The sequence below is a fragment of the Acetivibrio mesophilus genome, from assembly GCF_004102745.1.
In the GTDB taxonomy this organism is placed as follows: Bacteria; Bacillota; Clostridia; order Acetivibrionales; family Acetivibrionaceae; genus Hungateiclostridium; species Hungateiclostridium mesophilum.
The window spans coordinates 1-57,671 of the sequence record NZ_RLII01000007.1; the positions used below are offsets into that span (position 1 = coordinate 1).

Here is a 57,671-nt window from a genome sequence, read left to right on the forward strand (position 1 = left end):
GCACTTCCAAAGGAACTTAAGGGTAGGCTTTTACTGTGTGCATAAGAGCAAGAATCATGATACTTACTTAAAGCCAAATATTGAATTTTCAAGGTGCATAGAGATTATTAATCTGCGAAGTTTAAGTAAATAACAATACTGAGTACATAAAAAAAGCGATACAAGACTTTGAAGACCAATTAGAAATGTGTACTTTTGACAAGCTTCCTATTGGATATGCTCGTTCTAATTATAATTTAGGACTTGCATATGGTAATCTTTCATATCATGAAAATGCAGAAGTAAATATTCTAAAGTCTATAGAGTTTTATAAAGGCTCATTAAAGGTGAGAAATGTTGAACAAACACCATTAGAATACGCTTATACCATACAATCTATCGGAGTTCAATATTGTAGATTATCCTTGACAAAAGATTATGAGGAAAACATTTTAAAATCTATTGATAGCTTCAAAGATGCTCTTAAAGTTTTTACCGTTAAAAAATATCCCTTGTACTATGCAAGTGCATATAGAGATTTAGGGTCAGCCTATTGTAGGTTCAGCGCAATTAAAAATAGAAAAGAAAATCTAACTGAAGCAATTAAATTATATGAAGAAGCATTAAGAGTTTTTACGCAGAATAATGAAATGTATGATGCCGCACTAACAGATCTCTATCTTGGAGATGCATTATATCTTTTGGCTTTGGTAACTGAGCCGGAAAAAAACTTATCAAAATCATATTCTGCTTACATAGAAGCTCAAAAGGTGCTTACTTCTGATGAAGTTCCCTCTTTGTATGCGGCAATACAAGAAGGCTTGGGAGAGATACATATACTTAAGGCTGAGCTTGGTAATACGGAAGAGAACTTATGTCAAGCAAATAATTTTGTCCAGGAGTCTATAAAGATATTTGAGCCTCAAAAGCAAACAGGAAAATATTATGAAGGAAATATTTATTATGCTTTGTCTGAAATAAAGGACAAGGAAATAAATTTAAATAAGGCAATAGAGCTTTATCGGGAACTTCTAGAAGTTTATACAATAGATGAACATGATTTGGATTATGCCCACACTCAGATTGCACTTGGAAATTCATACGCAGAGCTTTTGGAAGTCGGTAGAGAGGAATATTTTAATAAAGCTTTAGAGTGCTTTGAAGAAGCTTTGAAAATTATATCCGCTGATTGCAGTTTTTATGACTACGCAAAAATCCTTGTAGGGCAAGCAGAGACATATAGAAAAATGGCAGAGATAACAGCATCTAGGGAGTATTTTGAAAAAGCCATCGAAAAAAATATGGAGGCTTTAAAGATATGTACAGCGCAAGAATGCCCGCTAGAATATGCATCGATCCAAACTAGTCTGGGGGATACTTATAGGGGACTTGCGCGGTTAAAAGATAAGGAAGATAACATTAATAAGGCCGTTGCTGCCTATTCAAAAGTATTGGAAATACAAGAGATAGAAAAGTTCCACTTGCGTTACTCTGAAGTACAGTATAAGTTGGGGCTCTGTTATATTGAGTTGGCCGGATTGAAAGACTCGGAGCAAAATGCAAAGAAAGCACAAGAATGTTTTGATGAGGCCTTGAAGGTTTATACCGAGGAGGGGTATTCAACACTATATGAGCAGGCAGCTAAGGCTAAAGAACAAGTGTTGAGCAGCTTTCTAGATGTATAAAGCATAATAGCGTAGGACTTCAGGATATTTAATTGCCACTTTAACCGGGCTTATCAGCCTAGTCAAAGTGGCAATTATAATTGGAATATTATATATAAGTCTTGCTTTAGCCGGAATTAAGCCTTATTCTTATCATCAAATCGCGGTTTCAGCACGATGGTTGCAAGAGGAGGAATACGAAGGCTGATGGAATAGGGCTTATTGTGCATGCCTTCCTGCGTAGCCTTAATCTCATTAAAGTTTCCAACGTTGCTGCCGCCGTATTTTTCCCAGTCGCTATTGAAAATCTCATCGTAGGTAGTGTCAAAAGGTGCACCAATGCGGTAGTTTTCATGAGGCACAGGCGTGAAGTTGCACACAAATATGAGAGAATCATGCCAGTCCTTGCCCTTTCTCATAAAGGATATTACGCTGTGTTCCGTATCATTGCAGTCTATCCATTCAAAGCCTTCGTAATGGAAGTCAACCTCATACAGGGCTTTTTCGCTTTTATAAAGGTGGTTGAGGTCCCGTACATAGTCTTGCATTTTCTTATGCATATCATAATCCAGCAGGAACCAGTCAAGGCTTTGCTTATAATTCCATTCAATAAACTGCGCAAATTCTCCTCCCATGAAAAGAAGCTTCTTACCGGGATGTCCGTACAGGTAACCATAACTTGCTCTTAGTCCTGCAAATTTTTGCCAGTAATCTCCCGGCATTTTTTCTATCATGGAGCACTTACCGTGCACCACCTCGTCATGGGAAAGAACAAGTATAAAGTTTTCGGAGAAAGCATACATCATAGAAAAAGTTATAAGGTTCTGGTGGTACTTTCTATATACGGAGTCCATACTCATATAGCGCAAAAAGTCATTCATCCAGCCCATGTTCCATTTGTATGAAAATCCAAGACCACCTGTGTAGGGAGGTTTGGTTACAAGGGCCCAAGATGTAGATTCCTCAGCGGTCATCATAACTCCGGGGAAGTATTTGTATACTGTTGAATTCAACTGCTTCATAAATTCAATGGCATCAACGTTTTCCTTTCCGCCCCAGCGATTCGGTATCCATTCTCCATCCTTTTTGCCGTAATCCAGATAGAGCATGGATGCCACTGCATCAACCCTGAGTCCGTCAATATGGTATTTGTCAAACCAGAACAGGGCATTGGCAATCAGGAAGTTTTTTACTTCATTTCTTCCGTAGTTGAATATGTGGGTACCCCAATCGGGATGCTCACCCTGCTTTGAGTCGTAATGCTCATATAAAGCTGTGCCATCAAATCTTGCCAATCCGTGACCGTCTTTCGGGAAGTGGGCCGGCACCCAATCAACCAGGACTCCGATTCCGTTTTGGTGGCATTTGTCCACGAGATACATAAAGTCTTTTGGCTCTCCATACCTGCTGGTTACTGCATAATACCCTGTAATCTGATATCCCCATGATCCATCAAAGGGATGCTCGGAGATGGGCAAAAGTTCGATATGGGTATATCCCATATATTTTACATACTCCACCAGCATATCTGCCAGTTCCCTGTATGTATGAAAGCCGTTTTCATCGTTTGAAGCCCTTTTCCATGAACCAAGATGTACTTCATATATAGATATGGGCTTTTCAAAGGAGTTGCTGTTGTCCCTTTCATACATCCAGTCTGCGTCATTCCACTGATATCCATCAATATCATATACGATAGAAGCCGTATTTGGCCGAAGTTCCGAATAAAAAGCATAGGGGTCTGCCTTGACATACAGGTCATTATGAGGGGTCTTTATCTCATATTTATATACTTCACCACTACTAATACCCGGGATGAATAATTCCCACACTCCGGAATTTCCTCTTACTCTCATCTGATGCCGACGGCCATCCCACTGATTAAAATTGCCTACAACACTGACACGCTTTGCGCAGGGGGCCCAAACAGCAAAGAATGTGCCTTCTATGCCATCAATAGTCATTTTGTGAGCGCCCAGTTTTTCATAGATTTTATGGTTGTTGCCTTCATTAAACAAATGAAGGTCAAAGTCTGAAAGTACAGGCAAGAAGCTGTAGGGGTCATAAATGGTAAAGCTGTTGCCCGCGTAGTCGGAAACATTAAGGTTGTATTTGAAAAATTCGCCTCTGTCCTTTATTACAACCTCAAAAAATCCACTATCATCGACTTTCTCCATTTTATACGTATTTTTTCCGGAGACCTCGACTACAGTTATTTCTTTCGCATTTGGAAGGTATGCCCTTACGGCCATTGCATTTTCAGACTCTAGACTGTGCATGCCCAGCACGCTGAATGGATCAGGATGTTCCGCATTGATAACCTTGAAAACCTCATCAATATTTGCTGTTGTGTTCATCATTATCATACCTCTTCTTTTTGTATTTATTTTAGTATAAACATAATATTTTCTTATTAAACAAAATCGACAAATAGGAAACAAAACTTTATTTTGTTTTCAACAATACGGATGAAACATGAATAAATAACAGGACTGATGAAGCAAGTTTTTACGCCTTGGAAAAAAACGCAAATATTATGCTAATATAATATCATAACTAATTAAAATATTACAGTAATTTTTTACTTTAAATTATTTAAATTTATTATATGCAAAAACCATGTATGATAAACTAAAGATGAGAGATAAAGGAGAAAAAACATGAAGCTTATAAAAAACGGACTTGTATTGGATAGGGAAAAAGGTTTTGAGACACGGGATTTGCTGATTGACAGCGGGAAAATCATAAGGATTGGTAAGGAAATTGAGGTTTTGGAAAAGGACTGTGAGGTTTTAGATGCGGAAGGCTTTTATGTGGTGCCGGGATTCATTGATATACATATGCATGGAGCTGCTGGCATTGATATCATGAAGGCAGACCCGGATCAGCTAACTGAGCTGTCTTTATTCCTTGCGTCTAAGGGGGTTACATCATTTCTTGCTACGGTTATGACCGATTCCAGGGATAATATTGAATATGCCCTTGAGAATATCCGCATTAGTATGGAAAGAGGGCTGATGGGAGCAAAAATAGCCGGCATCAACATGGAAGGACCGTTTATAAATCCGAAATACAGGGGCGCTCATCCATTGGAGCATATTCTAAAGCCAGATGCAGGAATAATCAATGGGTTTATTAGAAAATCGGGAAATAACATAAGGCTTATGACGGTTGCGCCTGAATTGGATGGAATTGAGGAAATAATCCGGGAACTAGAAAAAGAAACTATAGTCTTTTGTGCAGGGCATTCCGGTATTGATTTTGACGGAGCAAAGGATGCCTTTAAAAACAGCTTTAGGCATGTTACCCACCTTTTTAACGCAATGACAGGGATTCATCATAGGGAACCGGGACTTGCAGGGGCTGCATTAGACAGCGATGGTGTAACGGTGGAAATAATTCCTGACCTAATACATGTGCATGGGGCGGTAATTCAAATGATTGTTAAATGCAAAACACCGGACAGGGTGGTCCTTATAACTGACTCTATTTCAGCGGCTGGGATGGGGGATGGAAAACTGCAGTTTGCAGGGGGATCAATTACAGTCAAGGACGGTGCGGCTGTTTTTGATAATGGAGTATTGGCCGGAAGTACCCTTACAATGATAGACGGTATCAGAAATATGGTCAAAGAATTGGGATTTCGCTTGGAGGATGCAATCAAAATGGCCTCTGAAAACCCCGCGAAGCGAATAAATGTTTTTGATAGGAAGGGGAGCCTCGCAGAAGGAAAAGATGCAGACATTGCAATATTAGACAAAAAATTGAATGTCTGCAGAACAATAATCGAAGGCGTAACGGTCTATCCTACATTTCCATACCGGCTGAGTAGGTAATAACTCGGTTTTTGCCTGCCTGCTTTGCTTTGTACAGGGCTATATCAGCTGTTTTTATCAGGTCGTTTTTGTTATCCGCATATGTGGGAAAAGTTGATACTCCAAAGCTGCAACTTATATTTGGCAATTGAACATTATTTATTTTAGGCATGGGCTCTGAAGCTATCGATTCCCTGATACGTTCAGCTATATCATAGGCGTTTTTTGTATCGGAGGACGGAAGTATTGCCATGAATTCCTCTCCTCCATAACGAGCAACAAGGTCGGTCTGTCTTAAACACCTTAAAATAACCTGTGAGAATACAACCAGCACGGCATCACCGGCAGTATGTCCATAGGTATCGTTTATTCGTTTGAAGTTGTCAATATCCATCATAATAACGCTTAATTTCTGATTTGAGAAACTGGTAATCTCAATCTGATTATCGAGATAGTATTCCAGGAACCTTCTGTTATAAAGCTTTGTAAGCTTGTCAGTGGAGGCATTCTTATTAAGCTGTCGTAAAACTCTCTTGCTGCTGATAACCGGCTTGGCAACTTCTATATAAGATTTAACTTTTGATATTAGCGGTTCTACAAAATAGTTTTTTGACTTTGAATAAAGCTGCAGAATTCCTAATGTAATATCTCCTTCGGTTATCGGCAGACAAATGTAGCTTCCCGATTTATGCTCCGGAAGCTGGCTGGCACATGGTATATCCGTAGCTATATTTTTTACCAGGCATTCCCGGCCATACTTCACTACAGGACAGTTCCTTGGCTCCATAGTGCAAAGGGGCAATCTTTCTTTTGTAAGCCTCTCCCAGACCACTTCATTTGCAGATACTTCCCTACGGTAGAATAGAGTTATATGATTGCTAATGCGCATTCTTTGTATAAAGTCGTACAAAGTTTGATATGCCTCAATTTCTGAGGCAGATCTGTGAATTATATCCGTGAAATCCTTAAAGTTCTTAAGCTCTTTTTCATTTGCGTGCTCCATGGAATAGTTCCTTATCAATATACTGGAGACTTGAAATATTATCACATACAAAACTCCGCTGTGTATTGAAGTAAACATAATTAAAGGAACTTTGCTCAAAGGGTTGTCAGCATAATTGGAGAACAACATATGAGTAGGCAAAGTTAAGCCTGCACCAGCAACTAGAGAAAGCAACAGTAAAGTAAAAAAACCAGGTTTCTTTTTATTTGAAGTTTTTTTTGACACGTTCATCTCACCCTTCCTAAAGGATGTATAACAATTCATATTGGTTCATAGGTTTCCAGGTTTCAAACAAGTCCAATCAATTTGGAGCCGTATTTATTGTGTTGGTGAAATGTCGAATAAAAACTGTTGATAAATCATAATTGCTGCAAACACCAGTTCGCAAAAAAGCAGTACGATACCTCGCTTCCTCACTCAATTAATAATTTTATACTTGCATATAATAATATAATACCATATAACTAGTGTTTTGGGAACAGTTTTTACACATTCAGTTTCTGCCTCACATCATTATTTTTGAAAATAAATAATATGTAAAAGCAAAAAATACTCTCGAAATCTATTGAATGTGGCAACTATTAATAAAATAATTATACATAAAATAATTAAGCAAAAAGATAAATTTTTATCGAGAGATTGTTTCAATTATAATAAATCTTTTGTTATAAGTAAATGAGATTTTAATAATTTAACAATAATTTAATAAAAAGTTTAACAATAATTTAATAAAAATAGTTGTACATATTAAAAAAATGTGATAAAATTAACGTCTGTAAAATCCTTGCTCTGTTCTCGTGAAACAGGGCCGTTTAGTCCGGGAGGAGGTGAAGTCGAATGACAAATAAATACGAAACTATCTTTATTATTAGTCCTGAATTTAGTGAAGAAGACACAAAATCCTTAATTGAAAAAATTAAAGGCACCATTGAATCTTCAGCTCAATTGGAGAATATAGATGAATGGGGCAAGAGGAAGCTTGCTTATCCTATTAATGACTTTAATGAGGGCTATTATGTTTTGGCAAACTTTACTGCTGAATCAAGTTTTCCCCGTGAGCTCGAAAGAATTTACAAAATAACCGATGGCATCATCAAAGATATTATTATTAAAAAGGATAATTAAGGTGAAATTATGAATAAGGTTATTTTAATGGGAAGACTTACAAAGGACCCTGAGCTAAGATACACAAATGTCAACAATACCGCGGTAGCAAGCTTTACAATAGCTGTAGACCGGCGTTTTGCCCGACAGGGAGAGGAAAAACAGGCAGATTTTTTCCCCGTTGTAGCGTGGGATAAAAGTGCAGAGTTTTGCTCGAAGTATTTTACAAAAGGTCTCAAAGTAGTAGTCATTGGAAGACTGCAGACTCGTACGTGGGATGACAACGAAGGAAAGAAACATTACGTAACCGAGGTGGTTGCGGAAGAGTTGCATTTTGCCGAGAGTAAAAAGAGTCAAGGAATGGGAGATATAAGACCTGCAGCAGAAACTTCACAGCCGGCGGATGGATTTTATCCGGTGGATGATGATGATGAACTTCCATTCTAGGATGGCGTAGGAAACTACAAAATATTAATAAATTATTAGATTGAGAAAGGAGGCGTTACTGAGTTATGGCAGCTCCTAAGAAGGACAAGAATAACAAAGATTTTGACAGAGCCGATGCTAAAGGCCCTATGAAAATAAGAAGAACAAAAAAGAAGATCTGTGCTTTTTGTGTTGATAAAGTAACTGACATAGATTATAAGGATATAGCAAAGTTAAAGAAGTACATTTCCGAAAGAGGTAAAATATTACCAAGAAGAATATCCGGAAACTGTGCAAAACATCAACGCGAGATGACAATTGCCGTTAAGAGAGCAAGGCATATTGCATTGCTACCTTATACATCAGACTGATATAACAAAGAGATAAAAGCAGCCTGCATATGTTTGCGGGCTGTTTTTTAGCATCTTTCATCTCACTCCTTTTTTAGAGCAAGGGATGCGTTTAATTCTCCTCCAAGCAGTATTATTATGCTTATCCAGTACAGCCAGACAAGAAGTGCTATTATCCCGCCGATACTGCCATACATTTTTGAAAAGTCAGCGAAGTTATTTATATATAGTGAAAATAGTGAGGATACCAATATCCAGCTTGTGGCGGCGAATATAGAGCCTGGTAAAACCTCCCTTAGAGAAAGCCGTCGATTGGGTGTCAGCATATAAAGAAGGGTAAACACGGTAAGCATTAGAATTATAGGTATAAGAAATCTAGTGATCGTAAAAGCCACTCTAAAGAGGCTCGAGAATCCAAAATAATAAAATAGTTTTCTCTCTGCAGTTTCTCCAAATAACATAAGTGCCAATGAAAATATAATAGTAAAGGCAAGAATAATTATTGCAATTAGGGATACTATTCTTACCTTCCAGAAGGGACGGGATTCTTTCTGGTCATAGGCCTTGTTTAGTCCTCTTATAACAGCTTTCATACCATTGGAAGAGGCCCATAATGCAGCTATCATACCAAAGGACAAAAAAGTCTCCCTAGGTGAAGCCGTTACATCATTCACAACATCAAGTATCGTATTAAAAGCAAGAGGAGGCAGAATCTGAGAAAAAGTATTCATTGCTTTTTCCCCGGTTATAGGTGTATAGCTTAAAAGTGTAATTAAAAAAATTAAAAAAGGGAAAAGTGCGAGAATAAAATAATAAGTCAACTGTGCTGCCAGTGCAGGTACATCATCATCCTTTGACCTTATGTATATATCTTTGGCGGTTTTATATAATTTAAAATTTGCTTTAATAACCACAGAATTCATCCCCTTTAATTTAAAGTTATTAGTGGAGTAATAGGGTAAACTACAGACACTAGAACAGGAAGCCCATAGCTTATAGTATATTACCAGAGTATAACAAAAATGTACATAAGGATAAAAATACTATTAATACATATTGGAAATAACGTCTTTGTCTGATAAAATAGAAATTAGACGATGAACTTTCCTAACTATGAAGAGGGGTGAAACTATTTTGAGAGTCAGAAAAGCGATTATACCAGCAGCAGGTTTGGGTACCAGATTTTTACCTGCTACAAAGGCTCAGCCTAAAGAGATGCTTCCTATTGTTGACAAGCCAACAATTCAATATATTGTTGAAGAAGCTATAATGTCAGGTATCGAAGATATTATAATTATTTCGGGAAGAAGCAAAAGAGCAATTGAGGACCACTTTGACAAGTCATATGAGCTGGAGCAGGAGCTTGAAAAGAAGGGCGACCAGGATCTACTTAAGTTGGTTCAGGATATATCAAACTTGGCAAACATCCATTATATTCGTCAAAAAGAAGCTAAAGGCTTGGGGCATGCCATATATTGCGCAAAGTCCTTTATAGGCGACGAGCCTTTTGCAGTATTACTAGGTGATGACATTGTGGATTCAGAGGTGCCGTGCATCAAACAATTGATGGATGTTTATGACGAGTACAAGACGACGGTATTGGGAGTACAACAGGTTGCGGAGGACCAAGTATCAAAGTATGGTATAGTAGGCGGAAAGGTTGTGGATAACAGGGTATATAAAGTAAAGGATCTTGTGGAGAAGCCCGACAAATCCGCAGCACCGTCCAATATAGCCATCTTGGGCAGATATATTATTACTCCTCAGATTTTTGAGCATCTTGAAAATGCCAAGCCCGGCAAGGGAGGAGAAATTCAGCTTACAGATGCATTAAGAGACCTTATGAGACAGGAAGCAATGTATGCTTATGATTTTGTTGGAAAGCGTTACGATGTGGGAAACAAACTCGGATTTTTACAGGCAACAGTGGAGTTTGCTTTGGATAGGGATGATCTTAAAGAAGAGTTTGGAGCATATTTAAAGGATATAATAAGCGGACTGTAGAATTAAGATTTTTGCATTAGAATCAAGACGAAGTAATATCGAATACCGAATATGTGAAATATAGTGCCAATAAATACTATTGCCGATTTAATTGGGGTTTGTAGACCGTAAATTAAATCGGCAATAATTTATTTAGCCTCTTGTAGTCGAAGGAAAGGGGCAAAAGCTAGTTATTTAAGTGGTGATTTGTATTGGTAGCTAACTTCTTTTCCGTTTACTGTTACCTCGATGTATTTCACATTCTCAGCATTATCAGGGGTGAGCCCGCTAATATTTAGTCCGGTAGTACCAAAATATTTAATTCCATTGTCGGAATAACATGTTTCGTAGCTTTCATTATAGAAGACCCAAATATTCTTTCCGGTTTTTTCTTTGTGTTCCACCAGGATATCCTTGAACAATTTGGCTTCTAGAGAGTCACTGAAGGTATCGGGAGAGTTCTTCATAAATATGAAGATATTATCTCCGGTATGGGAATTAAGCTTATCAAGGAACCACTGCCATTGACCGGCAGAGCTTGTTCTTATGCTTTTTTCCGTAGTGTTCAGCACAATCAGTCGATTACTGGCAACATCTATATGGGTATTGGTCTTTATATCTGCAATGTTTTGGATGCTTTTTGTGTAATTATCAGCCTTAACCTTATCATAGAATCTTGTGTTTAAAAGCTTTTGCAGCATATTTTCGGGATTGCTTTTTCCGGAAAATACAGAGATTTTGATCGAATCATTATTTAAAGCAACCTCTCTGTTGTCTTTGTCGGAAAGAACAACATCCTCTGGAATAGTGTCATCCTTAATTTCAGGGAATGTTGCCTTGGTCAGGCTGAGTTCATCGATGTAAATAGAACCTGAGCTGGGCACTGGGTTAACCTGTACAACATACACCTTTGTTAATTTGGACGGGGACTTAATGCCTTGCAGTGAAGCAAATACCCGTTTCCATCCGGTCCAGCTCATATCCCTGGTAAAATCAATAAGATGCTTTTGACCGCTGGCATCAACTACTTCTGCCCTAAGCCAGTTGGGGCTTTCGGAGGGATTATTGACCAACATACTGATTTCGGTAGCGTTGATGTCGAGGTTAATTCCCCCGTTGGAAAATACCAAGTATGCTGCCCTGGTTCCCTCGAGATATGAAAAGTCATAACTGAGTTTTCCGGAGTAGTTGCCGGATTTTTTTTCTTCTGCAGAAATCTCATACGAACCCGGCAAATCCGCAGGCACAGTCTGGAATGAGCCGTTTTGCACCTCGAAGTTATCTAGAGGGTGCACAGATTCCGACGCAACAGATATAGCGCAGTAGGCACGGGCATCGCCTAAAGAGACTTCTATATATCCCGTACCGGATTTGAGAGCAGTAACTGTATTTTTCTCAATGCTCACTATGTCACTGCTAACTGTCCACTTAATGTCAGCAGGGTTTATATATGAAGAGTAGCCGTTATTGTCAACTCCCTTGACGGTAAGAGAATGAGAATTTCCCTTCACAAGGTAGAGCTTTTTATCACTTAAAATAAGTTTGTTTGGCGCTTCCAGAGCCCTTATGGTTGTGCTGGCCTTTATACCGTTTACCGATGCTGTTATTGTACCTACACCGGTGGATTCGGGACGGAAGGCATTTCCTTCAAAGCTTCCTTTAATGCCGGAGACACTCCACTGGATACTGCTCTGATCAACTGATATAGGATTGAAATATTTATCATAGCCCTTAACGGATAATTGAATTGAGGTATTTACAAATACATTGGGCACAGATTCGATTATCATACCTTCAAGGGATGAGGGAGGAGCAACGGAAAATACGCCTATAGCAGTGGAAATACTTCTTAACGCCCCATCGGACGGAGTATTTACAACCTTAAGGTTGTTGGTTGCAGGAATTCTTGAAACCATTGAGGTCGAACCGCCGCCATCAAGGTTTATGGCGTTATAAGCTCCTAGACTCAGCATTAAATTTGCCAGCTCCCGCTGGGTCATACCCTTGCTTGCTGCCTGACGGCCATCGACGGTTACAAGCAGCAGTTCCTTGCCGGACTTTGAGCTTCCGGCAGCAGTACGGGGATGAACTCCGGATATCTCGTAGGAGAATTTTTCGGGTATTTGTCCGTCTTTGACAAGAATGGCACTGCCTGTTACAGCCATTTCGATATTTTCCCAATCCAGAACTGTAGAAAATGAGAGTTCCACAGGATCTCCTTCCTTAAAGTGCTCGAGAAGATATTGGGCGTTTGCACCTCTAGATATAATTACATAACCATTCTGAGGAATTTCAATTGCAGGGAGATTCTGACGGATTTCCACGACAGCATCATCAACAACCACTACCTCCACTAAGTCAGGATAATCCTGGGATACACCAAGAGAATATTTCTCCCATGCACTGCTCCATATGGTTATATCGTTATATTGAAAGGAGCTGGGCTTATTGTACTGGGTGACTTTGGCGGTGCTTCCATCTGGAGCATATATATTTATATCTGTCTTCCAGAAATCATAATACACATTGTTTTCTTTATCGATAGCCAAAGTCGCCATGGAATCGCTGTACCTATTATATTCGGAATCCACAGACAGAAATTCTCCCGACTGTATTACAGGTCCATCGGGATAACCCTTCCCCGATTCTCCTTTTAGCCAGTTGAAAAAGCCGGCATTTATAGCCGCTACGGCACCGGAAGACTGGGCTAAATTCTTTACATTGGTAAGGTTTTTTACAGATTCCGAGTTGATTAGAGTGTCTACCTTGACATTCGGATTATCAAGGTTAACCCTTAATACGTTGATCTTTTGCCATCCATCATCGGTAAACCTTGTGATGGTCTCTAAGGTCACGCCGGATGTAACAGTCTCCTTTGTTTTTGACTCATAAATAGTAGCGGCATTAGCATTGGCAAAAGAAAGCGCAAAAATAAGAGACAAAATCGCAATAATAGATATACTTTTTCTTATGTACTTCATAGTGTTTCCTCCTATTATAGTTTTTAGTTATGTGTAAAGTTTTACCAATTATCTATTCCCGAACGCTTGATAGCTCCAAAAATATTGCTTTTTATTTCCCGGTTATCCTTTTTCAAATCCCATAAAAGATCCTTTATATACTGCCTTTTGGTATAGCCGTTGGCAGGGCAGGGGTTATGTACCGTTGTTATATTATTCCCCTTAATAAACTCTTTTACAAGCTTCTCCTCAGTATATATCAGTGGCCTTATAAGGTAGAGGCCTTTCCTGTCAAGGTAAGTTACCGGTGAAAAGGTATGAATTCTGCCTTCGTAAAAGGTGCTGAGGAGAAAAGTCTCAATGACATCATCCATGTGATGAGCAAGGGCAACTTTGTTGCAGCCAAGTCTTTTGGCAGTATTATGCAAAGCACCTCGTCTGAGATTGGCGCAAAGAGAGCAAGGATTTTTCTCTTGACGTTCTTCGAATACAATTTTGCCTATAAGCGTTTCTTCAATGGTATAATTCACATCAATTTTTTTACACAGTTCCTTAACGGGCGAAAGGTCAAACTCCCCAATTCCCATTGTAAGGGTCACAGCTTCAAGCTCGAACTTTACCGGTAAGAAATTTTTAATCTGCCTCAGGGCAACAAGAAGTGCAAGACTGTCTTTCCCACCGGACACTCCCACTGCGATTCTATCACCCTCCTGAATCATATCGTAGTCCTGTATGGCCCGTCGTATCTGACCTAGTAACCTTTTTATAGTGAACACCTCGTTTCTGCTTCAGAAGTCTAGTTTACATAAACAAATATAATTCCTCAGGTTAATTATAAGTCATGTGATTACTGGTATCAAGTTAACATTGTGTTACAAATACTGGGGTAAGGGGTTTGTGTATAGGTGTGCGAAAAAACTCAATTTTGAAAGTAAAACAAAGAAATATAGTAATAATTTGCGAAAATCGGGCGAAAGGGAGATTGAATTAGTGAGGTCTATGTAGTAGAATAATTTTTGCCGTTAAAAAATATCGGGGTGTAGCGCAGTTGGTAGCGCACGTGGTTTGGGACCATGGGGCCGGGGGTTCAAGTCCTCTCACCCCGACCAAAAAATTAGCGGAAAGAGCTGTACAGAGTTAAGAACTGTATAGCTCTTTTGTTTTTGCACTTTTCTTATCCACGTATCTATTTTGTTCTGTCGGTGAATTTGTGTCAGCTCTCTTTGTAACAACTTATGTAAATTATGAATAGTATATTTGTGATTGGCATAATGTTGATTTGCTTTGAGGGAGGAATAACGCATGCTGTCAAAGCCAGAGTACGCCAGACTTTCTTTAGAAGCACATTTGTTTTTTGCACGAATTATGAAGGAACACTCCTTTTTTATTGAAACTGCACTAACTGCAAAGTATAAGAACAATAAGGAGAAAGCCAGATTTTTTATGCTTAAATTTGACAGACTGTTGGCTGAGGCTCTTGCGGTATCTGCAGGAGCAATAGGACCCGATGCCGGGGCAGCGGATGAAATCGTAACACCCCACACACTTAATGCGGAGCTTTCAAGCAGTTTTTTTACCGGTATACCTGTAAACACTGAAATTACGCAAAGGGAAATTGCATTCACCCGTAATATTAAAATGACTTTCTTGCCGAAGATTGAAGAAAAGGTTTATGTAATAAATCAAAATGCAATAATACTTACAGCCGCACTTGTAAACTATAAGAAAAAGCTTCTTATAGATGTTCTGGCCTCTAGAGTTTATCTTTCGATGTATCCATCCCTCTTGATTCATATGATAGAAGAAGCAAAGCAGTATATAGGGATTTTGCAGATGCTTCAAAAATATGAGAATCCGAATGAATACTGTGGTATATTGGAACAGGAAAGATTCTGGAATGATATAATGTACGAGCATATGGAATATGTCAGGGGAAGTCTTGACCCTATAGGATGTGAAATGCTAGAAACTTGTGACACTCTGGCAAGGGAGTTTCGGATAAATGCTCAAAGAGCAAAAAGTGATGAGGCGCAAGAGATATTCGAAGATGAATTTGCCAAAAGAAGTCTCGATTTGCTGAGGGAAACAAAGGATTTTATGGGGAAATGGACCGAAGAACTGCTAAAGTCTAAAATACAGGCCTTGGTATTGCCCATTGTTGCAGACCATACTTTCAGAGAGGCGAATCATTACTATAGATTGTTAAGAGCGTTTGAAAAAATGAAATAATTACCTTATAAATTTTATTGACTTTTTATATTAGTGTGGTATAATATTTTTTGCACGAAAGATAAACTATATGGGCGCTTAGCTCAGCTGGGAGAGCATCTGCCTTACAAGCAGGGGGTCATAGGTTCGAGCCCTATAGTGCCCACCATATTCTATAATAAAAACATCACAGTCTTATATTATTTGAAGATGAAGACTCTGTAATCTATTGTGGATTGTAGGGTTTTTTATTTTTACTTTTTTCACCGTAAAAAAAAAGAACAAAACAGCAAAAATGTCATGTATAAATAATTTTCAAGTTATTATAAAATATTAGTATAAAAGTATACGGAAATCTTATCCAGATGTACTAAGATTAAGGTTTAGATGTTTTTGTATATTTATAGGAGGAATAAGAACTAAACTATTCAAAAAGTTCTTTATTTAAAGATAAATCAACTAATTAAGATTTCTTCATCAAAACGACTCGTTTTTGCTAGAGTTTTTTGATGAAATGATGGAGCATTTCTACCTAGTAGTTCATTTTGTATACCTATTGCTATTCCTCTTCTTAATATGAATTTATAAAATACATTTTTTATACATTAAGTTTAATATAGTTTTGTAAAATAGCGACATATTTTTTTACTATGCGTAATTACAAAATTTATTTTAAATAATATTTATTGGGAGGGTATTTTATGCTAAAGAGAGTTTCAGCAAAAATGTCGTTCTTGTTGGTGTGGGCAATGCTCATGAGCATGCTTGTTGTAACATCAACATCTGTTTCTGTTGAGGCAGCTCCAAGTTTTGAGCTGGTTGGATTTGCAACATTAAACGGTGGTACTACAGGTGGCACGGGAGGTAAGGAAGTAACTGCTACGAGTGTGTCACAGGTTAATGAACTTTTAAGCGCAAGGAAAAAGAGTAAGGATACATCACCGCTCATAATCAAGTTTGACAGAAAATTAACCGGGTCCGAAGTTATTGCCTGTAAAGAAGTTAGCAACATCACATTCCTTGGTGTTGGCGGCAAAGGCGAATTAGAGGGTGCGGGAATCAACGTAGTTAAATCAAAAAATATCATTATTCAGAATATGAAAATTCACCATACCAGAGCGCCTATGGATGCTATCGGTATTGAAAACTCGCAGAATGTTTGGGTTGACCATTGTGAGTTGTACAACATGATTGGCGATTGTAACGGTGACGGAGTAGTTACTCCGAATGATGGAGATACTGCAGGTGGAGATGTTGACTGGTATGACGGACTTTTGGATGTTAAAAAGTCCAGTGAATATATAACGGTATCATGGACATATTTCCATGACTCTTATAAAACAAGCCTTGTTGGCTCGTCTGACAGCGATGACTATGATAGAAAGATCACTTTCCATCATAATATTTATTCAAACCTTAAATCCCGTACGCCAAGTTATAGAGGCGGTACAGGACATATGTTCAACAACTACTACGTAAATGTTTCCGGCAGCGGTATAAACTCAAGGGTAGGCGCAAAATTAAGAATTGAAGGAAACGTATTTGAAAACGTAGGATGTGGAGCAGTAGATAGCAAAACAGGATTTGCAGAAGGACCGATTGGAGCATATTATAGCAGCAATGTTGGATACTGGGATGTAAAAGATAATATATTTGTTGATTGTGTGGGAAATCAGCCTACTACTTCAACATGCAGCTTTAATCCGCCGTATAATTATTCCCATGTATTGCAGCCTGCCAGCCAGGTTAAAGAAACAGTATTGAAGTATGCCGGTGTTCAAGGTAGTACCATTCCAACGCCATCAACACAACCAACAACGCAACCAACAGCTACACCGACGCCGAAGCCAACGGCAACGACACCTCAAACCACTCAACAGCCGGGTGTGGTATATGGTGATTTAAATGGAGATGGAAATATAAATTCAACTGACGCTACTTTAATGAAAAGACACCTTCTTAAAATTGTTGAGCTTACAGGAGACCGACTTAAAGCTGCAGACTTGAATCTTGACGGTAAAGTAAATTCAACCGATAGTACTATACTACATAGATTTATATTGAAAATGATCGACAAACTGCCAGTGGGAGGACAGACACCGACGGCAACACCAACACCATCTAGCCCCCAGCCAAGCTCAACGCCAATCAACCCTGTAGGTATAGTACACGAGGCAGAAGCTGACAGCAACAACTTAAAAAGTGCAAAAGTGCAATCCAATTATGTTGTATTCGATCAAACAAAAGATGCGTATATCGAAATGAAAAAAGTTGGTTCTCCTGCAAGCGGTGAAGTAACAATTAATTTTGTATATTCAAACGGTTCAGGAAAAAGCCTGCCGATGGAAATCAAAGTAAATGGGGATACCATTGAAAGCAATAAAGAATTTCCAAGCACAGGTTCATGGAATACATGGGATACTCTAAGCTTGAATGCAAAAATGAACAGCGGTTCGGATAATGTTATTAGAATCAAAACACGTTCAAGTGATGGTGGTCCGCAAATTGATAAAGTAATTGTTATAGGGGGAGGTTCCGTATACACACCGGCGCCATCGCAGACACCTGTACCGACGCAGAAGCCTACACAGACACCAACACCAACACAGTCAAGCACACCTATAGAGGGGGATATTATCCTTTCGCCTAACGGGTCAATGACTTTGCCGGAAGCTATTGATTCGATTCAGCCAGGGAAGACAATTTACTTAAAAGCCGGAACATACAAATTTTCAAAAACCATAGTTATCAAAGAAGGAAATGATGGTTTGTCGGGGGCTATGAAGACATTAGCTGCCTATGGAGATGGAGAGGTAGTTATTGATTTTTCAGCAATGGCCGAAAACTCAGCCAACAGGGGTATTGTACTTGATGCTAAATACTGGCATGTTAAAGGGATAACTATAAAAGGGGCAGGAGACAATGGAATGCTGCTTTCAGGACACTACAATATTATTGAAAAATGTAAATTTACTGAGAACCATGACTCCGGACTCCAACTGTCAAGGTATAACACTTCCTATAGTACAAAGGACAAATGGCCTAGCAATAATCTTGTATTAGACTGCGTTTCAACCATGAACATGGATTCCGGCCGTGAGGATGCTGATGGTTTTGCGGCAAAACTTACCTGTGGAGAAGGCAATGTATTTAGAAATTGTAAAGCTCTTTACAACTGTGATGATGGCTGGGATTTGTATACTAAAAAAGAAACAGGAGCTATAGGAGTTGTAACTTTGGAAAACTGTGAGGCTATAGGAAATGGCTATGATTTGAATGGAAAAGATACAGGTGGGGACGGTAACGGATACAAACTTGGAGATGACACTGCCTCAGTTCCTCATGTACTTAAAAATTGCGTAGCTAATAACAATAAAAAGCATGGATACACCGGAAACGGCAACCCGGGGAAGATTGTTTTGGAAAACTGCACTGGCTCCGGTAATGGAGAAAAACTGTTTGATAGACTTACCAATGCAATATTTAAATAAGATATTTGTAGTTTGATATTAAAAGAGGTGCCTTAAATGAAGAGGCACCTCTTTTTGCGAAAAAACAGCAAAGTATGATATATATTGCTAATATTTTTTGCAAAAAAGGGGTTGACATTAACTTGGGGGTCATGTTATTATATTTAAGCAGTTGAGAGAATTATCTGCCTATGGTAATTACATGCTGGTGTAGCTCAGCAGGTAGAGCAGCTGACTTGTAATCAGCAGGTCGGGGGTTCGATTCCGTCCACCAGCTCCAAAGACCCTTACAGTTATAAGAACTGTGAGGGTTTTTAATTTGCCTCTTGGAATGAAATGAAAGAGGCCAAAGTGAAGGAACTCGATGTCCCGAGCTTTTATTTTATATGAAACGAAAGAGGCAAAAGCAATACAGCTTGATGCCTCCAGAGGGTATATGGCTGATATTTAATAGCATTGCCAAGGTACTACTTTAGGAGGATTGGGTGATTTACATTCTGACCGGGTAGAACCTTTATATAATGCGACTCATATTTCAGCTTATCCCCAAGTTGCGCACATATGACGTAGAAGCCTGGAGGTAATTCATCGAAAACGTAGTTTCCATTGGAATCAGAATTTGTTCTGCATACTGGAGAGCCGCATTCACGCCCAAAATACAGAAATATAATGGCATTCCTTGCTATTTCATTATTCTTTTTCAGACAAGCAGTACCGGCGATTTTTCCTGATGTACAGCTGTTGTCAGAGTTGACATGAACATGAACATTCTGAGTATTCAACTGAACAGGATTAACATCCACCTTTTGTTCCTGATCAAGATCCTGGGAATTGTACTGAATGCTATCTTTCTCCAGAGCTTTCACGAATCTTGCTGCGCTCTTCTCTATGTTTTCCTTTTCTGTGAGTAATTTATCCTTAATCTCCATATTGACACCTCCGTCAACTTAAGAAATGGTATTTTACGGCCAATTACGAAATTATGTAAAGTGGGGAATTACCCCACCTAAATAATTGCTTAATTAAATCTTTTCTATTTTTTCCGGTGTTAATCTTTGTTTTTTGCCTCAGCTTCGTTTTCAGCCTCGTTTTCAGCTTCTTGACCCTGAGACTGAGTTTGGGTTAAAACGTTATAGTTGATCTGTTTGTTGACTTGTTTGTGGAATTCTCTTTCGCTTAATTCGATATCCTGTTCCGCTTCCAGTTCGGCTTTAAGTTCAGCTTTAAGCTGGTTCTTTAATTCGTTGTAATTGATATCGAGCATAACAAAAAACCCCCTTAATATTTTATGAATTGATTTTGGTTTACAATATATAATATGTTATGTTGGGTAAAAGGTGATGGTTTACAATAAAAAGTTAGAGGGGGATTTGACAGGAACTAAAAATAATTTAAATTACTCTGAAATAATATTGGAGCGTCTTTTGGAAAGCTGCAATATCAATACAAAGGATAGTGCGGCAAACACTATGCTTGATAAGAACAGAAAATATTGGTTGGACAAAAGATGTCCTTCAGGGATATTAATCGGTACTTTGTTTATGAGAGTACTTAGGCTGTTAAAAGATATGTGAATCAATATTGGCGCCCATATTGACCTTGTCTTTTCAGTCACAATGCCAAGGACAATTCCCAATAAAGCAGCGTATAACCCTTGGATAAGATTCAAATGATAAATTCCGAAGATCAAAGCCTGAAGGGTAATTGCCGGGTAGATGGGTAGGGCTTTCTTCAATTCATTAAGAACAAGGCCTCGGAAGATAATTTCTTCAATTATTGGAGCCATGACACCTACAGTTATAAAAACAATAATAGAATTTCCATCCATTACCCTTTCCATTATTTGCTCGTACTCTTTTGATATATTCTCCAGGGGGGCTATACTCTCAAGATAAACGAGGGCATAGGATATAAATACGTTTAGAGATGCTCCCAGTATCAAACTAAGCCCCAAGTTCGAAATCCCGGTTTTCCTAAACCTCAATACTTCGAAAACATTTTGCTTTCGAATTTTTGGAATAATAAAGTATATAGGAAGTGTCAGCAATATTGATATAAGTACTGCGGTTGTGGTATTCACAAGTATGATGTCATATGTAGCATGCCAATCTAGCGACTGGCCGGTAATTACCAAGTAGGCTATGATTGCAATGGAATAGACGCCGGTAACGGCGATTTGTGCTGCAAAGTATATGGATAGGTACAGTATTATGAAAGCCAAAGGCTTTAATAAGGCTTTTAAATATTTTAATAAGACAGAAGGTAAAGAGTTCATTATACACATCCTTTGCTGTTAATTGATTTTTATTATTATTATAGTAAAAAGTACATAATTATTCTATATATTTTGTAATATTCAAAATCAATATAAAGTATTTATTGCAAAATATATAGATGATTTTCGGGAAATTAGAGTATTGATGTTTAATTGCGCAGTAATATGGTTATTATTTCATATATTTGTTAATTTGGCTGCTTGTTGCTACTGAAAAAATAGGACTGGGGGGATCGTAAAAAGAAAGCAGGAAAAAGAGGATTTTCTTTGTCCTCAACGAATTATATAATATAGAGGTGGGTAAAATGATAATTGATACCAGTACAACCATTGCGTATAAGTGTTCATCCTGTGGAGCATTTCAATTTACTAATGTATCACTTTTTGAAATGTCAAATAAAAAAGAGAGTTGCTTTACTTGCCGATGCAATGGCTCATCACTGGTTATAGCCAAAGAGGGCCCAACGGACTACAGGATTGTGATACCATGTATAGGTTGCGGAACCGATCATATTTACCTTTTTAGCAGGAGGGAGCTTATGGCCTGCGAAATGAGTGTATTAAATTGTCCTAAAACAGGTATGCAGCAGTGTTTCATAGGCAGTGACGAGGACGTGAGGAAGCAAATAGACAGCCTTGAAAAGGAATTTGACGAATTGATTAATATGCTGGGCTACGATAATTATTTTGTAAACACCCAGGTTATGTTTGACTCACTGAATATTATTCATGATATCGCTGAAAAAGGAAATTTATTTTGCGAATGTGGCAATAATGATATTGAATTATTATTACTTTCTGATAAAATTTATTTAAGGTGCAAAAAGTGTCCTGCCAATAAAATAATTTATGCTTCATCAAACGAACACCTTAAGAATAATTTGCAGACAAAGCAGATTCTTCTTTTGGACGAGGGACAGCCTTTAGATATCAAGGCTATGGAACCACTTATGAAAAAGAGAGATGGAAAGTAATTAAAAAATTCTTGTAATTATTGAGTTGATTTAGGGTGGACAGTTAGATAGAAATGGTTTATCATGTTTTTAATAAGATGATTTTGGGGAATTGTCATAGTAAGAAGTATAAGATTTATTATTGTAATCACATCTATTTTGCATAATTTCAGGTTGCTTTTTACAAACATAATACAGTGCCTTGTTGATGATATGCAAAGTTGTGAATTTTTGGTAGTTTAGTAAATTTACAATTGACAAAAAAGGTTAGCGTTGATATAATATCTATTGCTTATAATGATACTCTATGATTCTCCTCAAAGTATGAACCTTTCTGGTTATAAAGGTTTTACTTACATTATCTAATTGTATGAACTCCCTATTAAATTGGAAATATATATTATGTATAAACAAGGTGGTGTAATATGGAGGATATAAAGCTCAAAGATAAAACACTTGAGGATTTAAGGTACATTGCGAAAATGATGGGGATAAAGAAAGTTACCACATATAAAAAAAGTGAACTTATCGAAAAAATTTATGAAGTGGGCAAAAATAATAATCTAGATAATCTCCAGGAACAAATTTATAAAAAAGATGAAAAAGAAAGTCCGGCTAATAATAAGGATGAGCAAAAGGATGTTAAGAGTGATGACCGGATTTCCAAGGATGGAGAAGCTACTGAGGCCGATGGACCTCCTGTGGTTTTGAGAAAGTCTAAAAGAGGGAGACCGAAATTAAACAAGGTTGCACAAGAAGACGCGAATGTTGAGTCGGAACCGGTAAAAGTTGAGCAAGATAAACCCGAACCTGAACCTAAGATTAAATCAAAATCCGAGCCAAAAGAAGCAGAGGTAAAATCTGAAGCAAAACCCGAAGCAAAACCCGAAGCAAAACCCGAAGCAAAACCCGAAGCAAAACCTGAGGTGAAATCTGAGGCAAAACCTGAGCAAAAAGCTGAGCCGAAATCTGAGGTCAAAGCAGATGGAATTAATCCGAATGGTCAGGGAAATGTTAAAGATGTTGATTCTTCAAAGGTAGATACCAATGAAGTTTTGAAGCCTAAGCAAAAAGAAGAAAATAATGATAATCTTGCGAACAACGGTGCACAAAAGCAGAGTGAAACCTATATTGCCACTCAAAACTTGGTGCCGGCCAAGCCCGAATTTGAAGCAGTGCCTGAGGCTGAAAAAATAAGACCTGAACGCAAACAGCCTGATCAAAAGAAAGAGAATGATAAACTGCCGAACGGGTTCGAAAAAATTGAGAGCGATGATCCCGTAGAAGGAGTACTGGAAGTATTGCCTGACGGCTATGGATTTTTACGGAGTGACAATTACCTGTCTGGTCCAAAAGACGTGTATGTATCACCATCCCAAATCAGACGTTTCAACTTAAAAACAGGAGATAAAATAAAAGGAAAAGGACGTATTCCCAAAGAGGGAGAGAAGTTCCAGGCTTTGTTGTATGTTCAAACAGTTAATGGAGATCCTCCGGAAGTTGCAACAAAGAGGGTGCCCTTTGAATATTTGACTCCAATATATCCGGACAAGAGGATTACTCTTGAGACCACTCCAAGAGAATTGTCAACGAGGTTGATTGATTTAATAGCGCCCATTGGAAAAGGACAGCGCGGTATGATTGTTTCACCTCCTAAAGCCGGTAAAACTATACTTTTAAAGAAAGTTGCAAATGCTATTACCACCAACTATCCTGAAATGGAGTTGATTGTGCTTCTTATAGACGAAAGACCTGAAGAAGTAACAGATATGCAGCGTTCCATTAACGGTGAGGTTATATATTCTACTTTCGATGAAGTGCCGGAGCATCACATAAAGGTTGCTGAAATGGTACTTGAAAGGGCTCAAAGACTGGTTGAGCAGAAGAAAGATGTTGTAATACTGTTAGACAGTATCACAAGGCTTGCAAGGGCATACAATCTTACAATTCCTCCGACAGGAAGAACCCTTTCGGGAGGTCTCGATCCCGGTGCGCTTCACAAGCCGAAAAGGTTTTTCGGTGCAGCAAGGAATATTGAGAATGGCGGAAGCCTTACAATTATGGCAACAGCTTTGATTGAAACGGGAAGTAGAATGGATGATGTTATATTCGAAGAATTCAAAGGAACGGGAAATATGGAGCTTCATCTCGACAGAAGGCTTTCCGAAAAGAGAATATTCCCTGCAATAGATGTAAACAAATCCGGAACCAGAAGAGAAGAGTTGCTTCTTGATCAGAAGGAGCTTGAAGGAATATGGGCTATCAGAAAGGCAATGAGCAATATGGGAACTGCCGAGGTTACGGAAATGATTACAAACCGGTTGATGCAGACCAAGAATAATGTTGAATTTGTAAATAGTATAAATGTTGCATTTGTTGAAAAATAATTCTTGCGTATCACCCATATTTGTGTTAGAATAAGTTTTGCGTTTTGAATTATTTCGGCTAAGAAATGAAAATAAGTTATGGAAATGCGTCGGAAATGCATTTTCGCAAAAGGCTTATGAAAGAAGGTGAAAAAGTTGAAAGAAGGTATTCATCCTAAATACGAACAGACAGTTATTAAATGTGCTTGTGGAGCAACTTATGAGACAGGATCTACAAAGCAAAAGCTTAACGTTGAAATTTGTTCAAGCTGCCATCCTTTCTTTACAGGAAAGCAGAAGCTTGTAGATACTGGTGGACGTGTTGATAAGTTTAAGAAGAGATTCGGTATTACTGATTAATAGTTGTTTTCATTTTATTTTGAATGAAATGGATTCTTTGAATGAAATGGATTCATTGAACGGTCAAAAAATTATACTAATATCATAAAATAGGAGGATTATTTAGTCCTCTTATTTATTTTTCGCTTTTTTCCCATCCTCTACAAAACATTAAAGAATCCCACAAAAACTTGAAATGAATGTATTAATATCATATAATTATTTTACATTGTCTATGCAGCAAACGGTTTTATTTGTACAGGTCTTTTCATGATTTTATTTATATTACAGGTGGGTGAGAGAAAATGAGTAATGTGCAATTTGGTGCATTAAAGTTTAAATATCCATTCAGAAAACACCAGGATATGATTCTCCAGAGCTTTAAAAGTGAGCAGATAAAAAGTAAAAATGGTCCTTTGCATTTTCATGTAGTAGCGCCTCCGGGAGCAGGCAAGACCATTGTTGGATTAGAATGTGTTATAAGGCTTCAGTCTCCAGCGGTTATTATATGCCCCAATACTGCCATTCAGGGACAGTGGGTTGACAAATTTGACCTTTTTATACCGGAAGGCTCGAACATTAATAAGGATGAGATAATAGGGGCAAATCCCAATTCCCTAAAGCCTATTAATGTGTTTACTTATCAGGTGCTCAGTATACCGGACAATGATACCGATTCTTATAGAAGTGTGTCCGAGGGTATGTGGGCTGAAACCATAAGCGAATCTCTGGGGATAGCCAAAGAAGAGGCTTTGGACAGAATACATAAGATGAAAGAAAAGAATCTTGCCGAATACAATAAAGAAATTTCCAAATACACAAAGAAGCTCAGAAACAGCGTTTTTGAGAAATCCGACGGCGATTTTATTAAAATACTGCATCCCAACACAAGGGAGCTAATAAGGAAGCTCAAAGAAATGGGCGTTAAGACCGTTGTGTTTGATGAATGCCACCACCTGAAAAACTATTGGGCCGTTGTGATGAGAGAGATAATAAAGGAAATTGAGGCAACGAACATTATTGGACTTACTGCAACTCCGCCTTCTAGCGACGAAGGGGAAAGCTTTGAATGTTATAGCGCGCTGTTGGGGGAGATAGATTTTCAGCTACCTACTCCTGCTGTCGTAAAGGATGGCATGCTCTCTCCCTATCAGGATCTGGTTTATTTCTGTATACCGACCCAAGAGGAGCTTAAATTTATAGAGGATACCCATGGGCGGTATAAAGCACTAATTGAGAAATTTGATAAAAAAGACTGCGATTTTTATAACTGGGTAGAGAAAAGGATTGTTGAAAGAAAACTTGTATCCGGTGGGAAGCAGGATTGGACGAAGTTTGTAAATTCAAGGCCAGGCTTTGCTACTGCAGGTGTTAAGTATCTTATAAAGAATGGCTGTAAGCTTCCTTGGGACATAACGATAACCGAAAATATGTATAATGAAATGTCGGTGGAGGATTGGTGCTATCTTATTGAGGATTTCTCACTGCATAAGCTCAAGGTGAGCGATAGCGAGGAAGATAGAGTATTGTATGAAGATATCAAGCTTGCGTTAAGAAGTTTGGGATTTATTCTTACGGAAAGGGGAATACGAAATCACAATTCTCCCATTGACCGGGTTTTGGCCTACAGCAGGAGCAAGCTTTTGGCTGTAAAGGATATTATTAAAGAGGAAATGCTCAGCATGGGAGATAAGCTTAGGGTGGCTGTTATTACAGACTTTGAGATCTCCAATGCCTTGTCATTAAAAAAGGTTGAAAATGTGCTTGACGAGGAGAGCGGAGGAGCTGTAAGTGTGTTGAAGGAGCTTGTGGCAGATCCTGAAATTGATAAGCTCAATCCTGTGATGGTTACAGCGAAGAATTTACTCTGTGATGATGACATCTCAAATCAATATGTAGAGCTTGGAACCAAGTGGGCAAAAGAAAATTCCTTGGATGTAAAGCTTGAAGTACAGCCGGGGATCGAAGGATTGTTCTGCACTATCTGTGGTTCCGGTAAGGATTGGAACTCAAAAACGGCTGTTCTGTTTACTACATATCTACTTGAAGAAGGTGTCACAAAGTGCCTTATTGGCACAAGGGGACTATTTAGTGAAGGATGGGACAGCATTGCGCTAAATACATTAATTGACTTGTCTACTGCTACAACCTTTGCCTCGGTTAACCAGCTGAGGGGAAGAAGCATCCGAAAGAACGAGAAAGAACCTCAGAAGCTGGCAAACAACTGGGATATAGTATGCATTGCTCCTGGATTGGAGAGGGGCTATAATGACCTTGACAGGCTTTTGAAAAAGCATAAGCAGTTTTACGGGATATGTGAGGATGGAAGAATTCAGCAGGGAATTGACCATGTAGATGCAGCGCTGTCCTTTAATGAAAGCAAAATAATGCAGGAGGGCATACAGAGTATCAACGCAAGAATGTTGAAGAAGCTTAGGGAACGAGAAGATGTCTATAAGGCATGGAAAATAGGTGAGCCCTTTTCAAATATTGAGTTGGGCTGCTGTGAGCTAAGGCTGTCAAAGCCATATAAAATGAAGACTGCGGGCCTTATGAAAAAAGAGTTCGGAACCTTGGGAAGAAAGCTTAAGCTGGGAATAGCCTGCGGTGTAGGAAGTATCGGAGCAATTATGATGGCGGCGGCAGGCATGACTCTTGGACCTTTTGGAGCTCTTCCTGTTGTTGCGGCAGGGGTCCTTATGGGAGTTAAGTCTGTTACGGATATAAGAGGATTCTGGAAATACGGAAATAATCTCTTTATGGGACGCCCTGCTATTGATTCTATAACAGATATATCGAAATGCCTGTTTTATGCCCTGAAGGAATGCGGATTCATCAGCCGGGACTTGTATGAAAGGAAAATAACAGTAACGGAAAGGGCTGATGGAAGCCTTAGGGTTTATCTTGAGGCATCGAAGGAGGACTCGCAGACGTTCTCCACGTCGCTGGCAGAGATACTGGCGCCTATAGAGGATCAGAGATATGCGGTGCAAAGGTACGAGGAGAAAATACCGGAGGGCACTTTTGAGAGGCTAAATTGCATGATCGGATTCGGATTTGACAAGTCTAATCCGCAACTGGCTTGTTATCATCCTCTTCCGTCCTTGTTTAATCACAAGGACAAAGCGACAGTCTTTTGCAAATACTGGAATAAGTATGTAAGTCCCGGTAATATTGTATACCTAAAGGGGGAAGAGGGTAAAAAAGTGGTGGAAAATTACGGTAGAGTAAATTTCCTCGGATCTAAAAAGCAACTGAGCAATATTTGGATGTAATCATTGATATTGCCTTTTAATAGTTTACACGGACCAGCCAGAATTTTATACCTTTGTCATTCCACCCTAGATCCCACGGTACTCTGTATCTGTCGGTATTATGACAGCTTACCAGGGAATAACCCTTTGAGTCGGCGCCAGTGACAACGGATATATGGACTACTTTTCCCTTCTTCTCGTAGGCAATATAGTCCCCGGGCAGTAGCTTGAAGGAGGCTTTAAAAATTTGGTTGTAAGTACCCTTTGCGATTAATGATCCTCTGCCGCTGTGGAGCATGTAGCTGTTGAAAGCATGGGCATTAACCCATGCTTTGCTTCCGTCTTTTTCATACCTCCATACGCCAGTCTGCTTGAATTTGCCTCCTTCGTAGAGTATTTGGGAAGCAAAGTTTGCACAGTCTCCGCCCAAGGGGTTGTAGTCCCTGTACTTTTTATTGTAGGCATAGCCGTATTGTTCATCGGAGGCGGCTCCACAGTAGCGGTCGGCATATTCGACTGCGCTTAATCGCCTTTTGTTAAGGTTAGAGAAGTTTCTGGAGTCCAAGCTAAGTAAGTATTGTTTAAATTCATCCACTTTTATATTCTCAGTGTTTAGTGAATCAGCAAAGGGGTCTGTGTACCATTCTTTTGAAATAAGCCACTGACCGTCAATGTTATCCAGATTCATGGAATGATAGGTCCCGATTCTAAAGAAATTGGTGGTTTCGGGCTGGTTTTCGTAGGTGTAATGATACTCTGTAGAAGCTATGAAGTTAATAAGATAACCGGTGCCCCGTTCCTTTATCTGACGAATTTTAACTTTGGATTTTATATCAATAAATTTGATGCCCTGCTTATCAGCCCAGTTATGAAGGTATTTCATCTTTTTTTCCTGGTGTTCAAATGCCCAGGTCCCAAGCTTTGTATTTCTGTTGTAGAGTGTCTCTATCAGTTCCAGATCTTTATCTAGGAAGGCTTTATTTCTGACTTTGAAAATTTCATCGAGCATAATTATATGCTCTTCATCAATAGACAGACTTGGGAGAACCGGAGAGGCATTGTATATAGTTATGCTCAGAGCACAAATTATAATCACAAAAATAGTACCTATAAGTATTGGTCTTTTTAGTGTTACAAACGCGTACATGACATTTCTCCTTATTTTTTATTCATAGAATTATATGAATTATTTAATAACTTTAGAAATTATATATAAAATTAAGACATGTTCTCTTATTAAGTTGATCTGTATTATGGTATAATTAAACAGACAAAATAAGGGCATTTATATTATGTATTTTGCAATATCGAAAATCAATGTAAAATGCTTATTGCAAAATGTATAATTACCGCAGGAGAATATATGAAAATAAAGAGAATATGGAAGATTACATTGTCATTATTAGTAGTCAGTATTTTGATATCGGCATATATGTTTGTAGAGCCTTATTGGCTGAAGGTAATACATATAGAAATAAGGGATAGGAATATCCCGGATTCCTTTGATGGTAAAAGGGTGGTTTTCGTTTCCGATATTCACCATGGTCCTAATTTCTCCAAGGAGAGAGTGGGTAAATTAGTTAGAAAGATAAATAATCTTGATCCGGATATTATTTTTGTTGGGGGAGATTATGTTGAGAAAGGAAAGCAGTATATAAAGCCCTGCTTTGAAGAGTTGGAAGGTCTTAAAGCCCCTCTTGGAAGGTTTGGAGTATTGGGAAATCACGACTATTATAGCAATGGAGAGCTTGTAAGGCAAAGCATGAAGGAAGCGGGAATAGTCCTTCTTGAACACTCAGCCCAATGGATTAACTATGGAAGCGGCAGGATAAAGGTGTGCGGAGTTGGTTACTTTAACCGCCATTCTCAGCCTATAGAGTCGCTCATTAAAGATGTTGGAGAAGATGACTTTGTCATTTTGCTGTCGCACGATCCCGATTATGCAGAAAGTATTCGCAACTATAAAATAGATATCGTGCTAAGCGGTCATACCCATGGTGGGCAGGTTACGCTCTTTGGTCTGTGGGCTCCCTATATTCCCTCCATTTATGGACAGAAATATAGGACAGGTATGGTAGATACAGAGTATACCCGAGTTTATGTCAGCAATGGAGTGGGTACCACAGCAATTCCCGTAAGGTTTTTCGCACGGCCTCAGATTATGGTATTTGAATTGATTAAAGAGAAATAGGTGAAAAAATAGAATATTTTTTAAATTTTCAGGAACTTTTCGGAATGATGAACTGTCTAATAAATATTAGTAATTATTTATAAACAAGGAGTGAAGAAATATGAAAAACAAATTGGTGCTGGTTATAGCACTGGTTATGATTGTATCGACAGCTTTGTCAGGGGTTGCTTTTGCCAAGGAAGATACCGGACTTCAAGATGCAATCAAAAGAGTAAAGCAACTATTTGTGATTCCTGAAGAAAACAGTGAATTTTCTTATGCCGCCAGAACTATGGGCGACATTACGATGTGGATGCTGGATTGGCAGTCAAAAGGGGATCAAGGCTCAAGTATTTCCGTTGCTGTGGATAGCACTGGGGATATATTGAACTACTATTATTACAAGAACATGGATCAAGATGATTCAAAGCTTCCGAAAGTAAGCAGGGACGAGGCAAAAGCCCAAGCTGAGGGAATTATTGAAAAAATCAATCCGGGAATATTAGACAGTTTGAAGCTTGTGGAGGGTGCTCAGTACATATCAATTTATGACAGAACATATTATTTCAGCTATGTAAGAACACACAATGGGATTGATGTTCCGTCTGATGGAATTTGGGTGGAAATAAACAAGCAGACCGGTGAGCTGGTGAGCTACAACAAGACATGGAACAAGGATTTTAGTTTTCCTTCAACCGAGAAAATTATAAGCCTTAAAGAAGCGCAGGAGGCGTATGTGAAAAATCTCGGTCTGAGGCTTACATATAATACAGTAAGAGAAAAGGACGGCGTTAGGGTGTACGCCGCATATACCCCCATATACGGGCTGGGATACTATATTGATGCCATCACAGGGGAAAGATTTGTGCCAGGGTCACGTAATGGCATAAATGAATATATGATAAGTTTCAATGAATCAGAAAAAAGCAAACAACTCTTGGATGCCGGTATAGGTGGGGCAAACGTGGTCCTTACACCGGAAGAAATGGAAGCGGTGGAAGAAGTCGCAGGACTATTGACTCAGAAAGACGTAGAAAAGATAGCTAGGGAATTAAAAGTATTGGAGCTTGACGATACATTTAACCTTGAGTGGGCAAATCTTTCCAAAGACTGGCCAACCAGAACCAATTACAATTGGAATCTTTATTTCCTAAGAGAGGGAGATGAGAACGGAGAAGGTCACTGTGGTGTAGATGTTTCCATCAATGCAAAGACCGGTGAAATAGTGAACTTTAACATTAGTAAAACCAATAAAGAAGATGTTGCGAAGTTTGACAGGGAAGCTGCAAAGAAAACAGTAGAAGAGTTCTTAAAGGAAATTCAGCCGGAAAAATTTAAAGAGACTGAATATGATAAATTAGCGGATGAAGAGATAACTTCTACTGAGGGTGAACAGCCTATATATCTAGGATTCAACTATACAAGGCTGGTCAATGGAGTCCTGTTCCCAAATAACGGTATCAGAGTAGGATTTAATGCTGCAACAGGTAAAATTGAAAGCTACAGTTTAGAATGGTACGATGTTAAATTCCCTTCAGTAGAAAAGGCTGTTGAACTTGAAAAGATATATGAGATTTTCTTTAAGGAAATAGGTCTTGAACTTCAGTATATTATAGACGGCAATAATGTCGTATATGTCGAGAGGTCAGTTGCTGGTGCGGATGAAAAGGCGGATAAGAAAACGGAAGCAAAGCTTGTATATGCAGTTAATACCCAGAAGCCGGCAAGGTTTGATGCCGATACAGGAGCTATTTTAGACAGTGACGGAAAACCGTATAAGGAAAATAAGGCTCTGGAGTACACCGATATTTCAGACCACTACGCAAAGAAGCAGATTGAATTGTTGGCTCAAATAGGGGTTGGATTGGAAGGCCCTGAGTTAAAACCCGATGAGAAAATAAAGCAAAAGGACTTCATGCTACTTATTTCACAGGTTTTATATGGATATCAGTTCTACGGAAAGAATGCCTTAACCAGCGATGAGGAAACCGAGGACCTTTATAAAATGCTCATAAGACAAGGGATTATAAAAGAGGATGAAAAGAATCCGGAAGCCTATTTGACAAGAGAAGACAGTGTGAAGTTTGTTATAAGGACATTAAATTATGGTAAGGTGGCAGAGATTAGTGATATCTTCAATTGCACCTTCAAGGATAAGGATGAAATTAATCCGGAATTGATCGGGCATGTGGTTATTGCAAAAGGACTTAAGATTGTGAACGGCTATGGAGAATACTTCAGGCCGAAAGATGAACTTAAAAAAGCAGATGCTCTGATAATAATTTATAACTACCTACAAATTTAACATTTTGACATACATTTAAGGGAAGGTTTTGGGCCTTCCCTATTTTTTTTGGGCAAAGTCTGCGCCCCTGGGATTTGGAGAGATGAATATTGCAGCATATGAATTCATACATTCATTACAGGGGGAGAGGCGATGAAAAGATTTTATTCAGGAATTACTGTCATTATCACTTTTATATTCGTGCTTGGAGGCATAATTTATAGCCAAAGATCGGGAGATGTACGTCCTACTGCTGCTTCAAGCATATTTTTAGATGAAGTCCCTCAGATAAGCAAATATGAGGAAAAGAAACGCATGCTTTTAAAATTTATTGAGAGTTATCTATTGGATTCTGAAGGCGGAGTCATTACGAATACTCACCCAAAGAGGGGGGATTCAAATACTCTGTCGGAGTCAATAGGAATACTTATGGAATATGCAGTAATTGACAACAATAAGAGCATGTTTGATAGGGAGTACCAGTATCTTGGTAAAAATCTGATAACCGAAGACTTTTTCATAAAATGGAGAACAGGAAATGACACTTTCTGCAATGCTTCCATAGATGATTTAAGAATTATTGGTGCACTTCTTGAGGCATATGAAAAATGGGGAGAGGACGAATACAAAGATCTGGCGCTTTCCCTGCAGCAAAGAATATATAATGCCCAGGTAAAAGAGGGCAATCTTTATGAGTTTTTCGATTGGAAATACAATATACCAAAGACCTCCACTCCTCTGTGTTATTTAAATTTGAAGGTAATGAATAAATTAAAGGAATATAATAAGGGTTGGAAAAAAGTATATGACAGGAGCTTGAGTATTATTGCGGGAGGAGAAATGGAGACTTCACCTTTATTCTACAAGCATTTTGACTACAGCCTAGGGAAGTATCTGCCCGATGAGGAATACCGAGAAAGCGGAGGGATATGTCTTGTGTATACCCTTTATACAGCCCTGTGCATGGCAGAGGCCGGCATTTCCAATGATGAGCTGTTAAGTTGGCTTGGAAGCGAGATGGAAAAAGGAAAAGTGTATGCGTGGTATGATCCGAATAGTAAAAAGCCTGCTTCTGATATGGAAAGCACAGCGGTATATGCACTGGGGTCCATTTTTGCCGGACTTTTGGGAGATGAGATGCTTTCTGAAAAGCTTCTAGATAGAATGCTTGAGTTTATGGTCACCGATGAGGACTCTCAATATTACGGAGGATTCGGGAACAGTGAGACTGGGGAATTCTATTCCTTTGACAACCTTATGGCATTGCGGGCTCTGGCTTTAGCTAAATAGAGTGTTGGTGAGGAACTGGGATTAAAGGAAGAATTAACTTTAAAAGAATATAAAAAGGTCATAAAATCTATAATTAAAAGGGATAGGGGTACAAAAGAATTACTTGAAAAAGTATTGATAAAACTCGGAGAAGAGAATTTATGCGAATAATAATTTATAGAAGTAGATAAAGGAAATGTCTTACCTGAGTATCTTGGTAAGGCATTTCCTTTGCCTCTTGGAATGAAATGCAAGGGGCAAAATCGAAGGGACTCGATGTCCCGAGCTTTTACTTTTTCACACAACTTCCAGTAAGGCCATTGTAATATCGTCAATTATTTTATTGAGATTTTTGACATTTGCAAATTCCAAAGCAGTATCTATTATGTGGTCAAGGGTCATTGCAGGGCTCATCTTTTCGCCCAGTAAAATGTTAAGAAGCCTCTCCTCACCAAACTGCTCATTTTTGGTGTTTCGCAATTCTACAATGCCATCCGTATACATAAACAATCGGTCGCCTTTTTCGATGGAAATAATTTTTTCAGTGTACGCCGGGTCATCAACCCAGTCGCTAATAGGAACTCCCGGTATTCTAAGAATATCAAACCTGAGGCTTTCGTGGTTGAAGAGTATGGGACTAACGTTATGGCCTGCATTTGAATATATAATACTCTTATTTTTGGTGTCAATTATGGCGTAAAACACCGTGATGTATAGCTCTTGGTCATAGTAATCCCGGTTAAACTCTTTGTAAAGCTGATTTAAGGCCTCAGCGGGAGAAAGGGTCCTTTTATTTATTGAAGAGCGCAGGAATACTGTCAGCATTGAGGCCGGTACTCCGTGGCCGGATACATCGGCAATATATATTCCCATATGGTCATTGTCAATCTTGAATATATCCAAAAAGTCCCCACCAATAGCTTCACAGGGCCTGTAAACATATGAGAAATCGATCTTATCCCGGGGCAAATCCTTTGGAAGAAGACTGCACTGAAGTTTCCTTGCTATATTGAGCTCGCTTTGAAGCTTTTTATTATGTTCAAGGATTTTCTTCTGCATTTTCTTCATCTCGGTTATATCCCGAAGAACTTCAACAACAGCGGTAATTCTACCGTCCTCATCCCTTATGGGTGAGCTCATAACAGAGAAAACTTTTTCCCCTATTATCTCTTCCTTGTTTTGAATCGTTCCTTCAAAAACTGCTTTCCTTGAAGTACAGTTATCGCATGGCTTACTTCTTCCGATAGCATTATAACATTTTTCCCCAAGCAAATTTTTGCCCAGAGCTTTTGACATGGAATCGTTGACAAAGATTATATTGTCATCAATATCAATAACCCTCACCCAGTCATACATTCCGTTTATAATTTGTTCTATAAAGGTTTTATATTCAGTGTTGCTTGTAAAGTAAAGTTTATTATTAAATATGTCCATAACCTGTATCCTTTCATACTGGGGTAAAACTATCCCCCGGACAATGGAAATATAATTGATGGAAAAATTCAGGTTAAAATATGAATAAAGCCATGATATCTTATACATTATAACAAAGGGGACCTTTAATATCAATATCACATCAAGTAATCCAGGGTAAAATATAAAAATAAAGTAATAAAATAACTATTCCGGGAAATAATATAGATAGTGGCTGAGAGTACTATTAAAATTGGGAGATTTGATATGTTGGCAAAAACAATTTGCAAGCAAATACGAATTGATGTAAACAGTGAATGGGCTTTTAAGAAATTTGCTGATGCATTATACATGCTGATAGATAGTTCATTAAAAAATGGCTACAAATCGATTGTATTCGTCTGCATTGGAACAGACAGGTCAACAGGCGACAGCCTTGGGCCTCTGGTAGGCTACAAAATAAATGATATTAGCTATGAAAATGTTTATATCCATGGGAGTCTGGATGAACCTGTTCATGCCAAGAACCTCTATATGGTTATGGAACGGGTTTTCGAGCGTTATGACAGACCTCTTGTTGTTGCAATTGATGCCTGCCTTGGAAAGATGGATCATGTAGGGTTTATAACTGTGGGAGAAGGCTCGATAAAGCCTGGGTCCGGTGTTAACAAAGACCTTGCGCCGGTAGGCGACATATACATAACCGGTATTGTCAATTTTGGCGGGTTTATGGATTATATGATACTCCAGAACACTCGTCTTAGCATAGTAATGAAAATGGCAGATATTATTTCGATGGGAATTAGATATGTTTTGTGGAAATTAAATTGCAATCCTGAACTATCATCCATGCTATGCAGTGCAATGCGAAAAACGCAGCCTTTGTTGCAATCGGATTAGTGCTGTAAAGAACGGAGAAAAAAGCTTACGAAAGAGAAAACTAGCGTAAGCTTTTTTCTATACGAACTAATGCCTAACTACAGAAAAGCTTTAAAGTATTTATATTTTATGTTTTCAAAAGGTATAATAGTGGTATAATATATTATTATATCGTATTACAGGAGGTAATAAGATGGAAAAGTATGTGTGCACAGCATGCGGGTACATATATGACCCGGCGGAGGGAGATCCGGACGGAGGAATAGCTCCCGGTACAGCATTTGAGGATATTCCGGATGATTGGGTATGTCCTATATGCGGAGTTGGAAAGGATATGTTTGAAAAAGAGTAGAAATTAAAAAACGGGGCCTAAAAAGTCCCGTTTTTGTATAATGTGTCAAGTTTCATGTTTTACTGTACGATGTCAATAAGTGACTTATCTACCCATTTAACATAATTCTCTTCAATAAAAATCAAAACCTCATCATCGAGCCAGGTTAAAACAACAGCATCATTATCAATATACCTGACTTTTTTTCCTATGTAGAACATACTATTCCTCCCATCTTCTGTAGGGTACATTATACTTATTTTCTATTTTTCTTATATGGAGCTTTAGTATGAAGAAATTGGTACGGTGAAAATTAGTACGAAGATTTATTATATTCAATTACAATATCGGCACAGAAGTGTTTTACTTTAATATTTACTATAAAAAATTATAAAAATTTGTTTTTTTCTCCTAGATTTATTCTTTGTCCAAATATATTTATATTTTATTGAAATAATATCTTGATTGATGTATAATATTATTTAGCATTCTTATTTTTGTTTTATTCACTATCGCAGTCGCTATATAAAGTGTATAGGAACTGTCCTTTGTAGTCTGTTTATCATCATGTTTTATAACGCAATAGAGTTGTTTTTTCAGGAAAGAAGCTAAAACAGTTGTAAAATATTTTTATTTGACGATTATCAATAGGGATAGTAAATTTATTATACGGTCATTACAACTCTACAGCTTTACTTATTAATAAACCTGAAGGAGGTTAAAAATATGAAAGTTGAAAAAAAAGAGGTGGAAGGCGTTAAAATTATAAAACTTACAGGACAGATAAGAATTTCTACTCAGAATGAGTTTAAGGATTTATTGGATAATCTTGCAAAGGAAAATGAAGGCGAGACGGTTATAATCAGTATGGATGGAGTAATATATATGAACAGTGCCGGACTGGGAATCATTATTGATACTTATAAAAAGTTTAAAGAGAAAAAGGGAAGGATGATTTTGTGCAACCTTACACCTGACATCTCAAAACTTTTTGAGGTTACCAGACTCAATAGATTTATAGAAATTTACGGTACTGAAGCTGAAGCTTTAAGCAAGTTATAAATATTTTGAGATAGACTATGGAAGTAATGGACTTCGATTGTATTTATTATGGGTTATTTTGAAAAAAGGCGTCTTTGGGCTAAGATATTATGCTTAGCAGGAAGGCGCTTTTTCTGTTAGAGGCATATATATAATATATGATTGGCATGGAGCTAAAAAGAGAAATGGAGGAGAAAAAGCATATGGTAAAGAATAGGCCGATAATTGGGATAACACCTTGGTTTGACTACAATGAAAATAAAATGTATATTAATAGAGCATACTGTGAGGCTATAACTCTATCGGGAGGAATGCCTGTTCTCCTTTCGATTGAAGAGGATGAAGGTTTGCTGTCGGAAATGATCGATGTATTCGATGGCTTCCTGCTTTCGGGAGGTCCTGATGTGGATGCTGTGCACTGGGGAGAATGGAATTATAAGTACAACGGGGAAATTTCCCCTTATCGTGACAAGATGGAGCTTTTTATAGCGAGGAAAGCCGTGGGAAAAGACAAGCCGATATTTGGAATTTGCAGAGGTATACAGGTTTTGAATGTTGCATTTGGAGGAACGCTGTATCAGGATATCTATTCTCAGAATAATGAGAAGGACCTGATCAAGCACTCGCAGAACGCCCCAAAGTGGTATCCTACACATAAAGTCACACTGAAAGAGGGGTCCATAGTCCAAAAGGCGCATGGAGCTGAAGTGATAAGCGTAAACTCCTTTCATCATCAGGCAGTCCGGGAACCGGCTTCGGATTTTATTATAACTGCAAGAAGTGAAGACGGCATAATTGAAGCAATTGAGCATAGTAATTGCAAATTTGCCGTAGGAGTACAATGGCATCCGGAACATATGTGGAAGAAAGATTCATCTTTTTTGAACCTTTTTAGATGCTTTGTCAGATCGTGTATGTAGTTGACCGGGCAAAACGTTATGCAAAATAAAGGTGAATAATAGAAACAAAATGTTGCTTTGCTAGCCACGGATGCCGAAAAATAAGTCGAAAAATATTAGTGTTTAATACATGGGTTGAAAAATACGACACTATATGATAATTTATTATTAACAAATATGAAAGGGTTCCTTATATGTGGGGTTCAATTATATATTTTGTTGCAGTCTCATTACCGGAACAGTTTCTAATGGCTTTATTTGCGTGGCTGATTTTAGGTAAACACAAAACGGCAAAGTTTCATAATGTAATAATTGTAGGAAGTAGTGCGGCAGCTTTGTTTAGAATAAGCCAAATTGTTATTCCCGCTTTACTTGTGTCGACAGAGCGCGTTGTCATGCAAAGTATGCTTATAACGGCGGTTCAGGTAATTGGTTTCTTAGCTTTGGTGTTCTTTATTTATAGGGTGAATATTATTGAGTCGATTATTGGCTCATTGGTCATGGTAGTAGTTTTTACTGTGGCACAGGGCACGACAATAATTTCATTACTGCTTTTATTCGGTTGGTCAAAAGAGGAGTTTGACATCAGTCAGGCTATGACAATTGCATGTGCATTAGTATACTTTATTATCATGATATTGATATGTTACTTTATTTACAAATTTGATTTAAATATTCGTTATTTAAAGATCAAATCGAATGACAAGCCATATACTAGCCGAGTTAAATTTTTAGTTTTACAGTTGTCTTTTAGTTATTTGAATTTACTTATTATATATAATCTGTTTCTTAATAATATTGCAATTTTTGAGACGTTTGCCAATAAAGTCCTTACTATACTTTGCTTTTTGATTAACATTATTTTCACAGTTATTCTTGTGAAAAGCGTGTTTAAAATGGGGGAAATAATCCAAAAGGAAGAAGAATTAAAAAGAAAATATGATGGAAGAGAATTTATTCAGAACATTGATTATATGAAAACCCTCATTGATGAAAAGCAGTATGATGAAGTTAAAAAGTTCCTTAACTCCATGAAAGCTGATATAGATGATAAAATCGTAAGTGACAAGGACTAACTAAGGACTAATAGGACAAATCTAGAAGGGCTTTGGAAGGTTTGTTCTATTAAATAAAAAAATAGGGGGATGTTATTATGAAAGGTAAAGTATTAGGTGTAGTTTCAGCGGTATTGTTTGTGGTTGCATCCATGGTGGCGAGTTCGGCTTCGTATTTTATTCTGTATCAACCAAAGGCACCGAAATCATTACAAAAATAACATCTCAAAAGGCGACTTCATTGGCAATAGAATTATTTAGGGGATAAGGTTTGTACTTTATCTTATTGGATTAAAAAATGACATAAAAATACATAATAAGTTTACTTTAAAGCGCCCGATGGAAGGCGCTTTTTTTGAGTAATAATGAAATTATGGTGATTTGGGCTTTTCAGGTTTGCAGACTGAATATTTCTCAAGCACTGCCATTAAATGTGTATCTTTCTTAGTATAATAATTTTTTTTTTTCATATTTTAATATTATAATCAATACTTTTTTCAATTATTTGCTCATATTATAAGGCGAGCGATAAAATGTATATTGGATGTGATATTATGTATAAAAAGGAAAAGTATGGGGTAACAGAGCTCAGTAAAAAAGATAGAAAAGTGCTTGATAAATATACCAAGTCTTATTCAAATTTCATTGAAAGCAGTACAGCAAAGACTGGTATACTCCAAGAGAAGGTTTCTAAATTAAAAGCTGATTAAATTATTGTAAGATAGATACAGGTGAGATCCTTCGGGGGTCGCCTGTATTTTTTATGGATTATGCAATACCGACTAAATCATCAAAAGTCTATAAAACGTTGCAAGGATCAAAGACGGATCCGCATAGTATATGAGTCCAGCTTTGAGTGTCACAAATTAGCTAATAAAAACTCTCCTTAGTTTTATCAATAAAACTTTAATTATAAAGAGAAATGAACCAAAGTTTACACAAGAGTAAAGGGGAGCCTTTCTTCTGTGCCAAGCTAATTTCAAAGAAAGCTTGTAATATTCATAATAAAAACGAGACACACTCATATGCTTTGGTTTTAAAATACAATGAAACAAGTCCTGTTTTCCGGGGTCAGTAGTTAAAAGACTATCCCTATACTTTGAAAAATTTGCGGCGCCCTGCATTGGAGTGTAAATGGAAACTGTTGGAATTATAGCTCGCTGGGCTATCCAGTTATATAATTCTTTGAAATCTCTAATGGTCATATCCTGGTGTACTATAAACAAACCGGAGCAAATGATATCGAGTTCTTCAAGAATTTTAACGCATTCTTCATTATGCTCCAATGTTGCGTCCTTATTATAAGAGCCTAGGTCATTGTCAGAACATGCCTCAAGTCCTACCATGACCAGTGAGAGTCCAATATCTTTCAGTTCACGCATAATATCTTTATTTGCTGCTATAAAATCTGCTCTTCCATAAACCAAATACTTTTTGCTTATTCTTTTCTTGCGTATCAGCTCTATAAATTGCTTAAGATACTTTGTGTCGGTTAAAAAGTTGTCATCGGTAATATGGATATTGGGTGCATCGGTTGTCATAATTTCATTTACCAGGTCCTCCACCTCTCGGCAAGCATATTCCCCACTGTTTCTATTGGTACAATAACAGAAGGTACAGGAATTTTTACAGCTATACGAATTCTTGATCAAGGCAAGGGGATGAAAACTCAAGTGCCGATAACGGTGTTTATTGTTGTAAAAATATGTTCTGTCTATTTGCGGCAAATCCTTAGGGGTTTCAGAAACCTTCCTGTTTGCTTTCCAACCTTCTCCTTCTTTGTAACATATCCCGGGAATATCCTCTAGTGCAGTTGTGCCAGTATTATCAATAAAGTCCATGAGTTTTGCGAAAGAGTCCAATCCACTCAAATGGTATATGTAATCCGCAGACGAATCAAAGAAATTTGCATAATTTAGTTCTGAGTGACTTCCACCAATTATTACGGTAATTCTTGAATCAAAACGTTTTATCCGGTGCGTTAATTTTATCATCAGCTTTTCTTGAGTTATATAACCTGTTATACATACAACATCAGGAGCAAAATGCTTAAGCTTGCTTTTAAGGGGAGTCAGTTCATGTCTTCTGTCATAAATATATGGCTCGTGTCCGAGGTTTTTTAGTACTGTGTAGAGGTATTCCATTTCAAGAGGCTCATATTCCACAAGATTGGTATAAGCAAAAATTCCAACGGTTTCAGGTTTAATAAGCAATACTCTCATTTATAATCACCCCTATTGATTTGGACCTTTATTTAAGTACTTTTTATCATAAGTCTTTAAAAGATACGCCAGATATATCCTTGGGAAATTAATGTAGTACAGCAAGGCAAAATGAACTTTAAATAAAACAGCTGAAATATTTTGTGGTCTCATCAATAATTTTGTACCGTCGGTTCTTCCATATCTATACTTGTAAAGCTTGTGTTTGTTCTCTTTGTGGATACGGGTACCTTTAAAAGGTATTAAAATGCTGAATAATACCCAGACCAATTTTTGCTTGCGGATAAAGCGGTGAATATCTATAAAATTTTTATGCTTAAAGTCATAATTTATTACAAACAGACCATTACATACCATATTGTTATCCCTTAATATTTTTACTGCTTTTTCGTTTATTTCAACACTGGAATTTTTATTATAGGAATCAAGTATATTATCCTCTACAGCTTCTAATCCTACAAGCATATCCCTAAAGCCTGCTTTGTACAATAAGGGCATGATATCTTCACATTTAACGATACTATCAGCTCTTGCAAATATCATATATGTCTTATAACAGTTTTTTTCTATGAGTTTATTGCAAATTTCAATTACCCGCTCCTTATTGACAAGAAAATCATCGTCACATAGCCATATGCGGTTGTTATCTATTTCCATTATTTCGTTTACAACATTTTCTACGCTTCTTTCGGCATAAAAGCACCCATTAAACTGCCTGGAAATACAAAAATTACACTCTTGGGGGCACGAAAAGGATGATTTCATTAAAGAAAAACTACCTTTGGCTATAATACGATATTTTTTGCGATTTTCGTAGAATAGGCTTCTGTCGGGTTTCACATTGTAATCTGTAATAGGCTCTCCACATGGATTGTGAATCCATTTCCCATCCTTTACATAGGCGATCCCAGTAGCAGACTTCAAAGCGTCTGTATCAAGATCGTTTTCAACAGCAATTCTAAAGGAATCCAAACCGTAATCATAGTAGACAAAATCAATATTATCCAAGAAGAAATCTTTGTAATTGATATTTACTTCCGGACCACCAACCAAAATTTTCAGATCCGGTTTCACCTTTTTGAGCTTATTAATCATTTTTAATATATAATCAGCATTGTTGGACATAACCGAAAAGCAAACAGCAGTTATGTTGTTTTCCTCAATGTTTTTAATTATACGGCGGAAACGGAAAAGACGGCTGTAGAAAACTTCATCATAGAAAACATAATCCCTGCCCTTTTCTTTCATCACCCCTGCTAAGTACTCAAGCCCTAGAGGCTCAATACTGGCCACTCTTTTATCATAACGCACTCTTACCAATAGATATTTTTGCTTAGCCATTTATGGATACCTCCCATTTCTTAGAACCAGCCGGTTCTTTTGGTGTCATATGCTGTTTTAAATATAGTCCGGCAAATAATTTTTGGATAAGTTAGCACATACAACATATATACCCTTACCATAAACATAAAAGAGGACATTTTCTCAGGTTTTATTGTAATGTGCAAACCGTCAAGGCGCTTTGATTTGAATTTTATCAAACGTTCTTTGTATTCATCATATGCGTCTGTGCCCTTATAGGGGGTAAATATTCCAAAAACCACCCATAGAAGGTTATTTTTCTTTATGAAACGATACAGTTCTTTGAAATCTTGGCGTGATGATTTGTGACTTACAACAAATAGACCGTTACACACAATATTGTTGTCCGCTAGATTTTTAATAGCCTGTGTATTCACATCTTTTGAGGTTTGCTTATTGTATTCATCCAAAAGATCGTCACTTACTGCTTCAAGACCCACTAAAATATCCCTAAAGCCTGCTTTGTACATTAATGGGAGTATGTCCGGATTTTCTGCCAAAAAGTCTGCTCTTGAATATGCCAAAAAATGTTTTTTGATTTTTCTTTCAATAATTACCTCACAAAACCTTTTGACCCGTTCTTTGTCCACAAGAAAGGTATCATCTACAAACCATATTCTAGGATGTTCAATGGATTCTATCTCATCAATAACGTCCATTATAGGGCGCTCGGTATATACTCCGCTGTTCATTTTTGTGCAATAGCAAAAAGTACATTCAAAAGGACAAGAAAAGGATGCTTTAGCAATAGCAAAACTACCTTTTAGGAAGATAAAATTTTTCTTTAAACCTTTATTAAAGGCAGTTCTATCAGGACGTGTAATAAAGTTGTCTACTGGGGCTCCTTTTTCTTTAACAACCCATTCATCATTTATTTTAAAACAAACTCCATTTTGCTTATTAAGAACTTCCGGCAAAAAGCCTTCTAAGAAAATATTTTTCAATGAGTTAAGACCATTATCATGATATACCAAATCAATGCTGTCTGTGAAAAAATCTTTATAATTTAGTTCGGCTTCCGGCCCACCAACCATAATGTAAAGGTTAGGAAATTTTTTCTTGAGCTTGTCTGAGGTATTTATTATATAATCCGAAGTGTTGGCATTGGCATGAAAACCTACAAAATCATATCCACCCTTTTCAATTTTTCGAGATAGTCTGCTAAATCTGAAACACCGAGAATATTGAAATTCATCAAATATTTCACATTCTACTCCTAAGTCCCTGCAAAGTCCGGCAATATATTCGAGCCCTAGAGGTTCTAAATTAGCAACAATGGATGAAAATTTAGGACGAACAAGTAAGACTTTAATCTTTTTTGAAGCCTCCATTACTTACCCCCTATATTTGTGATTCAATATAACTTCTCTAATCTGAAATCTAATTGTATCATAAACAGCTGTATAAGGGGAGTTTTTGTTGAATTTTGAGTTGTTATAGAGTAAACTAGTAGAAAATAATAAATTATTATTGGTAAGGGAAAAGGTATGAATGTTCTACTTATAAGACCAAGACCCCACAGTGAGACAATCGGGCTTCAAAGTGTAATGATTTGTGAGCCGTTAGAGCTTATGTGTCTTTCCTCTGTGTTAAAACAGAATGGGCATGTAGTAAATATTATAGATATGATAATTGAAAAAAAGCCTATTGACTATTTTATAAAAAAAGTCAATCCCGATGTGGTGGGGATAACCGGATATATTAGTCATGTTGGAATTATTAAAGAATACGCAAAGGTAATCAAATCATATTCAAAGGATATAAAGGTTTTGGTTGGGGGAGTTCATGCTAAAGTCTGCCCGGAGGATTTTACAGATGATAACATCGATTCTGTGTGCAGAACCGAAGATGATTTATATGATTTTTTAGGCTGCAAAATAAAAGAAAAATCCTTACCGGATAGAGAGATAACGAAAAAATACCAAAATAAGTATTATTATCTTTTTCAGAATAAATGTGCACTGATAAAAACATCCTTTGGATGTCCCTACAACTGCAATTTTTGCTTTTGTAAAGAGATATCGTCATATTCGGCTAGAGAAATAGATGATGTGATAGCCGAGTTAAAAACTATTCCCCAAAAAGAGGTTTATATTGTTGACGATGATTTTTTGTTTAATCGAAATAGGCTTTTGGAGTTTTATCAAAAGCTAAAAGAAAATAATATACAAAAAAACTATTTGGTTTATGGCAGGGCAGATTTTATTTCAAAAAATGAAGATATTATTATGAAGCTGAAAGAAGTGGGGTTATCGGCTGTAATTGTGGGAGTTGAGGCATCCAGTCAAGAAGAACTTGATTCCTATAACAAGAAAACAAAAATTGATGACAATGTCCGAGCCATAAGTATTTTGAAGAAACACGATATAGAATGTTATGCGACGGTAATATTAGGCATAGATTGGGATAAGCATGACTTTAAACGGCTGTACAATTTTATAAAAGCAAATAAGATAGTTTTCGTGAATCTTCAGCCTTTTACCCCTATGCCCCATACCCAGTATTTTGATATGTATAAAGATAAATTGATTATACCTTATGAGGAACATGAAAAATGGGATATGGCACACTTAGTGGTAAAGCCTGAGAAAATAAGTATAAGAGAATACTATTACCGGATTATAAGTACTTATTATAAAGTAACGGTGTCGCCACAAAATGTGATTTATATGATAAGAAAATATGGACTAAATACAGTAATAAAGTTATCTTTTGGGGCATTAAAAATAACCTGGCAGTATACAAAGAAGATAATAAAGGGTTAAGTTGCAGAAAATGTTATTATTTTATCTTGAGAGTGAGGGGGATTAGATGAAAATCTATTTTATTCAGTCTACTCCGTATTATGGGGACAATGAACCGGTTAAAAAAGGTAGGCTTTACTTTGTTGGATTGGCGCCTGCAATTCTTGCATCTTTAGTTCCCGATTGTGATTTTGAAGTATGTCTTGAAACCATTGATGAGGTAAACTTTGAAAGTGATTGTGATATTGTTGCAATTTCCGGTATGGGGCATGCTATTATTCGAAGCATTGATATTGCCAAGGAATTTAAGAAAAGGGGCAAGACGGTTGTTATGGGCGGATATATGGTCAGCCTTATGCCCGAGGAGGCAAAAAAATATTGTGACAGTGTTATAATAGGTGATGGAGAATTGAGTTTTCCTCAAATGGTTAAAGACTACGAAAATGGCTGCTTAAAGGATTTTTACAACATGCCTCTGGGAAAATTAACCTACCCCCTTCCGAAATATGAATTGCTGACAAAAAAGAAAATCGGCAATTTTCTCCCTGTTCAAGCAGGAAGAGGATGCCCTAATTCCTGCAGCTTTTGCTCGGTATATTGCCTATATAAAAACAAATATTTAAAACGGGATATAGAGGAAGTTATTCGTGATATAAAGAGGATAAAAGAGTTGGGATATAATAAATTTTTGCTTTTGGACGATAATATTTTTTCGGATATTCCATATCTAATGGAGCTTTTGGGCGAAATAAAAAAACTTAAAATGAAATGGATGTCCCAGTGTTCTATTTCCATTGCGGATAACAAAGAGGTTTTGAAGGCCGTTTATGAAAGTGGGTGTGAAGCACTTTCCTTCGGTATCGAGAGTATTTCTCAAGAAAGCCTCAATTCAATGAATAAGTCTTGGGCAAATGTAAAACGCTATGCTGAGCAAATACAAAAAATTACCCAAGCAGGAATTGACGTTTCAACGGAAATGGTTGTAGGCTCGGATGGGGACACCCTTGAAAGTATCTCAAAAACAGCGGAATTCATTGTTGAGAATAAAATAGTCGTTCCAAGATTCTATATTTTAACGCCTATCCCGGGTACGGTCTTTTTTGAGCAAATGAAAAGTCAAAACAGAATAGTAAATAATGAAATATATAGTTATAATGGGACCACTGCAGTTCATAAGCCCTTGCATATGACACCTCAAGAATTAACCGATGCTTACTGGGATTTATATAAAAAAGTATTTTCAAGGACTGCTATACTGAAAAGGACAATTTTTAGAAAGGATTTCTTCAAAAATCCTCTTAAATACATTTTTTATATGTATGTCAACTTTTATTACCGGTATCAGATTAACAAAGGCATTATTCCCAATATAATATAGGAGTAACTATGGAGATTAGAGCTATTGAATCATTAAAAGAATACAAAAAGTTTTATGACCAGGTTTATGCAAAAGACAATAATTTTAAAGACAACAAAACAGACATCTTGCCAATAGTTTGCAGAAAAAATTCTGCCTTTTACAAAAGATCAATTCAAAAAATGGTTGGGGTTTTCGAGGATGGTAAGACTATATGTCAGTGTGTTTTAATAATTCACAGCGAATATAAAGAAGTTGTTTTTATGGCTTTTTTTGAGGCCCTTCCCCAAAAATATGAAGGGGTAAAAATGTTAATTGATTATGCTATAGAATTTGGGAAGAGGAATGGCTGCAGAAAAATTATTGCCGGAATTGAGGGCCATCCCAACAACTCTATTGGTTTTTCAGTCGCCAATGCAACACCGCCATCTTTTGGGGAGTGTTATACTCCAAGCTATTATGTAGACTACTTCAAGGATTTCGATAAAATAGATATGGTTAGTTTTGCCGGAGATTATGCCGAAGTTAGGGCTGCTGTTGATAAGGACTACAAAAGATTTAAAGATGTTTTTAGTGAATTTGATATTGAGTATGGGGACTTTTCTTTAAAGGGATTTAAAAAAACAATGAAAATATATACCGATTTGAGTAATGATATCTTTGTAGATCATAGGGATGTTTTTTACCGAAATTATGAAGAAGACTATGAGTTGTTTTTGTCCATGAGACCTATACTAAAAAATGAGAACTTAATTTTCGCAAAAAAAGGAAGTAGATATGTGGGATTATCTTTTTGGTATCCTGATTTAAATGAGCTTACAGGTATTCATAAAAGATTTGGGCTAAAAGAACTTATAAAGTATAAGCTTCTAGGCCAAATTCCACGCAAAATGAAAATGGTTGAGATTGGCGTTTTACCCGAATACCAAAATAAAGGACTTATTCTTTTACTGTTTAGAAATGCTATTGAACTTGCTGCAAAGAAATATCCTAATTCCGAAAAGGTTATAAGTAGCTGGATTTTATCCGAAAATAAGAAGTCTGTGCTTCTTACCAGAAGGTATACGAAGGATTTATACAAGGAGTACGTATATTATGAAAAAAATATTTGAGGGAGAAATATTCGAAGAATGCCCTGAAGGCTGGGGACAAAGGCTTGATACCCACAGATGGCTTGGGGAAGATGTCTTGAGAGCTTCAAAATATAGAGATACTCCTTTTAGGTTTGTTGTTCATAAAAAATATGTATGTTGTGAGTACACAAAAAACATCAACTTATTTACTTTTGGTAGGCTGAATTTTACAATACCGGTGACCTTTGTGGCCATGCCCTTTTCCATTGACGAGCCGGGATTTTCCGGAGATATTAATGCGTTGATAGATGATTATAGGAGACGCAAAGGGTTTTTTTTATTGCTAAACTTAAAAAGTGTTGACTCTATCGGTAAAAGGTATCCAAAAGGCAATACCCTTTTTACATGTATTTTTGAAAATAAATTTAAAAGTTTTGATGAGTATCTTTTGAGCTTACGGAGCAATTACCGCAGGAGAATCAGCATTGCTCAAAAGAGAGGCAAGGCCCTTATTATAAGAAAGATTGACAGTGAAGAGTTTAATGATGAATTACATAAGCTTTATTTAAATGTATTGGGAAATTCCAAATATCCTTTAGAAACTCTGGATAAAGGGTTTTTTCAAACAATAAACAGCGATATACATGTTTTTTATAAGGATGAAAAGCCAGTGGCATTTATATCTACAAAAAGGGTTGATAACACGCTGCATTTCCTTTTGGGGGGAATGGATTATACAGTACTAAAGGAATTGGATTTATATTATAATATGCTTTTACATATAGTTAAACTTGGAATTGAGCAAAAATTTAAAAAAATCAATTTCGGACAAACAGGCGAAATTTCAAAATTGCGAATTGGATGTACCTTTGAAAAGAGGTATATGGTGGCAGTTATAAGCAATGGTTTTTTGAATAGCATTATTAGGCTTTTAAAGCCTTTTATTGAATATAGGTTTCCGGAGCAAAACAATAGGGTATTTAAATCTTTTACTTAAAATAAAATCAATGTCATTATGTTAATAATATTTATAGCAATTATATGTTATTTGCTCATAGCGCTCAATAACGGTTCTATTCTAACTAAGCGGTGGAAATATTGATATTACGGCAGATGCTGATGGGATTATAGAAGTCGGGATACCCCGACTTCTATTAAATTCGAGAAAACTTGTATTTTATGTTTTAACATCATTTATTTAAATCCGATAATGTTTATTATTGTAAATGGTACAAACAGCGGAGCATCTCCGATTTTTAGCTTTGTTGTCATAGAACTCAGCTTATGCATACCCATCTTAGATAAAAATACAGCAATAGGCCAAGCATGTGAAGAAATAAATATCTCAGTATTTTTAAAGCCATTTTGCTTCATTAGCCGTGATATTGAGTTGTGATTATATAAGCAAACATGTTCTGGAGGGATAAAAAACGGCCATTTTTTCCCTAATACTTTATACCACATTCCGCCTATAAATGGAGTGGAAATAACTAAAGAGCCCTTTGGGGTCATGTAGTTATGTATTTCCTGGATAAATGTATTTGGATTATAAACATGTTCAAGTACGCTGAAATTTATTACGCAGTCAAATTTAGTAGTCGTATCTTCAGGTATTGCTTCAAGTCCGCCGCAATAAACATCGTCTGCAAACTTTTTTGCATGATTGACAGCTTCTTTGGAAAAATCCGTACCAATCCTATAATCAAAAAAATCTTTTGCTTCATCCAATAGAAAACCGAAACCGCAACCAATTTCTAGGAGTTTCCCACCAGTTACATTTCTTTTGCGCAATTCTTTCATATACTTAGAAAAAGTACTGCGTAATGCCTTTTCCTGTATCTCATACCCCGTCCCGGCACTATATTCCGTATAGAAACTGTCTTGTGCGTAATATGACAATAATGACTCTTCATTAAGCCTAGGGTTCAAATATACCAGATCACAATTATTACATCTGTTGTATTTGTATGAATTTATTTCATAGACTAAGCTACTGGATTCATTATTACATAAAGGACACGATGTGTTTTCAAAAGAATCCGTGTTAGGGAGGTATTCTTTAGATGATATATTATTTTCACCGCCTTAAATAATTTCTTATTAACACTCAAACTAATCAATAAAGTCCTATACTAAAATGAAAAATAGAACAATATAAAAAGTAATTATTAAGTAATAAATACAACATATAAGAAGATAACAGAGGCCTATAGCTATTAAGTTTAACAAATAGTAGTATAAGCACCTATATTATCAATTATACTTTATTTTTACTTTAAAAGTCAAATCTTCTTATTAACCTTTTTAAAATGCTAATTTAGTTATTAACTAATGGTTTTTCATAGTATTGTAATTGAAAGTCTTGACATGTTTGATATAATACTTCTTTGTCTTTTTCAACCATTCAAAACAGCAAAGAACCTCGGGAATAGGAATTTTATTGGTAAGAGGCGAAGAGGAGCGCCTTAGGCATATAACTTAATAAGCAAGCGTTAATTTAAGCAGCTATTGAATTTTTTAATTTGATTTATTATCTATTAATTGCTATAATTAAACTAAAGCGGATGTTATTAAACTAAAGTTAATCTTATTAAACCAAATTCAATTTTATGGTACTTGGGGGAGTTTATGTTAATAAACAATTTGTTGGACAGGCTTAAAAAGTACAAGTTCTTTTCTGAACTATTGACCCCTGAAGCCTTTTCTCAAATGAAGAGATACGTAATTACGGGTTTCACAGGTTTTGCAATTGAATACTTGCTGTTTTACACATTTAATAATTTTGTTTTTAAAAGATTTTTTCCAGGAGGATATTCTTTTGTAAAGGGTATTGCAGAGAGTTTGTTTAATTATGACTTGAAAGGCTATACATATAGTTATTTGCTGGCAAATGCTATTGCCTATGTCGTTGTGTTCTGGTTTAATTTTCTTGTCAACAGGATTTGGTCCTTCAAATCGAAAGTCAATATCTTCAAACAATTAAAACAGTATGCTGTCCTGTTTATCTTTAATTTGATTGCTACTAGTACGTTGCTATACGTATTAAGCGATAAAATTGGTATTATGCCGGAGCTTTCTAAGATTTTGGTTATGGGTTCGGTAGTATGCTGGAATTTTGTCATTTACAAGAAGATTATTTATAAATAAGGAGAAAGCGGATTCATTTAAAAGCAGTTTGACTAAGGAGTGAAGATTAAATGCTTGGACTTTTATATATTGCAGTTGCATGGATAAGTGGGTATATTATTTTAAAACAATTGCTGCCTTCTGTATTTGATTTTACGAAGTCTTTGTCACTAACGGGAAAACAGGTGAAGTTGCCGGCGTGGATGGTCACAATTCCTTCATCATTTTTAGTCGGGACACTTTTAGTCACATGGACTACATATATAAGTGCCTATTTATTAAGAACATCCGGTAAACCGATGTTGTTTGGTAATATAGTTGCCCTTATACTTTTTTCGTTTATTATTGTCTTATATATTACTAAGAACCAAAAAGAGGTTGCAACATTCTTTAAATCAATAATTCCCGGGATAAAAAGCAGTTCGTTTCTGAAGAATAATATCATTGAAATCGCATATGTTTTGGCTTTTTTGGGTATTTGGGCATTCTTTATGATTGGATCTTTTTACATAAAAGATGGTGTAATTAAAATTGGACACTCTGTAGTAAGTGACTTTTCACCTCACCTTGCAGTAATCAGATCTTTTTCCTATGGCTTTAACTTTCCCACAGAATACCCTCATTTTGCAGATGGCAATATTAGATATCATTTTATGTTTATGTTTTTGGCAGGGAATCTGGAGTTTTTAGGACTACGACTTGATTGGGCCTTTAATCTTCCTGCCATATTATCGATTGTTTCATTTTTGATGTTGCTTTATTCATTTACCGTATTACTGCTCGGCGAAAAAATAATCGGGGTTATAACCGGTGTGTTGTTCTTTTTCAGAAGTTCCTTTGCATTCTTTACATTTATAACAGGAAAACCCTCGGCAATGGAAGCCTTAAAAGGGTTAAAAAGTATGAGGGAACATATTGGTAATACGCAACATGAAGAGTGGGGACTTTATTCTCAGAAAGTGTATGTAAATCAGCGGCATCTGCCTTTTGCATTAGGCATTATGATGCTTGTTTTGATAGTGGTTCTTCCTCTGTTTATTAAGATGATGACAAGTATTAGCGAGCTTTATAAAAGAAGAACGCAAAAATCGGATGAAAATCAAGAGAACGAGAGCTTTTGGAAGTTGTATATTAAGGAGTTTGTTGGCAGCAAAAGTGCGTGGGTTCCAAAGAGCATATTTACATCTGTAGTGATCGGAATCCTTCTTGGACTCACAAGTTTTTGGAATGGTGCGGTGGTTATAGCAGCACTTTCGATACTTTTTGTTATGGCTATTTTCTCAAAACACAGACTGCAGTATCTAATCATAGCATTAATCACTGTTGCATTAGCTTATTTACAGACGCATTTTTTTGTCAGAAGTGGTGGCTCAGTGGTATCACCCAGCATCTATATTGGTTTTCTCGCAAATACCAACGGATTGCAGCAAGATTTATCGCAGTACTTTGCGGCTAATGGTTTCGTGGCAACGCTGCAGCACCTATTTAAGTTAATTCCTTATGTTGCAGGCTTTTATATTGAGCTTCTTGGAATTCTTCCTTTTATTGTAGCTATATGCTTGCTTCCCCGTAATGGCAAGTATAAATATCATATAAACCTATTGTTTATAGCAGCTACACAGATTATTGGCTATTTTTTCATAAAGTACAAGATAGAAAATGATGATAGAATTGTAAATAAAGGGCTTTTCATTGGATTGACATTATTTGCTATGATGTTAGTAATATTTGCCAGTATAGCATATACGTCCTATAGCAATTCCAAAACTCCTCGGGGAATAAGGGCACTAATACTGGCATTTAGCGCTCCAATTATCCTTGCAAGCACTGTCAAACTAACACTGGGCATTGATATCAACCATAAATATGTGATTATTGGTTCTATACTTATAAATATTTTTGTGGCGGCATTAATATTCTTTCTGTTCAAAGCCAAGAAACCTCTTGCTACCTTTGCAGCCGTATTTATTTCTATAGTAATTACTGTTACGGGTTTTGCTGATGTAGTGTCACTTTATGTGCTTAATAGTTTGTCCGTCGATGTCCGTTGTGATGACCCTTTACTGGTTAAGGTAAAAAATGAGACTGGAAAAGATGAAATTTTCCTGACGGATGATTACCACCTTCACACAATACTGCTGGCAGGAAGAAAGATATATTGCGGTTGGCCGTATTTCACGTTGTATGCAGGCTATGACTGGGATCTAAGAAATGAAATAAGAAAAAGAATTTTTACTGCTTCTGATGAAATTACTCTTAGGGAACTTGTGAATGAGAACGATATTAGCTATATTGTTATTGATAACGGAGTCAGAAATTCTAAGGGTTATGCTGTGAATGAGGAACTGATAAGAAATACCTTCGACGTTTTCTACGACGATGGTTATGATGTTGTTATTTACAAAACATATTAGATTTGCTATAGTCATATTTGATTAAGACATAGATTTGGTTTGCTTAAGATGTACATGGTTTGTAGGCTACTATGCTATGGATTATTATATTAATATTAATTATATAAGGTGGGTTTTCTGGCTATGGGTAATACTAAAAAAAAGAATGCAAAAAAAAGAAGTTGGTTTTCCGAGGTGGAAAAACCAGTATCTCAAAATGTGCTCATAATTGCTGGAGCAGCTATAATATTAATAAGACTGCTTCTTACCTTGATTCCAAGCTATCGGGTGGATATGGGAGGATACAGGGCATGGAGTTTGTATCTTGCTGAAAAAGGTCCGAAGGGCCTGTATGAAACTTTTCACATCGTGTATGCACCGGCGTACATGTATTTGCTATGGATCACGGGGATAATAGTTAAAACGTTTTCACTTAATGCCGCTGCTCATGCTTACTTGATAAAATTATGGGCCGTTGCTTCGGAATTGATAGGTGGTTACCTGATTTATAAAATAGGGAAAAAGTACGGAAAAGAGAGGCTTGGATTTATTCTGGGAGTAGTATACGCACTTAACCCGGGAGTTTTCTTCAATTCCTCGATTTGGGGTCAATTTGATTCAATACCTGCAACGTTGCTTGTGGGGATGATATATGCCTTTAGTAAAAATCGTAAAATGACTGCGGTAGTATTGTATTCCTTTGCTATACTGACCAAGCCCCAAAGTGCACTTCTTACTCCGCTGGGAATACTATTTTTCAAAGATTTGTTTGACTTTTCCAAAATTACTAAAGAAAAGATTATTAAAAGTATTAAGGATACATTGGTGGCTATCTGCATAGGGTTATCATGTTATTTTATTGTTATTAATCCCTTTTATTATCACATGGAGCTCTATGAACAAATGAAGAGTACCTCCGTTGTAAAAGATTTTATAGCAGAGACAGTTGATTATTTCTGCTGGATGCCCAATTTGTACTTAACGAGTGTTCAGGATTACCCGTATGCTACTGCCAATGCCTTTAATCTATGGACGCTTCTAGGCGGACAACCGATAATGGACTCAAACATATTCTTTATATTATCATATAATGCATGGGGAACTATACTGTTTTTAATTTCTATAGTTATAGCTTTCGTGTATTTGCTGAAAAACAGAAAAAGCGATTTTGCAATGTATTTTTCAGCCTTCTTTATTATGGCGAGTGCTTTTACCTTCATGACGAAAATGCATGAAAGATACCTACTTCCAGCCATAATTTTCCTGACGATTAGTGTTCTGTGGAAGAAGTGGATGGCAATACCTTTGGCAGTTCTGAGTATATGTGTTACTGCAAATCACTGGTATATATATTACTTGTCATGGAAGGATGTTGTTTGGCTGGGGAATTATGATCCTGTTGCCATGCCCTTTGCGTTTTTAACCGTATTGTTGGTTGTATTCTCAGGAGGATTTATTATAAAAGACATTTTACCTTCTAAGAAAGTCAAAGGTTGACGATTGTTAGCTCATATTAAAAGGAGAGACAAGGAATTATGAATATATGTATTGTAGGCGCAGGAGCCACAGGACTCGTTGCAGCAAATGAACTTGTTAAGAAAGGTCATAAAGTTTCTGTATTTGAAGAGGAGAATCAACATGGAGGTTTAGTAAATACTTTAGAGGTTGGCAATGAAAAACTGGAAGTATTTTATCACCATATATTTACGAATGATGTAGAAATAATTAAGCTGATTGAAGAGTTAGAGCTGTCTTCTGAGCTTATGTGGCTCGAACCAAAGAACTCCATATATATTAACCGAAAGCTTTATCCTTTTACTTCCCCAGTGGATTTATTGCTCTTTAAAGAGCTTTCATTTATTGATAGGATAAGGATGGGGTTGCTTGTTTTTAAAGCGAAGTTTATAAAAGACTGGAGTCAATTAGAGAATATGAGCTCTAAAGACTGGATAATCAAAAATGCAGGTAAGAATGTATATGAAAAGGTCTGGGGACCACTACTTAGTTCAAAGTTTGATTATGATGCCGATGATATTTCGGGTACTTGGATATGGAATAAATTCAAGTTGAGGGGCTCAACAAGGGGAAAAAATATTAACAAGGAACTATTGGGTTATATGAAAGGAAGCTTCGGGCTAATATACGATAAATTGGCAGAGAAGATAATCAATGCCGGTGGTCAAATAAATTACTCAAGCCCAGTGGATAGGATTGAACCCCAAAAAGATAAAACCCTGAATGTCCATAGCAACGGCAAAGTATATAATTTTGACAGGGTTATTGTTACGACTTCGCCGGAGATTCTTAGCAAAATGAATGTTCCTTTCCCGAAAGAGTATAGTGAGAAGCTTTCAAAAGTAAAGTACAAAGCTAATATTTGTATGGTTTTAGAACTTTCGGAGAAATTATCGGATTACTATTGGACTACAATTGCAGAGAAGGATTTTCCCTTTGTGCTGTTAATAGAACACACCAATCTAGTTACCGAGAATGACTATAAGTCACATATTATTTATCTTTCCAGGTATCTAGACAGAAAGAATGAGATGTATTCATTAAGCGATGATGAAATTCAGAAAGAGTTTATTAAATACTTAAAAATCATGTTCCCCAATTGGGATGAATCAAAGATAAAGAGAGTGTATATTAATCGGACAAGCTATTCACAGCCGGTTGTTGTACAGCAATACTCGAAAATTTTACCTGAAATTGATACTCCTGTGGAGAACCTGTATTTAGCAAGTATGGCTCAGATATATCCGGAAGATAGAGGACAGAATTATTCTGTAAGGCTTGGAAAACAAGTGGCGGATATGATTAAATAGTAGGGTGAAATATTACTAATATATTGTTTGGAGGCAAGATTAAAATGTTCAAGAAGATGACAGTCTATATGACTTCTGTATTGGTATTTTGTATGATGTTTTACCAATGTGCTTTTGCTGCAGAGAACTTAATACAAAATCCATCTTTTGAAGATATAAACGATAATATGCCCGTCGGTTGGAATACATGGGTTTGGGATTATAGGCCGGGTGTTGTCGAGTTTGGTGCAGAACAGGAAGGTTCACACAGTGGACAGTACTATGTTACCATCAATAATAAAAAGGGCAGGGATTCACGATACCTTCAGGAGGTGGCAGTGAATTCGAATTCATGTTATAGATTTTCCGGCTGGATTAAAACAGAGAAAGTTGGAGGAGATACATTAGGGGCTAACTTATCATTAGAAGGATTTACTGCATATTCTCAAGATGTAAAAGGTACTGTTGATGAATGGCAATACACTGAGTTATATATAAAGACCGGCGAAGGTGTGAATACAATAACATTATCATTAGGCTTGGGCGGATATGGAAATCTGAATACCGGAAAGGCGTCATTTGACGATGTGGTACTTGAGGAAGTAGATAGCATACCTGAAGGTGCAAATTTTGTATTTGTCGGAAATACTGACGCTGAATCCGAACCTCCAGAGGATGAAAAAAAGCCTGAAGATACAGAAGGCAAGTACACCTGGGTGTGGTTGGCGGTTTCGGTGATTGTTTTGGCAACCATATTCTTTTATTACTATAAAACAGGGAAACTAAAATCTACAGATAACGAGAAAGATGAATAAAATCAATATTCCATTAATAAAAAGGCTGCGGAGATTCAATTTTCTGCAGCCTTTTTTATTAATAAGTTTTGCTAAACATGTATTATTACGTTACTTTCCCAGTTTTTCTTCTACCGGAAATATGGTTATAGTTTTAAGGATATACCTTTTTAATATAGTAATATCGCTGGAGCTTATTTTTCCATCTCCGTCCAGATCAGCAGCCTTTAATCCGTCAGGAGAAGGGAACTCGGTAATTTGCTTCAGAACATAACGTTTTAGCAATGTAAGATCGGTGGAGGTTGC

At 37.0% G+C, this 57,671-nt stretch carries 47 protein-coding genes and 3 tRNA genes (1 of these 50 running past the window's edge); 34 read left to right on the plus strand and 16 right to left on the minus strand.

Annotated features, from left to right (window positions below; all coding sequences use genetic code 11):
- Positions 1–185 precede the first annotated feature (185 nt).
- Positions 186–1,664, plus strand: a complete 1,479-nt coding sequence (locus tag EFD62_RS07520) for a tetratricopeptide repeat protein (RefSeq protein ID WP_128705927.1) — start codon at positions 186–188, stop codon at positions 1,662–1,664.
- A gap of 116 nt (positions 1,665–1,780) precedes the next feature.
- On the opposite strand, the gene glgB is transcribed toward EFD62_RS07520, so the two are convergent.
- On the minus strand, positions 1,781–4,000 hold the full coding sequence (gene glgB / locus EFD62_RS07525; protein WP_128705956.1) for a 1,4-alpha-glucan branching protein GlgB: 2,220 nt from the start codon (positions 3,998–4,000) through the stop codon (positions 1,781–1,783).
- Positions 4,001–4,303: 303 nt separating this feature from the next.
- Between glgB and nagA the strand changes: the two genes are divergently transcribed.
- The gene (gene nagA / locus EFD62_RS07530) at positions 4,304–5,479 is read left to right on the plus strand and encodes an N-acetylglucosamine-6-phosphate deacetylase (protein WP_069195276.1); all 1,176 of its coding nucleotides are present in this window, start codon (positions 4,304–4,306) and stop codon (positions 5,477–5,479) included.
- Here nagA and EFD62_RS07535 read toward each other — a convergent pair.
- Positions 5,451–6,692 (minus strand): sensor domain-containing diguanylate cyclase, encoded by a 1,242-nt coding sequence (locus tag EFD62_RS07535; protein WP_407921087.1) that lies wholly within the window; start codon positions 6,690–6,692, stop codon positions 5,451–5,453. The genes nagA and EFD62_RS07535 overlap by 29 nt on opposite strands.
- 606 nt (positions 6,693–7,298) lie before the next feature.
- On the opposite strand from EFD62_RS07535, the gene rpsF reads away from it, so the two are divergent.
- The 3 genes from rpsF (at position 7,299) to rpsR (ending at position 8,362) form a co-directional block, all read left to right on the plus strand.
- Positions 7,299–7,586 (plus strand): 30S ribosomal protein S6, encoded by a 288-nt coding sequence (gene rpsF, locus EFD62_RS07540; protein WP_069195275.1) that lies wholly within the window; start codon positions 7,299–7,301, stop codon positions 7,584–7,586.
- A 9-nt stretch (positions 7,587–7,595) separates the two neighbouring features.
- On the plus strand, positions 7,596–8,012 hold the full coding sequence (locus tag EFD62_RS07545; RefSeq protein ID WP_128705928.1) for a single-stranded DNA-binding protein: 417 nt from the start codon (positions 7,596–7,598) through the stop codon (positions 8,010–8,012).
- Positions 8,013–8,077: 65 nt separating this feature from the next.
- The gene (gene rpsR / locus EFD62_RS07550; RefSeq protein WP_069195273.1) at positions 8,078–8,362 is read left to right on the plus strand and encodes a 30S ribosomal protein S18; all 285 of its coding nucleotides are present in this window, start codon (positions 8,078–8,080) and stop codon (positions 8,360–8,362) included.
- Positions 8,363–8,424: 62 nt separating this feature from the next.
- Here the strand turns inward: rpsR and EFD62_RS07555 are convergent, their stop codons facing one another.
- Positions 8,425–9,255, minus strand: coding sequence for a YihY/virulence factor BrkB family protein (locus EFD62_RS07555; RefSeq protein WP_069195272.1), 831 nt, complete (start codon positions 9,253–9,255; stop codon positions 8,425–8,427).
- A gap of 220 nt (positions 9,256–9,475) precedes the next feature.
- On the opposite strand from EFD62_RS07555, the gene galU reads away from it, so the two are divergent.
- Positions 9,476–10,345: a UTP--glucose-1-phosphate uridylyltransferase GalU gene (galU, locus tag EFD62_RS07560; protein ID WP_069195271.1), complete on the plus strand. Its 870-nt coding sequence runs from the start codon at positions 9,476–9,478 to the stop codon at positions 10,343–10,345.
- Positions 10,346–10,515: 170 nt separating this feature from the next.
- Here the strand turns inward: galU and EFD62_RS07565 are convergent, their stop codons facing one another.
- Together EFD62_RS07565 and EFD62_RS07570 are read right to left on the minus strand one after the other, a co-directional pair.
- Positions 10,516–13,305 (minus strand): phosphodiester glycosidase family protein, encoded by a 2,790-nt coding sequence (locus tag EFD62_RS07565; protein ID WP_128705929.1) that lies wholly within the window; start codon positions 13,303–13,305, stop codon positions 10,516–10,518.
- 41 nt (positions 13,306–13,346) lie between these two features.
- The gene (locus EFD62_RS07570; RefSeq protein WP_083225202.1) at positions 13,347–14,003 is read right to left on the minus strand and encodes a tRNA 2-thiocytidine biosynthesis TtcA family protein; all 657 of its coding nucleotides are present in this window, start codon (positions 14,001–14,003) and stop codon (positions 13,347–13,349) included.
- Between the two features lie 314 nt (positions 14,004–14,317).
- Between EFD62_RS07570 and EFD62_RS07575 the strand changes: the two genes are divergently transcribed.
- The 5 genes from EFD62_RS07575 to EFD62_RS07595 all read left to right on the plus strand — a co-directional run bounded on the left by EFD62_RS07575 (position 14,318) and on the right by EFD62_RS07595 (position 19,242).
- A tRNA-Pro gene (locus EFD62_RS07575) sits at positions 14,318–14,393 on the plus strand.
- Between the two features lie 193 nt (positions 14,394–14,586).
- Positions 14,587–15,513 carry a DUF2935 domain-containing protein gene (locus tag EFD62_RS07580; RefSeq protein ID WP_069195268.1) on the plus strand — a complete coding sequence of 309 codons (927 nt, stop codon included), beginning with the start codon at positions 14,587–14,589 and terminating at the stop codon, positions 15,511–15,513.
- A gap of 72 nt (positions 15,514–15,585) precedes the next feature.
- Positions 15,586–15,661: transfer RNA gene (locus EFD62_RS07585), tRNA-Val, on the plus strand.
- A gap of 532 nt (positions 15,662–16,193) precedes the next feature.
- Entirely contained in the window at positions 16,194–18,983 is a 2,790-nt protein-coding gene (locus EFD62_RS07590) for a pectate lyase family protein (protein WP_069195267.1), read from the plus strand.
- Positions 18,984–19,166: 183 nt separating this feature from the next.
- Positions 19,167–19,242, plus strand: a tRNA-Thr gene (locus EFD62_RS07595).
- A 187-nt stretch (positions 19,243–19,429) separates the two neighbouring features.
- Here the strand turns inward: EFD62_RS07595 and EFD62_RS07600 are convergent.
- The 3 genes from EFD62_RS07600 to EFD62_RS07610 form a co-directional block, all read right to left on the minus strand.
- On the minus strand, positions 19,430–19,891 hold the full coding sequence (locus tag EFD62_RS07600; RefSeq protein WP_128705930.1) for a carboxypeptidase-like regulatory domain-containing protein: 462 nt from the start codon (positions 19,889–19,891) through the stop codon (positions 19,430–19,432).
- Positions 19,892–20,010: 119 nt separating this feature from the next.
- A complete protein-coding gene (locus tag EFD62_RS07605) occupies positions 20,011–20,226 on the minus strand; it encodes a hypothetical protein (RefSeq protein WP_069195265.1) in 216 nt (71 codons plus the stop codon).
- A gap of 132 nt (positions 20,227–20,358) precedes the next feature.
- Positions 20,359–21,237, minus strand: a complete 879-nt coding sequence (locus EFD62_RS07610) for a CPBP family intramembrane glutamic endopeptidase (RefSeq protein ID WP_069195264.1) — start codon at positions 21,235–21,237, stop codon at positions 20,359–20,361.
- 305 nt (positions 21,238–21,542) lie between these two features.
- On the opposite strand from EFD62_RS07610, the gene EFD62_RS07615 reads away from it, so the two are divergent.
- From EFD62_RS07615 to EFD62_RS07630, 4 genes are all read left to right on the plus strand, one after another.
- The gene (locus EFD62_RS07615) at positions 21,543–22,211 is read left to right on the plus strand and encodes a hypothetical protein (RefSeq protein WP_069195263.1); all 669 of its coding nucleotides are present in this window, start codon (positions 21,543–21,545) and stop codon (positions 22,209–22,211) included.
- 404 nt (positions 22,212–22,615) lie between these two features.
- Positions 22,616–24,577 (plus strand): transcription termination factor Rho, encoded by a 1,962-nt coding sequence (rho, locus tag EFD62_RS07620; protein ID WP_128705931.1) that lies wholly within the window; start codon positions 22,616–22,618, stop codon positions 24,575–24,577.
- Between the two features lie 135 nt (positions 24,578–24,712).
- Entirely contained in the window at positions 24,713–24,916 is a 204-nt protein-coding gene (gene rpmE / locus EFD62_RS07625) for a 50S ribosomal protein L31 (protein ID WP_069195261.1), read from the plus strand.
- A 284-nt stretch (positions 24,917–25,200) separates the two neighbouring features.
- A complete protein-coding gene (locus EFD62_RS07630) occupies positions 25,201–28,170 on the plus strand; it encodes a DEAD/DEAH box helicase family protein (protein ID WP_069195260.1) in 2,970 nt (989 codons plus the stop codon).
- Between the two features lie 16 nt (positions 28,171–28,186).
- Here EFD62_RS07630 and EFD62_RS07635 read toward each other — a convergent pair whose 3' ends face one another.
- The gene (locus EFD62_RS07635) at positions 28,187–29,296 is read right to left on the minus strand and encodes an amidase domain-containing protein (protein ID WP_069195259.1); all 1,110 of its coding nucleotides are present in this window, start codon (positions 29,294–29,296) and stop codon (positions 28,187–28,189) included.
- Between the two features lie 216 nt (positions 29,297–29,512).
- Between EFD62_RS07635 and EFD62_RS07640 the strand changes: the two genes are divergently transcribed.
- From EFD62_RS07640 to EFD62_RS07650, 3 genes are all read left to right on the plus strand, one after another.
- Positions 29,513–30,340 (plus strand): metallophosphoesterase, encoded by an 828-nt coding sequence (locus tag EFD62_RS07640; protein WP_235832597.1) that lies wholly within the window; start codon positions 29,513–29,515, stop codon positions 30,338–30,340.
- Positions 30,341–30,440: 100 nt separating this feature from the next.
- Positions 30,441–32,624, plus strand: coding sequence for a YcdB/YcdC domain-containing protein (locus tag EFD62_RS07645; protein ID WP_069195258.1), 2,184 nt, complete (start codon positions 30,441–30,443; stop codon positions 32,622–32,624).
- A gap of 132 nt (positions 32,625–32,756) precedes the next feature.
- On the plus strand, positions 32,757–33,893 hold the full coding sequence (locus tag EFD62_RS07650) for a glycosyl hydrolase family 8 (RefSeq protein WP_069195257.1): 1,137 nt from the start codon (positions 32,757–32,759) through the stop codon (positions 33,891–33,893).
- A 276-nt stretch (positions 33,894–34,169) separates the two neighbouring features.
- Here EFD62_RS07650 and EFD62_RS07655 read toward each other — a convergent pair whose 3' ends face one another.
- Entirely contained in the window at positions 34,170–35,306 is a 1,137-nt protein-coding gene (locus EFD62_RS07655) for a SpoIIE family protein phosphatase (protein WP_069196372.1), read from the minus strand.
- Positions 35,307–35,552: 246 nt separating this feature from the next.
- Here EFD62_RS07655 and yyaC point away from each other — a divergent pair, with 246 nt between their 5' ends.
- Positions 35,553–36,185, plus strand: a complete 633-nt coding sequence (gene yyaC, locus EFD62_RS07660; RefSeq protein WP_069195256.1) for a spore protease YyaC — start codon at positions 35,553–35,555, stop codon at positions 36,183–36,185.
- A 172-nt stretch (positions 36,186–36,357) separates the two neighbouring features.
- Entirely contained in the window at positions 36,358–36,516 is a 159-nt protein-coding gene (gene rd, locus EFD62_RS07665; protein WP_038290204.1) for a rubredoxin, read from the plus strand.
- 59 nt (positions 36,517–36,575) lie between these two features.
- Here rd and EFD62_RS17755 read toward each other — a convergent pair whose 3' ends face one another.
- The gene (locus EFD62_RS17755) at positions 36,576–36,716 is read right to left on the minus strand and encodes a hypothetical protein (protein ID WP_170176848.1); all 141 of its coding nucleotides are present in this window, start codon (positions 36,714–36,716) and stop codon (positions 36,576–36,578) included.
- Between the two features lie 505 nt (positions 36,717–37,221).
- Between EFD62_RS17755 and EFD62_RS07670 the strand changes: the two genes are divergently transcribed.
- From EFD62_RS07670 to EFD62_RS17760, 5 genes are all read left to right on the plus strand, one after another.
- Positions 37,222–37,557, plus strand: a complete 336-nt coding sequence (locus EFD62_RS07670) for an STAS domain-containing protein (protein ID WP_069195255.1) — start codon at positions 37,222–37,224, stop codon at positions 37,555–37,557.
- Between the two features lie 182 nt (positions 37,558–37,739).
- The gene (locus tag EFD62_RS07675) at positions 37,740–38,456 is read left to right on the plus strand and encodes a gamma-glutamyl-gamma-aminobutyrate hydrolase family protein (RefSeq protein WP_069196371.1); all 717 of its coding nucleotides are present in this window, start codon (positions 37,740–37,742) and stop codon (positions 38,454–38,456) included.
- A gap of 173 nt (positions 38,457–38,629) precedes the next feature.
- Positions 38,630–39,511, plus strand: coding sequence for a hypothetical protein (locus EFD62_RS07680; RefSeq protein WP_069195254.1), 882 nt, complete (start codon positions 38,630–38,632; stop codon positions 39,509–39,511).
- Between the two features lie 77 nt (positions 39,512–39,588).
- Complete coding sequence (locus EFD62_RS07685) at positions 39,589–39,711, plus strand: cyclic lactone autoinducer peptide (RefSeq protein WP_069195253.1); 123 nt, start codon at positions 39,589–39,591, stop codon at positions 39,709–39,711.
- A 333-nt stretch (positions 39,712–40,044) separates the two neighbouring features.
- Positions 40,045–40,200, plus strand: coding sequence for a hypothetical protein (locus EFD62_RS17760; RefSeq protein ID WP_170176849.1), 156 nt, complete (start codon positions 40,045–40,047; stop codon positions 40,198–40,200).
- Positions 40,201–40,356: 156 nt separating this feature from the next.
- Here the strand turns inward: EFD62_RS17760 and EFD62_RS07690 are convergent, their stop codons facing one another.
- The 3 genes from EFD62_RS07690 to EFD62_RS07700 are packed head-to-tail and all read right to left on the minus strand — an operon-like array spanning position 40,357 to position 44,405.
- The gene (locus EFD62_RS07690; protein ID WP_069195252.1) at positions 40,357–41,712 is read right to left on the minus strand and encodes a B12-binding domain-containing radical SAM protein; all 1,356 of its coding nucleotides are present in this window, start codon (positions 41,710–41,712) and stop codon (positions 40,357–40,359) included.
- 12 nt (positions 41,713–41,724) lie between these two features.
- Positions 41,725–43,053: a B12-binding domain-containing radical SAM protein gene (locus EFD62_RS07695; protein WP_069195251.1), complete on the minus strand. Its 1,329-nt coding sequence runs from the start codon at positions 43,051–43,053 to the stop codon at positions 41,725–41,727.
- Positions 43,054–43,073: 20 nt separating this feature from the next.
- Positions 43,074–44,405: a B12-binding domain-containing radical SAM protein gene (locus EFD62_RS07700; RefSeq protein WP_069195250.1), complete on the minus strand. Its 1,332-nt coding sequence runs from the start codon at positions 44,403–44,405 to the stop codon at positions 43,074–43,076.
- Positions 44,406–44,561: 156 nt separating this feature from the next.
- Here EFD62_RS07700 and EFD62_RS07705 point away from each other — a divergent pair, with 156 nt between their 5' ends.
- Genes EFD62_RS07705 through EFD62_RS07720 form a run of 4 tightly spaced genes read left to right on the plus strand, consistent with a single transcriptional unit; the run spans position 44,562 to position 49,245 of the window.
- Positions 44,562–45,839 carry a B12-binding domain-containing radical SAM protein gene (locus EFD62_RS07705; protein ID WP_128705932.1) on the plus strand — a complete coding sequence of 426 codons (1,278 nt, stop codon included), beginning with the start codon at positions 44,562–44,564 and terminating at the stop codon, positions 45,837–45,839.
- Between the two features lie 46 nt (positions 45,840–45,885).
- Positions 45,886–47,196, plus strand: a complete 1,311-nt coding sequence (locus tag EFD62_RS07710; RefSeq protein ID WP_069195248.1) for a B12-binding domain-containing radical SAM protein — start codon at positions 45,886–45,888, stop codon at positions 47,194–47,196.
- An 8-nt stretch (positions 47,197–47,204) separates the two neighbouring features.
- Entirely contained in the window at positions 47,205–48,287 is a 1,083-nt protein-coding gene (locus EFD62_RS07715) for a hypothetical protein (RefSeq protein ID WP_069195247.1), read from the plus strand.
- Entirely contained in the window at positions 48,271–49,245 is a 975-nt protein-coding gene (locus tag EFD62_RS07720) for a GNAT family N-acetyltransferase (RefSeq protein ID WP_128705933.1), read from the plus strand. Before EFD62_RS07715 ends, EFD62_RS07720 begins: the two co-directional genes overlap by 17 nt.
- A gap of 197 nt (positions 49,246–49,442) precedes the next feature.
- On the opposite strand, the gene EFD62_RS07725 is transcribed toward EFD62_RS07720, so the two are convergent.
- Positions 49,443–50,147: a class I SAM-dependent methyltransferase gene (locus EFD62_RS07725; RefSeq protein ID WP_235832598.1), complete on the minus strand. Its 705-nt coding sequence runs from the start codon at positions 50,145–50,147 to the stop codon at positions 49,443–49,445.
- Positions 50,148–50,876: 729 nt separating this feature from the next.
- Between EFD62_RS07725 and EFD62_RS07730 the strand changes: the two genes are divergently transcribed.
- From EFD62_RS07730 to EFD62_RS07750, 5 genes are all read left to right on the plus strand, one after another.
- A complete protein-coding gene (locus tag EFD62_RS07730; protein WP_069195242.1) occupies positions 50,877–51,395 on the plus strand; it encodes a GtrA family protein in 519 nt (172 codons plus the stop codon).
- Between the two features lie 50 nt (positions 51,396–51,445).
- On the plus strand, positions 51,446–53,788 hold the full coding sequence (locus EFD62_RS07735) for a hypothetical protein (protein WP_069195241.1): 2,343 nt from the start codon (positions 51,446–51,448) through the stop codon (positions 53,786–53,788).
- Between the two features lie 123 nt (positions 53,789–53,911).
- Positions 53,912–55,264, plus strand: coding sequence for a hypothetical protein (locus EFD62_RS07740; protein WP_069195240.1), 1,353 nt, complete (start codon positions 53,912–53,914; stop codon positions 55,262–55,264).
- A gap of 38 nt (positions 55,265–55,302) precedes the next feature.
- The gene (locus EFD62_RS07745; protein WP_069195239.1) at positions 55,303–56,592 is read left to right on the plus strand and encodes an NAD(P)/FAD-dependent oxidoreductase; all 1,290 of its coding nucleotides are present in this window, start codon (positions 55,303–55,305) and stop codon (positions 56,590–56,592) included.
- Between the two features lie 44 nt (positions 56,593–56,636).
- Positions 56,637–57,386, plus strand: coding sequence for a carbohydrate-binding protein (locus EFD62_RS07750; RefSeq protein ID WP_069195238.1), 750 nt, complete (start codon positions 56,637–56,639; stop codon positions 57,384–57,386).
- 90 nt (positions 57,387–57,476) lie between these two features.
- Here the strand turns inward: EFD62_RS07750 and EFD62_RS07755 are convergent, their stop codons facing one another.
- Positions 57,477–57,671: the end of a cellulase family glycosylhydrolase gene (locus EFD62_RS07755; protein WP_069195237.1), read on the minus strand. The gene runs 1,788 nt beyond the window's last position; 195 of the gene's 1,983 nt are visible here — the last part of the coding sequence; its start codon lies beyond the right edge, outside the window — the gene reads right to left on this strand; the stop codon is at positions 57,477–57,479.

Excerpts from the sequence above, each read along its gene's own strand:
- EFD62_RS07730 (WP_069195242.1), top strand. The coding sequence starts at position 50,877 with ATGTTAATAAACAATTTGTTGGACAGGCTTAAAAAGTACAAGTTCTTT.
- EFD62_RS07700 (WP_069195250.1), bottom strand. The coding sequence starts at position 44,405 with ATGGAGGCTTCAAAAAAGATTAAAGTCTTACTTGTTCGTCCTAAATTT.
- EFD62_RS07635 (WP_069195259.1), bottom strand. The coding sequence starts at position 29,296 with ATGTACGCGTTTGTAACACTAAAAAGACCAATACTTATAGGTACTATT.
- glgB (WP_128705956.1), bottom strand. The coding sequence starts at position 4,000 with ATGAACACAACAGCAAATATTGATGAGGTTTTCAAGGTTATCAATGCG.
- EFD62_RS17760 (WP_170176849.1), top strand. The coding sequence starts at position 40,045 with ATGTATAAAAAGGAAAAGTATGGGGTAACAGAGCTCAGTAAAAAAGAT.
- EFD62_RS07705 (WP_128705932.1), top strand. The coding sequence starts at position 44,562 with ATGAATGTTCTACTTATAAGACCAAGACCCCACAGTGAGACAATCGGG.
- EFD62_RS07605 (WP_069195265.1), bottom strand. The coding sequence starts at position 20,226 with ATGCTCGATATCAATTACAACGAATTAAAGAACCAGCTTAAAGCTGAA.
- EFD62_RS07740 (WP_069195240.1), top strand. The coding sequence starts at position 53,912 with ATGGGTAATACTAAAAAAAAGAATGCAAAAAAAAGAAGTTGGTTTTCC.
- EFD62_RS07720 (WP_128705933.1), top strand. The coding sequence starts at position 48,271 with ATGAAAAAAATATTTGAGGGAGAAATATTCGAAGAATGCCCTGAAGGC.
- nagA (WP_069195276.1), top strand. The coding sequence starts at position 4,304 with ATGAAGCTTATAAAAAACGGACTTGTATTGGATAGGGAAAAAGGTTTT.
- rd (WP_038290204.1), top strand. The coding sequence starts at position 36,358 with ATGGAAAAGTATGTGTGCACAGCATGCGGGTACATATATGACCCGGCG.
- EFD62_RS07535 (WP_407921087.1), bottom strand. The coding sequence starts at position 6,692 with ATGAACGTGTCAAAAAAAACTTCAAATAAAAAGAAACCTGGTTTTTTT.
- yyaC (WP_069195256.1), top strand. The coding sequence starts at position 35,553 with ATGTTGGCAAAAACAATTTGCAAGCAAATACGAATTGATGTAAACAGT.
- EFD62_RS07695 (WP_069195251.1), bottom strand. The coding sequence starts at position 43,053 with ATGGCTAAGCAAAAATATCTATTGGTAAGAGTGCGTTATGATAAAAGA.
- EFD62_RS07735 (WP_069195241.1), top strand. The coding sequence starts at position 51,446 with ATGCTTGGACTTTTATATATTGCAGTTGCATGGATAAGTGGGTATATT.
- EFD62_RS07680 (WP_069195254.1), top strand. The coding sequence starts at position 38,630 with ATGTGGGGTTCAATTATATATTTTGTTGCAGTCTCATTACCGGAACAG.
- EFD62_RS17755 (WP_170176848.1), bottom strand. The coding sequence starts at position 36,716 with ATGTTCTACATAGGAAAAAAAGTCAGGTATATTGATAATGATGCTGTT.
- EFD62_RS07630 (WP_069195260.1), top strand. The coding sequence starts at position 25,201 with ATGAGTAATGTGCAATTTGGTGCATTAAAGTTTAAATATCCATTCAGA.
- rho (WP_128705931.1), top strand. The coding sequence starts at position 22,616 with ATGGAGGATATAAAGCTCAAAGATAAAACACTTGAGGATTTAAGGTAC.
- rpsF (WP_069195275.1), top strand. The coding sequence starts at position 7,299 with ATGACAAATAAATACGAAACTATCTTTATTATTAGTCCTGAATTTAGT.
- EFD62_RS07640 (WP_235832597.1), top strand. The coding sequence starts at position 29,513 with ATGAAAATAAAGAGAATATGGAAGATTACATTGTCATTATTAGTAGTC.
- EFD62_RS07580 (WP_069195268.1), top strand. The coding sequence starts at position 14,587 with ATGCTGTCAAAGCCAGAGTACGCCAGACTTTCTTTAGAAGCACATTTG.
- EFD62_RS07710 (WP_069195248.1), top strand. The coding sequence starts at position 45,886 with ATGAAAATCTATTTTATTCAGTCTACTCCGTATTATGGGGACAATGAA.
- EFD62_RS07715 (WP_069195247.1), top strand. The coding sequence starts at position 47,205 with ATGGAGATTAGAGCTATTGAATCATTAAAAGAATACAAAAAGTTTTAT.
- EFD62_RS07685 (WP_069195253.1), top strand. The coding sequence starts at position 39,589 with ATGAAAGGTAAAGTATTAGGTGTAGTTTCAGCGGTATTGTTTGTGGTT.
- EFD62_RS07670 (WP_069195255.1), top strand. The coding sequence starts at position 37,222 with ATGAAAGTTGAAAAAAAAGAGGTGGAAGGCGTTAAAATTATAAAACTT.
- EFD62_RS07610 (WP_069195264.1), bottom strand. The coding sequence starts at position 21,237 with ATGAACTCTTTACCTTCTGTCTTATTAAAATATTTAAAAGCCTTATTA.
- EFD62_RS07545 (WP_128705928.1), top strand. The coding sequence starts at position 7,596 with ATGAATAAGGTTATTTTAATGGGAAGACTTACAAAGGACCCTGAGCTA.
- EFD62_RS07750 (WP_069195238.1), top strand. The coding sequence starts at position 56,637 with ATGTTCAAGAAGATGACAGTCTATATGACTTCTGTATTGGTATTTTGT.
- EFD62_RS07520 (WP_128705927.1), top strand. The coding sequence starts at position 186 with ATGTGTACTTTTGACAAGCTTCCTATTGGATATGCTCGTTCTAATTAT.
- EFD62_RS07645 (WP_069195258.1), top strand. The coding sequence starts at position 30,441 with ATGAAAAACAAATTGGTGCTGGTTATAGCACTGGTTATGATTGTATCG.
- EFD62_RS07565 (WP_128705929.1), bottom strand. The coding sequence starts at position 13,305 with ATGAAGTACATAAGAAAAAGTATATCTATTATTGCGATTTTGTCTCTT.
- EFD62_RS07675 (WP_069196371.1), top strand. The coding sequence starts at position 37,740 with ATGGTAAAGAATAGGCCGATAATTGGGATAACACCTTGGTTTGACTAC.
- EFD62_RS07570 (WP_083225202.1), bottom strand. The coding sequence starts at position 14,003 with ATGATTCAGGAGGGTGATAGAATCGCAGTGGGAGTGTCCGGTGGGAAA.
- EFD62_RS07650 (WP_069195257.1), top strand. The coding sequence starts at position 32,757 with ATGAAAAGATTTTATTCAGGAATTACTGTCATTATCACTTTTATATTC.
- EFD62_RS07690 (WP_069195252.1), bottom strand. The coding sequence starts at position 41,712 with ATGAGAGTATTGCTTATTAAACCTGAAACCGTTGGAATTTTTGCTTAT.
- rpsR (WP_069195273.1), top strand. The coding sequence starts at position 8,078 with ATGGCAGCTCCTAAGAAGGACAAGAATAACAAAGATTTTGACAGAGCC.
- EFD62_RS07745 (WP_069195239.1), top strand. The coding sequence starts at position 55,303 with ATGAATATATGTATTGTAGGCGCAGGAGCCACAGGACTCGTTGCAGCA.
- EFD62_RS07600 (WP_128705930.1), bottom strand. The coding sequence starts at position 19,891 with ATGGAGATTAAGGATAAATTACTCACAGAAAAGGAAAACATAGAGAAG.
- EFD62_RS07615 (WP_069195263.1), top strand. The coding sequence starts at position 21,543 with ATGATAATTGATACCAGTACAACCATTGCGTATAAGTGTTCATCCTGT.
- EFD62_RS07590 (WP_069195267.1), top strand. The coding sequence starts at position 16,194 with ATGCTAAAGAGAGTTTCAGCAAAAATGTCGTTCTTGTTGGTGTGGGCA.
- EFD62_RS07655 (WP_069196372.1), bottom strand. The coding sequence starts at position 35,306 with ATGGACATATTTAATAATAAACTTTACTTTACAAGCAACACTGAATAT.